General features: G+C 70.5%; 41 protein-coding genes, 1 tRNA gene and 3 pseudogenes (1 of these 45 running past the window's edge). 21 read left to right on the top strand and 24 right to left on the bottom strand.

What is annotated here, in order from left to right; genetic code table 11:
• Both ACIOC1_RS22075 and ACIOC1_RS22070 read left to right on the top strand, forming a co-directional pair.
• Positions 1-1,553 carry the 3' portion of a hypothetical protein gene (locus tag ACIOC1_RS22075; RefSeq protein ID WP_401856131.1) on the top strand. The gene continues 94 nt to the left of window position 1, outside the view, so only the last 1,553 of its 1,647 coding nucleotides appear in the window; the start codon falls outside the window, past its left edge; it ends in the stop codon at positions 1,551-1,553.
• Between the two features lie 27 nt (positions 1,554-1,580).
• A pseudogene (locus ACIOC1_RS22070) lies at positions 1,581-1,691 on the top strand (hypothetical protein); the annotation flags it as partial.
• A gap of 38 nt (positions 1,692-1,729) precedes the next feature.
• Here the strand turns inward: ACIOC1_RS22070 and ACIOC1_RS22065 are convergent.
• The 7 genes from ACIOC1_RS22065 to ACIOC1_RS22035 all read right to left on the bottom strand — a co-directional run bounded on the left by ACIOC1_RS22065 (position 1,730) and on the right by ACIOC1_RS22035 (position 10,152).
• A complete protein-coding gene (locus ACIOC1_RS22065; RefSeq protein WP_401856130.1) occupies positions 1,730-2,473 on the bottom strand; it encodes an N-acetylmannosamine-6-phosphate 2-epimerase in 744 nt (247 codons plus the stop codon).
• On the bottom strand, positions 2,470-3,396 hold the full coding sequence (locus ACIOC1_RS22060; RefSeq protein WP_401856129.1) for an ROK family protein: 927 nt from the start codon (positions 3,394-3,396) through the stop codon (positions 2,470-2,472). The genes ACIOC1_RS22065 and ACIOC1_RS22060 overlap by 4 nt, the downstream gene beginning before the upstream one ends.
• Complete coding sequence (locus ACIOC1_RS22055) at positions 3,393-4,322, bottom strand: dihydrodipicolinate synthase family protein (RefSeq protein WP_401716757.1); 930 nt, start codon at positions 4,320-4,322, stop codon at positions 3,393-3,395. The genes ACIOC1_RS22060 and ACIOC1_RS22055 overlap by 4 nt, the downstream gene beginning before the upstream one ends.
• Positions 4,319-5,314: an ABC transporter ATP-binding protein gene (locus ACIOC1_RS22050; RefSeq protein ID WP_355336320.1), complete on the bottom strand. Its 996-nt coding sequence runs from the start codon at positions 5,312-5,314 to the stop codon at positions 4,319-4,321. The genes ACIOC1_RS22055 and ACIOC1_RS22050 overlap by 4 nt, the downstream gene beginning before the upstream one ends.
• Positions 5,311-7,455, bottom strand: a complete 2,145-nt coding sequence (locus ACIOC1_RS22045; protein WP_401856128.1) for a dipeptide/oligopeptide/nickel ABC transporter permease/ATP-binding protein — start codon at positions 7,453-7,455, stop codon at positions 5,311-5,313. Before ACIOC1_RS22045 ends, ACIOC1_RS22050 begins: the two co-directional genes overlap by 4 nt.
• A 1-nt stretch (position 7,456) precedes the next feature.
• Positions 7,457-8,407, bottom strand: coding sequence for an ABC transporter permease (locus ACIOC1_RS22040; protein ID WP_355336316.1), 951 nt, complete (start codon positions 8,405-8,407; stop codon positions 7,457-7,459).
• A gap of 128 nt (positions 8,408-8,535) precedes the next feature.
• On the bottom strand, positions 8,536-10,152 hold the full coding sequence (locus ACIOC1_RS22035; protein ID WP_401716763.1) for an ABC transporter substrate-binding protein: 1,617 nt from the start codon (positions 10,150-10,152) through the stop codon (positions 8,536-8,538).
• Between the two features lie 392 nt (positions 10,153-10,544).
• Here ACIOC1_RS22035 and ACIOC1_RS22030 point away from each other — a divergent pair, with 392 nt between their 5' ends.
• Positions 10,545-11,300, top strand: a complete 756-nt coding sequence (locus ACIOC1_RS22030; RefSeq protein ID WP_355336437.1) for an FCD domain-containing protein — start codon at positions 10,545-10,547, stop codon at positions 11,298-11,300.
• 120 nt (positions 11,301-11,420) lie between these two features.
• On the top strand, positions 11,421-13,409 hold the full coding sequence (locus tag ACIOC1_RS22025; RefSeq protein WP_401856127.1) for an exo-alpha-sialidase: 1,989 nt from the start codon (positions 11,421-11,423) through the stop codon (positions 13,407-13,409).
• A 71-nt stretch (positions 13,410-13,480) separates the two neighbouring features.
• Here ACIOC1_RS22025 and ACIOC1_RS22020 read toward each other — a convergent pair whose 3' ends face one another.
• Entirely contained in the window at positions 13,481-14,410 is a 930-nt protein-coding gene (locus ACIOC1_RS22020; protein ID WP_401309761.1) for an AraC family transcriptional regulator N-terminal domain-containing protein, read from the bottom strand.
• 143 nt (positions 14,411-14,553) lie between these two features.
• Between ACIOC1_RS22020 and ACIOC1_RS22015 the strand changes: the two genes are divergently transcribed.
• The 4 genes from ACIOC1_RS22015 to ACIOC1_RS22000 all read left to right on the top strand — a co-directional run bounded on the left by ACIOC1_RS22015 (position 14,554) and on the right by ACIOC1_RS22000 (position 17,497).
• Entirely contained in the window at positions 14,554-14,871 is a 318-nt protein-coding gene (locus tag ACIOC1_RS22015) for a putative quinol monooxygenase (protein ID WP_401856126.1), read from the top strand.
• 147 nt (positions 14,872-15,018) lie between these two features.
• Positions 15,019-15,978 carry an alpha/beta hydrolase gene (locus ACIOC1_RS22010; RefSeq protein ID WP_401856125.1) on the top strand — a complete coding sequence of 320 codons (960 nt, stop codon included), beginning with the start codon at positions 15,019-15,021 and terminating at the stop codon, positions 15,976-15,978.
• Positions 15,979-16,093: 115 nt separating this feature from the next.
• A complete protein-coding gene (locus tag ACIOC1_RS22005) occupies positions 16,094-16,852 on the top strand; it encodes an SDR family NAD(P)-dependent oxidoreductase (protein WP_401856124.1) in 759 nt (252 codons plus the stop codon).
• Positions 16,853-17,068: 216 nt separating this feature from the next.
• Positions 17,069-17,497, top strand: coding sequence for an SH3 domain-containing protein (locus ACIOC1_RS22000; RefSeq protein ID WP_355336303.1), 429 nt, complete (start codon positions 17,069-17,071; stop codon positions 17,495-17,497).
• Between the two features lie 196 nt (positions 17,498-17,693).
• Here ACIOC1_RS22000 and ACIOC1_RS21995 read toward each other — a convergent pair whose 3' ends face one another.
• Together ACIOC1_RS21995 and ACIOC1_RS21990 are read right to left on the bottom strand one after the other, a co-directional pair.
• On the bottom strand, positions 17,694-19,637 hold the full coding sequence (locus ACIOC1_RS21995; protein WP_401856123.1) for a glycoside hydrolase family 31 protein: 1,944 nt from the start codon (positions 19,635-19,637) through the stop codon (positions 17,694-17,696).
• A 389-nt stretch (positions 19,638-20,026) separates the two neighbouring features.
• Positions 20,027-20,164: a hypothetical protein gene (locus ACIOC1_RS21990; protein ID WP_401856122.1), complete on the bottom strand. Its 138-nt coding sequence runs from the start codon at positions 20,162-20,164 to the stop codon at positions 20,027-20,029.
• Between the two features lie 432 nt (positions 20,165-20,596).
• Between ACIOC1_RS21990 and ACIOC1_RS21985 the strand changes: the two genes are divergently transcribed.
• The gene (locus ACIOC1_RS21985) at positions 20,597-22,525 is read left to right on the top strand and encodes a vWA domain-containing protein (protein WP_401856121.1); all 1,929 of its coding nucleotides are present in this window, start codon (positions 20,597-20,599) and stop codon (positions 22,523-22,525) included.
• 116 nt (positions 22,526-22,641) lie between these two features.
• Complete coding sequence (locus ACIOC1_RS21980; protein ID WP_391042865.1) at positions 22,642-22,812, top strand: hypothetical protein; 171 nt, start codon at positions 22,642-22,644, stop codon at positions 22,810-22,812.
• Positions 22,813-22,971: 159 nt separating this feature from the next.
• Here the strand turns inward: ACIOC1_RS21980 and ACIOC1_RS21975 are convergent, their stop codons facing one another.
• Positions 22,972-23,439 carry an HNH endonuclease family protein gene (locus ACIOC1_RS21975; protein ID WP_401856120.1) on the bottom strand — a complete coding sequence of 156 codons (468 nt, stop codon included), beginning with the start codon at positions 23,437-23,439 and terminating at the stop codon, positions 22,972-22,974.
• A 3-nt stretch (positions 23,440-23,442) separates the two neighbouring features.
• A complete protein-coding gene (locus ACIOC1_RS21970; protein ID WP_401856119.1) occupies positions 23,443-23,919 on the bottom strand; it encodes a hypothetical protein in 477 nt (158 codons plus the stop codon).
• A 283-nt stretch (positions 23,920-24,202) separates the two neighbouring features.
• On the opposite strand from ACIOC1_RS21970, the gene ACIOC1_RS21965 reads away from it, so the two are divergent.
• On the top strand, positions 24,203-24,499 hold the full coding sequence (locus ACIOC1_RS21965) for a hypothetical protein (RefSeq protein WP_401856118.1): 297 nt from the start codon (positions 24,203-24,205) through the stop codon (positions 24,497-24,499).
• Positions 24,500-24,657: 158 nt separating this feature from the next.
• On the opposite strand, the gene ACIOC1_RS21960 is transcribed toward ACIOC1_RS21965, so the two are convergent.
• Both ACIOC1_RS21960 and ACIOC1_RS21955 read right to left on the bottom strand, forming a co-directional pair.
• Entirely contained in the window at positions 24,658-24,852 is a 195-nt protein-coding gene (locus ACIOC1_RS21960) for a hypothetical protein (RefSeq protein WP_391159494.1), read from the bottom strand.
• 11 nt (positions 24,853-24,863) lie between these two features.
• Positions 24,864-25,361, bottom strand: coding sequence for a hypothetical protein (locus tag ACIOC1_RS21955; RefSeq protein ID WP_401856117.1), 498 nt, complete (start codon positions 25,359-25,361; stop codon positions 24,864-24,866).
• Positions 25,362-25,550: 189 nt separating this feature from the next.
• Between ACIOC1_RS21955 and ACIOC1_RS21950 the strand changes: the two are divergent.
• The 4 genes and pseudogenes from ACIOC1_RS21950 to ACIOC1_RS21935 form a co-directional block, all read left to right on the top strand.
• Positions 25,551-26,009 (top strand): annotated as a pseudogene (locus tag ACIOC1_RS21950) (RHS repeat protein); the annotation flags it as partial.
• A 628-nt stretch (positions 26,010-26,637) separates the two neighbouring features.
• Positions 26,638-27,228 carry an RHS repeat-associated core domain-containing protein gene (locus ACIOC1_RS21945; protein WP_401856116.1) on the top strand — a complete coding sequence of 197 codons (591 nt, stop codon included), beginning with the start codon at positions 26,638-26,640 and terminating at the stop codon, positions 27,226-27,228.
• Positions 27,229-27,318: 90 nt separating this feature from the next.
• On the top strand, positions 27,319-27,528 hold the full coding sequence (locus tag ACIOC1_RS21940) for a hypothetical protein (RefSeq protein ID WP_355336288.1): 210 nt from the start codon (positions 27,319-27,321) through the stop codon (positions 27,526-27,528).
• Positions 27,529-27,626: 98 nt separating this feature from the next.
• A pseudogene (locus tag ACIOC1_RS21935) lies at positions 27,627-28,234 on the top strand (transposase family protein); the annotation flags it as partial.
• A 318-nt stretch (positions 28,235-28,552) separates the two neighbouring features.
• Here ACIOC1_RS21935 and ACIOC1_RS21930 read toward each other — a convergent pair.
• The 5 genes from ACIOC1_RS21930 to ACIOC1_RS21910 form a co-directional block, all read right to left on the bottom strand.
• A tRNA-Thr gene (locus ACIOC1_RS21930) sits at positions 28,553-28,629 on the bottom strand.
• Positions 28,630-28,736: 107 nt separating this feature from the next.
• The gene (locus ACIOC1_RS21925; RefSeq protein ID WP_401716804.1) at positions 28,737-30,302 is read right to left on the bottom strand and encodes an alpha/beta hydrolase; all 1,566 of its coding nucleotides are present in this window, start codon (positions 30,300-30,302) and stop codon (positions 28,737-28,739) included.
• 96 nt (positions 30,303-30,398) lie between these two features.
• On the bottom strand, positions 30,399-31,466 hold the full coding sequence (locus ACIOC1_RS21920) for a hypothetical protein (protein ID WP_401856115.1): 1,068 nt from the start codon (positions 31,464-31,466) through the stop codon (positions 30,399-30,401).
• A 418-nt stretch (positions 31,467-31,884) separates the two neighbouring features.
• Positions 31,885-33,096 carry a DNA polymerase III subunit delta' gene (locus tag ACIOC1_RS21915; protein ID WP_401856114.1) on the bottom strand — a complete coding sequence of 404 codons (1,212 nt, stop codon included), beginning with the start codon at positions 33,094-33,096 and terminating at the stop codon, positions 31,885-31,887.
• An 888-nt stretch (positions 33,097-33,984) separates the two neighbouring features.
• The gene (locus tag ACIOC1_RS21910) at positions 33,985-36,294 is read right to left on the bottom strand and encodes an asparagine synthase-related protein (RefSeq protein WP_401856113.1); all 2,310 of its coding nucleotides are present in this window, start codon (positions 36,292-36,294) and stop codon (positions 33,985-33,987) included.
• 970 nt (positions 36,295-37,264) lie between these two features.
• Here ACIOC1_RS21910 and ACIOC1_RS21905 point away from each other — a divergent pair.
• From ACIOC1_RS21905 to ACIOC1_RS21880, 6 genes are all read left to right on the top strand, one after another.
• The gene (locus tag ACIOC1_RS21905; RefSeq protein WP_188283634.1) at positions 37,265-38,680 is read left to right on the top strand and encodes an MFS transporter; all 1,416 of its coding nucleotides are present in this window, start codon (positions 37,265-37,267) and stop codon (positions 38,678-38,680) included.
• 226 nt (positions 38,681-38,906) lie between these two features.
• Positions 38,907-40,157 (top strand): L-2-hydroxyglutarate oxidase, encoded by a 1,251-nt coding sequence (gene lhgO, locus ACIOC1_RS21900; protein ID WP_355336277.1) that lies wholly within the window; start codon positions 38,907-38,909, stop codon positions 40,155-40,157.
• A gap of 158 nt (positions 40,158-40,315) precedes the next feature.
• Complete coding sequence (trmB, locus tag ACIOC1_RS21895) at positions 40,316-41,221, top strand: tRNA (guanosine(46)-N7)-methyltransferase TrmB (RefSeq protein ID WP_401856112.1); 906 nt, start codon at positions 40,316-40,318, stop codon at positions 41,219-41,221.
• A 279-nt stretch (positions 41,222-41,500) separates the two neighbouring features.
• The gene (locus ACIOC1_RS21890; protein WP_401856239.1) at positions 41,501-43,114 is read left to right on the top strand and encodes a PrsW family intramembrane metalloprotease; all 1,614 of its coding nucleotides are present in this window, start codon (positions 41,501-41,503) and stop codon (positions 43,112-43,114) included.
• Between the two features lie 200 nt (positions 43,115-43,314).
• Complete coding sequence (locus tag ACIOC1_RS21885; RefSeq protein ID WP_401717174.1) at positions 43,315-43,701, top strand: very short patch repair endonuclease; 387 nt, start codon at positions 43,315-43,317, stop codon at positions 43,699-43,701.
• 259 nt (positions 43,702-43,960) lie between these two features.
• Positions 43,961-45,244 (top strand): DNA cytosine methyltransferase, encoded by a 1,284-nt coding sequence (locus tag ACIOC1_RS21880; RefSeq protein WP_401716817.1) that lies wholly within the window; start codon positions 43,961-43,963, stop codon positions 45,242-45,244.
• A gap of 68 nt (positions 45,245-45,312) precedes the next feature.
• Here the strand turns inward: ACIOC1_RS21880 and drmB are convergent, their stop codons facing one another.
• The 5 genes from drmB to ACIOC1_RS21855 all read right to left on the bottom strand — a co-directional run bounded on the left by drmB (position 45,313) and on the right by ACIOC1_RS21855 (position 57,616).
• Positions 45,313-47,160, bottom strand: a complete 1,848-nt coding sequence (drmB, locus tag ACIOC1_RS21875) for a DrmB family protein (RefSeq protein ID WP_401716820.1) — start codon at positions 47,158-47,160, stop codon at positions 45,313-45,315.
• Positions 47,161-47,163: 3 nt separating this feature from the next.
• Positions 47,164-50,370 carry a helicase-related protein gene (locus tag ACIOC1_RS21870; protein ID WP_401717177.1) on the bottom strand — a complete coding sequence of 1,069 codons (3,207 nt, stop codon included), beginning with the start codon at positions 50,368-50,370 and terminating at the stop codon, positions 47,164-47,166.
• A gap of 29 nt (positions 50,371-50,399) precedes the next feature.
• Positions 50,400-52,334, bottom strand: coding sequence for a UvrD-helicase domain-containing protein (locus tag ACIOC1_RS21865; RefSeq protein ID WP_401716822.1), 1,935 nt, complete (start codon positions 52,332-52,334; stop codon positions 50,400-50,402).
• Entirely contained in the window at positions 52,331-57,118 is a 4,788-nt protein-coding gene (locus ACIOC1_RS21860) for a DEAD/DEAH box helicase (protein ID WP_401716825.1), read from the bottom strand. The genes ACIOC1_RS21865 and ACIOC1_RS21860 overlap by 4 nt, the downstream gene beginning before the upstream one ends.
• A gap of 201 nt (positions 57,119-57,319) precedes the next feature.
• On the bottom strand, positions 57,320-57,616 hold the full coding sequence (locus ACIOC1_RS21855) for a hypothetical protein (protein ID WP_401856111.1): 297 nt from the start codon (positions 57,614-57,616) through the stop codon (positions 57,320-57,322).
• Between the last annotated feature and the right edge of the window lie 55 nt (positions 57,617-57,671).

Below are 57,671 nucleotides of genomic sequence, written 5' to 3'. Positions count from 1 at the left end.
CCTGGCAGGTGGCCGGGCGGTCGACCCCCGAGATCCTGCGCATGCTGCACCACGTGGACGTCGTGCACGGTCTCTACTACCTGCTGATGCACGCCCTGTTCAGCGTGTTCGGACCCCACACGACCACGCTGCGGCTGCCTTCGGTGCTGGCCGGCGCGGTGGCGGCCACCTGCGTCGCGCTCATCGGGCGGCGGCTGGCCGGTCTCGCCGCGGGCCTCGCGGGCGGGCTGGCCTTCGGGCTGCTGCCCGCCGTGCAGTTCTACCTCCAGGAGGGGCGGCCGTACGCGCTGGTCGCCGCCGGGGCCGGGGTGTCGACCCTGCTGCTGGTCGCCGCGCTCCAGGAGGACACCGGACCGCGCCGCCGCGCGTGGCGCTGGGCGGGATACGGCGGCGCCGTCCTCGTCTGCGGGCTGCTGAACTGGTTCTCGCTCCTGATCCTCCCCGCGCACCTGGCCACACTGCTCTGGTCCCGGGCCGCCGACCGCCGTACGTGGGCCGCCTGGACGGCCGCCTCCGCCGTCGCCGTCCTGGCCGTCACTCCGCTGGCCCTCTTCAGCCGGGGCCAGTCGGCGCAGGTGTCCTGGATTCCGCCGCTGACCTGGCACATGCTGATCGGGCCCGGGGTGCTGGTGCTGATCGGCGGCGTCTGCGCGGCGGTGTCCGGCCGCCCTATCGCGGGCCGCGCCTGTACGGACGTCTTACGTATCGCCCCACCTCGTACCGGCGCGCCTCGTATCGCCCCACCCCGGTCCGACGCGCCTCGTACGGACGCGCCTCGTACCGGCGCGCCTCGTACCGGCGCGCCTCGATCCGGCGCGCCTCGTACGGACGGGCCTCATGCGCACGCGCCTCGTACGGACGGGCCCCGTACGGACCGGCTGTCCGCCGCCGCCGTGGGGCTGCCGTTGCTCGCGGTGCCGCAACTCGGCCTGGTCTGCGTGTCGTTGTTCCAGCCGCTGTTCCTCGACCGCTATGTGCTCTTCAGCATGCTGGGCCTCGCGCTGCTCATCGGCGCGGCGATCGGCGCCGCGGTGCGCGCCGCCCGGCCCCGTTTCCCGCGCACGTCCGCGTGGATCGTCCCCGTGGCGGTCGCCCTCGCGACGGTGGCGCTGATCCCGCAGTCGCTCGCCGAGCGCTCGCCGAAGAGCCGGGTCGACGACGTCATGGCCGTGGCCTCCGACGTCCAGCGGCTCAAGCGCCCCGGCAACGCCGTCCTCTTCATCCCCTCCGCCCGCCGCGACACGGAATCCGTCTCCCCCGGCGCCTTCTCCGGCCTGCACGACATAGCGCTGACCGAGACCCCGGAGCGCTCCGGAACGCTGAAGGGCCTGGAGGCTGCCCCGGCCCGCATCCGTACGGCGATGCTCGCGCGGGACCGCATCCTGCTGGTCACCGACGTCCCCTGGATCGCCCGCCCCCTGACCGCGGCGCAGGACCGGATGAAGATGCGGGTCCTGCTGACGTACTTCACCCCGGTGGCCGATGTCCGCGTCCACGGACGGCGGTTGACGGTGTACGAACGCCTTCCCCGCCCCGCGCGCGCCGCCCGCTGAACCGTCCGGCCGCACCGTCCCGCTCACATCGACTCCCCGTCCGTCGCGGCCGACCCGGCGGCGAACATCGCCGATGTCTCCGCGTTCACCAGCCCCGACAAGCCGGACACGGCGACGCTGGCGCTGAACTCGTACCCGTTCCAGGCACCCGGCCCGGCCGTCGCGGCGGAGGGCCTTCACCCCAACTGCCGCTGTGCTCCGAGCCCTTCGGCGAACCACCGGGTCAGCGTCGTCGGGTGGGTGATCGCGGTGCCGACCACGACCGTGAAGGCTCCCGCGGCGAGGGCCGACCGGGCCTGGGCGGGGGTGTGGACACGGCCCTCGGCGACGACGGGGACCGACAGGTCCGCGCTGAGGCGGGCGACCAGGGCGAGGTCGGGACCGTCCGGGTGCGGGCCGCTGCCCGTATAGCCGGACAGCGTGGTGCCGACCAGGTCCGCGCCGAGGTCCGCCGCCGCGACGCCCTCCTCGTAGCTGGAGACGTCGGCCATGAGCAGGCGGCCCGCGCGGTGCACGGCCGTGACGGTACGTTCCAGGGTCTCGCCGCCGGGGCGCGGGCGGAAGGTGGCGTCGACCGCGACGATGTCCGCGCCGGTCGCGGCGACAGCGAGGGCGTGCCGCTCGGTCGGGGTGATGTAGACGCCCGAAGTGCCGTCCTTCCAGAGGCCGATGAGGGGGACGTCGGTGACCGCGCGGATCGCGCGCAGGTCGTCGAGGCCCTGCGCCCGGATACCGGCCGCGCCGCCTTCCCGGACGGCGAGCGCCATCTGACGCATGATCAGCGGGTCGCGCAGCGGCTCCCCCGGATACGCCTGGCACGAGACGACGAGCCGGCCGCGCAGCCGTTCCAGGACACTGCCGGGGTCGGCGGCCGACGTGGGCCGACCGCCCGAAGTCGGTTGACCTTCACGGCCGTTCACGCCAGCGCCTCCCGTCCCAGGAGCGCGGCCCCGTACAGCGCGGCGTCGTCGCCGAGCGAGCCCGCCCGCAGCGGGGTCCCGGCGACGGCCGGGACCAGGTGGGAGGCGACGGTCGTCCGCAGGGTGTCCCACCAGACGGGTCCGCAGCGGCTCACCCCGCCGCCGAGGAGGACGAGGTCGGGGGCCAGGACGTTGACGAGGCCGCCGACGGCTTCGCCGAGCGCGGTGGCGCCTGCGCGCAGGACGGTCAGCGCCGTCGGATCGCCGTCCTGCGCGCGGGAGTTGACAAGGCGAAGGGTCGCGGGCGCGGCGCCCGTCCCGTGTCCGGGCCGCGCGCCCGCCAGTTCGCGGTAGGCCGCCGTCATCGCCGGTCCGGACGCCGCGGCCTCCACGTGTCCGACGCCCCCGCAGGGGCAGGGCAGCCCGGCCGCGGCGGGCACCGGCAGGTGACCGGCCTCGCCCGCCGCGCCACCGGCGCCGTGGTGGACGCGTCCGTCGATCAGGACGCAGCCGCCGACGCCGGTGCCGACCGTGAGGAGCAGCACGCAGGCGTGCCCGGCGGCGGCGCCGCGCCAATACTCGCCGAGCGCATGGGCGTTGACGTCGTTGTCGACGCCGACCGGCAGGCCGAGCCGGGCGGCGAGCAGCCCGCGCAGGTCGGTGCCGCCCCAGCCGGGGAGCGCGGACGTGGCCGACCGTACCCGGCCGGTACCGGGGTCGATGACGCCCGCGCTGCCGACGCCGACGGCGTCCACGGGCCTGCCGAGCAGGGTCACCGCGCGGGCCGCGGTGTCCAGCACGGCGGCCGGGCCCTGCCGCGCCGGGGTGGGCAGGGTGGCGCGGTCGAGCAGCACGCCCTCGGGGGTGACCAGGGCGGCCGCCGTCTTGGTCCCGCCGATGTCGACTCCGGCGAGCAGCGTCATCGCAGGCCCGCCTGCTCCAGGATCGCGCCGATACGGCCGGTCTCGGCGTCGGTGAGCGGGCGCATCGGCGGGCTGACGGTGTTGCGGGCGATGACGCCGAGCAGCGTCAGCGCGGTCTTGAACGCGCCGAGGCCGGACGCCGTACCGGACGCGGTGGCCGGGTCGGCGACGGCGACGATGTCGAAGAGCCGGGCCAGCCGGTCCTGTTCGGCGCGGGCCGCCGTCCAGTCGCCGCGCGCCGCGGCGTCGTGCAGCCGCCGGTAGCCGTGCGGGTCGACGTTGCCGAGGCCGGGGACCGAGCCGTGCGCACCGCCGAGCAGCATCGCGTCCACGACGACCTCGTGCCCGGTGAGCAGCGCGAAGTCCGGCACGTCCCTGGTGTCGAGAATGAGTTGACGGAATGTCACGTCGTCGCCGCTGGAGTCCTTGACCCCGGCCAGCACCCCGTCGGCGGCAAGTGCGCCGACCAGCTGCCGGGAGAGCTTGCTGTGGACGCAGACCGGGATGTCGTAGGCGAGTACCGGCACGTCGATCGAGGCCGCGACCGTCCGGAAGTGCCGGTCGATCTCGGTGGGATGGGTGCGGGTGTAGAAGGGGGCGGTCGTGACGACCGCGCTGGCGCCGCGCGCGACGGCGGTACGGGCGCGCTCCAGCACCTTGTTGGTGGTGGTCTCGATGGCGCCCGCCAGCACCGGCACCTGGCCGCCCGCGGTCTTCACCACCACGTCGAGCACCGTCTCCTGCTGCTCGTCGGTGAGATAGGCGACCTCGCCAGAACTCCCCAGCGCGAACAGGCCGTCGACACCGCCGCCGATGAGGTGGCCGACCACGCGCTCCAGCGACGCGACGTCCACCGCGCCGTCGTCGGTCAGCGGGGTGACGACGGGCGGGACGACGCCGGAGAACCGGGGTGTACGGGCAATCACGAAGTGCTCCTTGTGCCGTGGTGCGCGGCGGTCGCCGCCGCGGTGGTCCTGGGGTGTACGCAGTGCCATTGGTGGTCGCCGTCCCGCGTGGCGGCGGGGAAGGCGGTCGCGCAGGTGTCGTCCGCCTTCCAGCACCGGGTGCGGAACGGACAGCCGGAGGGCGGGTGGGTGGCCGACGGCACGGGGCCGTTGAGCACGATCCGCTCGGTGGTCCCCAGCAGGCTCGGTGTGGCGGAGAACAGCGCCTGGGTGTACGGGTGGGCGGGCGCGGCCGACACCTGGGCGGCCGGGCCCTCCTCCACGATCCGCCCGAGGTAGAGGACCGCGAGCCGGTCCGACAGGTGGCGCACCGTCTGGATGTCGTGCGAGATGAAGACCATGCCGAGGCCGAGCCGGGACCGCAGGTCCATCAGCAGGTTGAGCACCTGCGCGCGGACCGAGACATCGAGGGCGCTGGTCGGTTCGTCGGCGACGATCAGCTCGGGTTCCAGCGCGAGCGCCCTGGCGATGGCGACCCGCTGGCGCTGCCCGCCGGAGAGCTGTCCCGGCAGCGCCTGCCGGGTGTGCCCGGGCAGGCCCACCAGCTCCAGCAGTTCCGTCACCCGCTGTTCGCGGGCGCGCGGGGTGCCGCGCCGGTGCACGTCCAGCGGGTCGCGCAGGATGCGGCCGACCGGCATCCGCGGGTTGAGGGCGGTGGACGGGTCCTGGAAGACCACGCCGACCGACGCGCCGAACTCCTGGCGGCGCCTGGCCGCCGGCAGCTCCCACAGATCCTCGCCGCGGAACATGACCCGGCCCTCGGTCGGCCGTTGCAGACCGGTCAGCACCCGCGCCAGCGTCGACTTGCCGCAGCCGGACTCACCGACCAGGCCGACGATCTCACCGCGCTCCACCGTCAGCGACGCCCCGGTCAGCGCGTGCACGGCGTCGTGCCGGAACAGGCCGCCGCCGCGCGCCCGGTGCCTGACGTGGACCTCTTCGACGCGGATCATCGTCCGCTCCTTTGCAGCAGTACGGGTTCGGCCGCGTGGTGGCAGGCGACGCCGTGCGCCGCGGCGGGCAGGGGGGACACGGCGGTTGCGGCGCGCGGGTCCGTCGCCGGGGCCGGCCGCCCCGTCAGCTCGGGGGCGCGGGTCCCGCACACCTCGGTGGCCGCGCCGCACCGGGAGGCGAAGCGGCATCCGGCGCCGAACTGGCGCGGCGCGGGCACCACGCCGCTGATCTGGTGCAGCCGCTCGGCGCCCGCCTCCAGCGAGGTGACCGAGCCGAGCAGGCCGCGCGTGTAGTGGTGGGCGGGGTCGGACAGCAGCGCCCGGGTGTCGCCGGTCTCGGCGACCTGCCCCGCGTACATCACCGCCACCCGGTGGGCGAGCCCGCTGACCAGCGCGAGGTCGTGCGAGACCAGGATCATCGCGAATCCCAGTTCGTCGCGCAGCCGGGTGAGGAGTTCGACGACCTGCGCCTGGACGGTGACGTCGAGCGCGGTGGTGGGTTCGTCGGCGATGAGCAGCCGGGGGCTGCGGGACAGCGCCATGGCGATCAGTACGCGCTGCCGCTGGCCGCCGGACAGCTCGTGCGGGTAGCTGCGCAGCGTGCGTTCCGGGGAGAGGCCGACGAGTTCGAGCAGTTCCGCCGGGCTCTGCGTGCCGCCGCGCGAGGTGAGCTGCTTGAGCTGGCGGCCGATGAGGACCGACGGGTTCAGCGACGACATCGCGTCCTGGTAGACCATGGCGATCTCGGGCCCCGCCAGCACCCTGCGGCGGCGGGGCGACATGCCGAGCAGGTCCTCGCCGCGGTAGTCGATGGCACCGCTCACCCGCGCGTTGCGGGCCAGCAGGCCCATGACGGCCAGGCTCGTGATGCTCTTGCCGCAGCCGGACTCCCCGACCAGACCGAGGGTCTCGCCCTCCCTGACGGTGAGCGAGATGCCGTCGACCACCGGCACGTCGCCGTAGCGGTCGGGGAAGCGGATCGACAGGTCCCGGATGGAGAGCAGTTCCGCGGCGGTGGCGGGCACCGCCGCGAGCGGCGGCGGATTCCGCGTCATGCGTTCGGCGAGCAGGACGAGGCTGCGCTGTACGGCGGCGGCCCGTTCGTCGTCGTGCGCCCGCGTCCGGCGGGGAAGCGGCGTGTCCTGGGGCGCGGTGTCACCGGCCGGGCGATCCGTACCGGAGGCGGTGGCCGCGGGGGCGACTCCGGCCGCGGCCGCGGGTACGGCCGCCCCCGATACGGCCGCCGCCGCGGGTACGGCCTCCGGCGCCGCTCCGGCCGCCGCTCCCGGCGCCGCCGAGGCGTCGGTCAGTCCCTCGGACAGGATGTTCAGGGCCAGGACGGTGACGAGCAGCACCAGGCCGGGGAAGAGGGTGGCCCACCAGCCGCCGGACAGCAGGATCTGCCGCCCGTACGAGAGCACGTTGCCCCAGCTCGGCTCGGGGTCCTTCACCCCGGCGCCGATGAAGGACAGGCTCGCCTCGAAGATGATCGCCTCGGCGACCAGCACGGTGGCGAAGACCATGACGGGCGCGGCGCAGTTGACGGCCACGTGCCGCAGCACGATGTAGGCGCGACGGGCGCCGATGACCTTCTCCGCGGCGACGTAGTCCTCGCCGTACTGCGCGAGGACGTTGGCCCGTACGACGCGGGCGAGCGAGGGGACGTACACCGCGGCGATGGTGAAGATCAGGACGGGCACGCTGGAGCCGAAGACGGTGACCAGGACGGCGGCGAGCGCGATCGGCGGGAAGGACATGACGACGTCCAGCACCCGCATCACCGACTCGTCGCCCCACTTGGGCGAGGTGGCCGCGAGCGAACCGAGGACCGCGCCGACGACGACGGCGACGGCCGTGGAGCCGAGGCCGATCACCAGCGAGTAGCGGGCGCCGTAGACGACCCGGGCGAAGATGTCCCGGCCGATCCGGTCGGTGCCGAACCAGTGCCGGGAGCCGGGGGGTTGGACGGGTATGCCGGTGGTCAGCGGATTGTCCGCGACCAGCGGCGCGCACACCGCGGCCAGGACCACGACGGCCAGGACGACGAGCGAGATCCGTGCGGCGAGCGGCAGCGCGCGGAAACGGATGCCGGGACGCGACAGCTTGGCGACGACGCGTTGGGGGCCAGTGAACAGGAACATCTCACACCGTCCTGATGCGCGGGTTGACCAGCAGATAGAGCAGGTCGACGACGACGTTGACGACCAGGAAGGCGAGCGCGATCATCAGGACGGTCCCCTGCACCAGGGCCACATCGCCGCCGGTGACGCCCTCCAGGATGAGCTTGCCCATGCCGGGAAGGTCGAAGATCGTCTCGATGACGACGGCGCCGCTGAGCAGGTAACCGACCTTGACGCCCAGCACGGTGAGCGGGGTGACCAGCGCGTTGCGCAGCACGGACCGGATGACCAGCAGCCGTGGCAGGCCGTTGCCGGTGGCCGTGCGGACGTAGTCGCGGTCGAGTTCGGTGACCATCGAGGTGCGGATGAGCCGGGCGAGCGAGGCCGCGACCGGGACCGCGAGCGAGACCGCCGGGAGCGTCATGCAGCGCAGCCAACCGGTGAAGGAGTCACCGGGGTTGACGTATCCGCCGGTCGGGAAGAGCGAACTGTCCAGGGCGAACCGCTGGATCAGCAGCACGCCCAGCCAGAAGGAGGGCACCGCGACACCGGCCATCGACACCACGCGGAAGACGTGGTCGGGCCAGCGGTCCCGGTACACCGCGCCGACCACGCCGAGCGCGACGGCGAGCACGATCGCGATCAGCAGCCCCAGCAGCGTCAGTTGCAAGGTGAGCGGGAAGGCGACGGTGATCCGGTCGACCACCGGCTGGCTCGGCGGCACGGTCACGCCGAGATCGCCGTGCAGCAACTGGTTCAGGAAGTGCGCGTAGCGGACGGGCAGCGGGTCGTCGAGCCCGTTGGCGTGCGCGAACGCCGCGCGGGCGGCGGCCGTCGAGTTCTCCCCCAGGGCGTTGTAGGCGGGGTCCACGGGAGAGAACTGGAGCACGACGAAGACCAGCAAGGTGATGCCGAGGATCATCACCGGCATGATCGCCACGCGGCGCAGCGCGAGCCGAAGGAAAGCGAACATCGGGCGTTCCTAGCAGTAGGTCCTGGACGACTGGCGGGTCCGGGACCCGCGCGGGGAGCGCGGGCGGCTCGTACGCGGGAGGTACGAGGCGCTCACGCACCGGGCGCGCGGGCCCCGGTCCTGGCGGCTCACGCCGGGGACACGCCGAGGAACGACAGACCGGTGGTGGGCACGGGGCTGAAGCCGGCCAGCGCGTGCCCGTCCCACGCGGTCGGGAGCTTGCGGTGCAGGATCGGGTAGAGCGGCGCCTGCTCGGCGACGATGTCGGTGACCTGGGACCACAGCTTCGTACGGGTCGCGTCGTCGGTGGTGCGGGCGGCCTGGTCGAGCAGCGAGACGACCTGCTTGCCCTGGGCGGTGCCCGACCAGCGGTAGCGGGTCTCGGGCCAGGTCCCGACGTAGAACCAGCGCATCAGCAGGTCGACGTCGTTGCCGAACACCGAGGGGTCGCCCGGGGCGACGAGGAGGTCGAAGTCGCCGGTGTCGATCTTCGCGTACTGGGCGGAGGACTGGCCGATGCTGAGCGTGGTCCTGACGCCGACGGCGTCCCAGCTCTCCTTGACCAGCGGGGCGATGTCCTGCACCCAGGAGGTGTCGGTGGTCAGGACGGTCACCTTCAGGTCGCTGACGCCCGCGGCCTGGAGCAGCGCCTTGGCCTTGGCGGGGTCGTGGCCGTAGACCGTGGCGGCCTTGACGTAGTCGGGGTGGCTGGGCTGGAGGTAGCCGCTGGCCGGGGTGGCCTGGCCCGACATGGCGGTGGCGATGATCTTGTCGGTGTCCAGCGCGTAGTGCAGGGCCTGGCGCACCCGCTGGTCGTCGAACGGCTTCTTCGCGCAGTTGAACATCAGGAAGAGGTTGCCGAAGGACGCGGCCGACTCGACGGTGACCTTGCGCTTGAGGCCGGCCATGTCGATGTACGGCACGTCCTCGATGGCCGCGACCCGGCCGGACTGCACGGCGCTGACCCGCGCGGAGGCGTCCGAGAGCAGATTCCAGGTCATCGCCTCGGCCTTGGCCGGGTAGCGCCCGTTGTACCGCGCGTACTTCTTGAAGACGATTTTGTCCTCGCGGGTGGCCGACACCAGCGCGTACGGTCCGGAGCCGACCGGCTTCGCGTCAAAGCCCTTCTCGTCGGCCTGGACGATCTTCTTCGGCACGATCTTGACGACGGATATCCGGGAGGGGAAGAGCGCGAAGGGGTACTTCAGCGCGAACTCGACCGTGTGGGCGTCCACCGCCCGCGCGGAGCGCAGGAAGGGCAGGAACTGCGCCATCAGGGAGGCGTTCTTCGGGTCGAGGATGCGCTCGAAGCTGAAGACCACGTCATCGGCGGTGACCGGGGAGCCGTCGTGGAAGGTGGCCCCGTCGCGCAGGGTGGCGCGGTACGTCGTCGGGCCGACCTGGACGGGCAGCGCCGTGGCGAGGGCGGGGCGGGCGGTGAGCGAGACCGGGTTGAGGTCCACCAGACCCTCGAAGATGTGCCAGTTGGCCGCGACCGGGGTGGCGCCGGAGGAGGTCATCGGGTCGAAGCCGGTGGACAGGGCGTACGAGATCCCCGCCGTGATGGTGGCGCCGCCGGTCCCGCCGCCGGTCCCCTTGCTGGCCGCGGAGTCGGGGGCGTTGGTCGAGGAGGGTCCGCCGCACGCGGCGAGGGTGCCGGTGAAGGCGGCGGCAGCGCCGACCGCGCCGGTGTACCGCAGGAATGCGCGGCGATCGACTCTGGCGGGTGTCCGTCGAGAAGACACGGGGAACCTCCGGGCAGGGGTGAGCAGGAATGAGGTGGACGGTGGAGACGGGCGAAGCGGAAGCCGGTCGCGGGGCCCGGCGGACTGCGGACCGGCCGTCGCGTGCCCGGCCGGTGGTGCGGCCGTCGTATGCCCGGCCAGCGGTGCGGCCGTCGTATGCCCGGCCGGTGGTGTGTGCCCGGCCGGGCCGCCGCGGACGCCGGGAGGGCGGTTCCGCGGGCGGGAGTGGGGCGCGGGCGGCCAGAGTATGCCGGTGGGACGACCACTCTGTGCAACATCAGACATAAGATGTCTGATGGCTGATAGGGTTGGACCGTAGTCGTTGGAACGAGAGGGGTCAAGAGGTGGACGGAACTCGCGATGCGGGCAACGGACGGGGTCGTCGCCTGCTGATGCACGAGGTCAGCGAGGGCATCAAACGTTACATCCTGGACAATGGGCTCCGTCCGGGGGACGTCCTGCCCACCGAGAACGAGCTGTGCGAGGCCCTGGACGCCAGCCGCTCCAGCGTCCGCGAGGCCGTGAAGACCCTCGACGTCCTCGACATCGTGGAGGTGCGCCGGGGGCACGGCACCTACGTCGGCCGCCTCGGACTGTCCGCGCTCGTGGAAAGCCTCACGTTCCGTGGCATGCTCGACCGCGACGACGACATGCAGCTCATGCTGGAGCTGGCCGACATGCGCGAGTTGTTCGAGCGCGGCATGGCCGACCGCATCGTGGCCGCGCTCGACTCCGCCGACCTGGACGCCCTCGCCGCGCTGGTGGACGACATGAACGCGTCCGGCAGCGGCGACGGGACCGGTTTCGTCGAGGCCGACCGGGCCTTCCACGCCCTTCTGGTCGCACCGCTCGGCAACGAACTGATCGGCCAGCTCTCGGCGGCGTTCTGGGACGTCTACATCGTCGTGGCCCCGCAGCTCACCGGGATCAGCAGGGCGGAGGAGGTGGAGACCGTCCACCACCACCACCGGATCGTGGAGGCCGCGCGCGACCGGGACGCGGCGGCCTTCGCCGCGGCCGTCTCCGACCACTACGCGCCGGTCCGGCGGCGGATCGCCGAGGCGCGGGCGGCGGCGGAGGGGAAGGCGGGGACGCCGGAGGCACGGGAGCGTGCGGTCATCGCGCCGAGGCGGCGCTCCGGATCTTGACGGGGTCGGACCCCGGCCCTAGGGTCCCTCGACAGCAGACATCTGATGTCGTTCGTCAGGTGTCATACCTAAGGTACGTCCTGTCGAGCGCGGTGTCCGCCGCGAGCTGAGGAGTCCCCTGTGCCGCCGCCGTTGCCGCCCGCCTCCCCCGATGTGCCCGTACCGTCCGTGGCACCCGTGCCGTCCGTGGCATCCGTGCCGTCCGTACCGGTCGTGCCGCCCGTGTCTCCGTACGCCCGATCAGCGCGGAGGGGTTCGACCCGGAGGGGATCGGCCCGGAGGGGAGCGGCGCGGGCGGTCCGCCGGACGCTGCTCCCCCTGACGGTCGTCGTCGCGGCGGCGGCCGCACCGCTGGCCACGGCGACGCCCGGGTACCCGGCCACCCCGGGCGCCCAGACCGCCGTCGTCAGCCAGGACTGCGTCAGCAGCCGTATACGGGTCGCCCTCGGCAATCCGACCGCCGCGAGCACCACCTTCACCGTGACGTGGCCGGGGAACGGCACCTGGACGCCGGCCGTCGCGGCGGGCGACCGCTCGGACCTGTTCTTCACCAAGGCGAGCGGCACGGCGTACTCCTTCCGCGTCACCACGCCCCAGGGCCTGGACACCACCCTGTCCGGCACGCTGAACTGCGACGGAGCCCTGGGCTCCCAGGTCGGCATGGACTGCCCGCGCGCCGCCGACGGTTCACCGCCCGCCACTCACGCCCTGCGCGTGACGCTGGTCAACCGCTCCCCCGTCCAGCAGACCTTCACCGTCGCCTGGCCCGGCCGCGGCGGCTCCCCCTGGACCAGGACCGTCGCCGCCGGAGCCTCGGACGACTCGCTGTACTGGACTGTCGCCAACGGCACGCCGTACACGTTCACCACGACCACGCCGACCGGCTACAGCCGTACCGAATCCGGCACCGCCACCTGCGGACTGGCCTCCGGCACACCGGGGTTGAACGCCCAGACGCTGTTCAGCCCGGCCACGCCCATCAGCGGCCTCAACCGGCTCTCGGCGGACGGCAGCACGTACGAGACGTACACCGGCACCGCCGCCTCCGTACGCATCCCGGCCATGGCCGTCACCAGGAGCGGCACCGTCATCGCCATGGCCGACGCGCGGGTCGACAGCAGCGCCGACCTCGGCGGCGCGAGCAACAACATCCAAGTCGCCCTGCGCCGCAGCTCCGACGGCGGCGCCACCTGGACCGCGCCCGCCGTCGTCGCCCACGCGCCCACCACGCACGAGGGATACGGGGACAGCAGCCTGCTCGTCGACCGGTCCGTCGGCGCGAACGGCAAGGTGTTCGCCTTCATCAACTACTCGCCGGCGCCCGGCATCGGCTACTACGGTTCCGCGGCCGGCTCCAACTCCGCGACCGACACGACCGCGATGCACATCCGCTACATCGCCTCGACCGACAACGGCGCCACCTGGAGCGCCCCCGTCGACCTCAACCCCCAGGTCAAGAGCACCGGTTGGGCCGGGCTCTTCGCCTCCTCGGGCCACGGCACCCAACTGGCCAGCGGGCGGCTGGTGCAGCCCATCGTGTACCGCGAGAACGGCGTGGACCACGCGGGCGACATCTACTCCGACGACCACGGCGCCACCTGGCACGCGGGACCGGCGGCGGCGACCGGCGTCAACGAGAGCAAGGTCGTCCAGCGCGGCAACGGCAAGGTCGTCCAGAACCTCCGCTCCAACGCGGGCGGCAACCGCTGGTACGCCACCGCGGGTGACGCCTCCCCGGCCGGAGCGACCGACGTCGCCAGCGCGTTCGGCCCGGCCTGGAACTCCGGCCTGGTCGACCCCGGTTGCAACGCCGACGAGATCTCCTACCTCCAGCCCTCCCAACTCGGCGCGAACGGAGCCCCCACGACCACCTCGGTCGCGTTCCTCAGCAACAACGCCTCCACCGCCCGTTCCGAACTGACCGTCCGCGTCAGCCAGGACGACGGCGCCACCTGGCCCCACCAGGCGCTCATCAAGTCCAAGGCCGCCGGTTACTCCACCCTGGCCGTCCTCCAGGGCGGCTCGATCGCCGACCTCTACGAAATCGGCGACACGGGCGGCATCGTCTTCGCCGCCTTCACGCTGCCCTGGGTCCAACAGGCGCCCTGACCCACGCCGTTGGGGTGAGCGCCCTCACCCGGGGGTCATCCCGCCGCGCCCCGGCTCGGCGGCTTCCCCGGTCAGGGGAGGACGCCCGCCGGGGTGCGGACGGTGCGGACGGTCCGGCGCAGGCGGGCGGCGTCCCGGCTGGGGGGCGCGCCGAACTGGCGCCGGTACTCGCGGCTGAACTGCGAGGGGTTGTCGTAGCCGACGCGCTGCCCGACCCCCGTGACGTCGCCCGGATGGGTGGTGAGCAGCAGCCGGGCCTCCTGGAGCCGGATCTGCTTCTGGAACTGGATCGGGCTCATCGCGGTCACCGCCTGGAAGTTGCGGTAGAAGGCGGACACGCTCATACCGGACTGCCGCGCCACGTCCTCGACGCGGAAGGGCTGCGCGTAGTGCTCGCGAATCCAGCGCACGGCGCGCGAGACATGGCTGAGGCTGCTGTCGGCCAGGCCGAACTGCCGTACCGCCGCGCCCTGTTCGCCGGTGATCAGCCGCCACAGGATCTCGCGCTTGACGAGGGGCGCGAGGACGGCCCGGTCGTGCGGCTCGTCGAGCAGGCGCAGCAGCCGGACGACCGCGTCGAGCAGCGCGGGCGGCGCGTCGCTGACGACGATGCCCGACGGCGTACCGCCCCCGGTGCGGGGGGAGTTGCCGGGCCCGGCCTGGAGCAGCAGTTCGGCGACGGCGGACGGTTCGAGGACCAGGCCGAACCCCAACGCCGGTTCCTCGGCGTCGGCTTGGAGGAACTGTCCCGTGACCGGCAGATCCACGGACGCGATCAGGTACTGCCCGGCCCCGTACTCGAAGACCCGCTCCCCCAGGGCCAGGCGTTTGGCGCCCTGGGCGATGACCGCCAGGACCGTGCCGGACATCGAGGGGGCGGGCGGGTCGGGGCGGTCGACCTTCGAGACGAGGACGCCGTCGATGGCGGTGGTCCAGCCGGAGCGCGGCGCGTGCCGTGCCAGCAGGCCGCGCAGCTCGTCCAGGTGTTCTTCACGGGTCATACGTCCATTGCACCACCCCACCGCGCCCTGGCTCCCGTGGCCGCGAGGATCGTGCAAGTACGAGCGAGGAACGTTCTAACATTTCCGCAGGTAAGAGCAGTTCAATGGAATCACCGCACTCCAACGGAGAGAAGAAGGATTCCATGAACGCGAACTACGGCTTCAACGCCACGCTGACCGCCAAGGCCGGAATGAGCGACCAACTCGTCGAGCTACTGCTGACCGGTCTGGACGAGGGCAGCCCCGGCGCGAGCGAGCACTGCGTCGTCTACCTCGTCTCCCGCTCCGCCTCCGACCCGGACGTCGTCCACGTCACCGAGGGCTGGACCAGCGAGGAGGACCACCACCGCGCCTTCGCCGGCGAGGCCGCGCAGGCCATCGTGGCGCGGATCGGCCCGCTGCTGGCCAAGGAGTCCGACTACACGGATTACGTGCCGGTGCGGGGCAAGGCCGCTTTCTGATCCGCCTGCTCCGACCTCCCATCCGCCGGCTCCCGCTTACCGGCTCATCCGCCGGCTCCCGCTTACCGGCTCATCCGCCGGCTCCCGCTTTCTGATGCGCCAGTCCGCCACCACCACCCTCTCCACCTCTTGAGAAAGGCACCGCCCATGACCACGCCCCGCCCCGGCCTCGACCCCGAACTGCACGACCTGCTCGCCGACTTGCCGCTGATGTCCGGGCTCAGCCCGGAGGCGCTCGTGCAGGTCCGCCCCTTCTCCTCGGCGCCCGTCGAACCGCTCCTGGAAGGGCGCGCGATCGACCGCCGCGAGGTGACCGTCCCGAGCCGGGACGGCGAACCGATCGCGCTGTCGGTCTTCAGCCCCGCGGCCACCGGCGGCCGTACCACCGCGGCGCCCTGCGTCTACTGGATGCACGGCGGCGGGATGGTCATGGGCGACCGCTTCTCCCAGATAGACATTCCGCTGGAGTGGCTCGACGCGTGCGGCGCCGTCGTGGTCACCGTCGAGTACCGGCTCGCGCCGGAGTCCGGCGGCACGATCCCCGTTGAGGACTGCTACCAGGGGCTGCTCTGGGTCGCCGAGCACGCGGCCGAGCTGGGCATCGACCCCGCCCGTATCGTCGTCGCGGGTGCCAGCGCGGGCGGCGGCCTCGCCGCCGGGGTGGCGCTGGCGGCCCGCGACCGGCAGGCCCCGGCCATCGCCGCCCAGGTGCTGATCGGCCCCATGCTCGACCACCGCAACACCACCGCCTCCAGCCGCCAGTACGCGAACGAACCCGGCGTATGGACCCGCGAGATGAACGAGTTCGGCTGGAGCTGCCTGCTCGGCGGCCTCGTCGGCGACGACGTACCCGCGTACGTATCGCCCGCCCTGGCCGACGACCTGTCGAATCTGCCGACCGCCTACATCGACACCGGTTCCGCCGAGGTCTTCCGCGACGAGGACACCGACTACGCCACCCGGATCTGGGCGGCCGGCGGCCAGGCCGAGCTCCACGTCTGGGCGGGCGGCTTCCACGGCTTCGACGCGCTGTACCCGCAGGCCCGTATCGCGGCCACCGCCCGCAGGACCCGCACCGACTGGCTCGCCCGCGCCCTGTCCGCGTAGGCCCGCCCGGCCGGGTGATGCCGCCCGGCCGCGTAATCCGGCCTGGTCACGTAACCCCATCCGGCCGCGTAGGCCCACCCGGTCACGTAAGCCCACCCCCTTCTGGAGGACCACCATGAACGTCGCCATCGTCACCGGGGCCAGCTCCGGCATCGGACAGAGCGCCGCGATCGAGATCGCCAAACGCGGAACCGGCGTCATCCTGACCTACGCCAACAACCCGGCCGGCGGCCGGGAGACCGTCGCCGCCATCGGGAAGGCGGGCGGCACAGCCGTCGCCCTGCCCCTGGACGTCGGCGAGGCCGGCACCTTCGCCGCCTTCCGCGACACCGTGGCCGCCGTACTGCACGACACCTGGCAGCGCGACACCTTCGACTACCTGGTCAACAACGCCGGTCTCTCCCTCACCTCGCTCATCGAGGACACCACCGAGGAGACCTTCGACCGGCTCATGCGCGTCCTGCTCAAGGGTCCGTACTTCCTGACGCAGAAGCTGCTCCCCCTGATGGCCGACGGCGGCGCCATCGTCAACACGAGCAGCAACTCGACCGCGTCCGCCGGCCTCGAACCCGGCTACTCCGTCTACGCCTCGATGAAGGGCGGCCTCGACGTCCTGACCCGCTACATGGCCAAGGAATTCAGCCCGCGCGGCATCCGGGTCAACGCCGTCTCCCCCGGCTCCACCCGCACCCGCATCGCCAACGACGCCTTCACCCAGTTCCCCGAGGTCATCCCGGCCCTCGCCGCGAAGACCGCGCTCGGCCGCCTCGGCGAACCCGCCGACATCGGCCCCATGATCGCCGCCCTCACCTCCCCCGAGTCCCGCTGGGTCACCGCCCAGACCATCGAGGTCTCGGGCGGCTACAACCTCTAGCGCCTCTAGAACCTCTAGCACCTCTGGACCGGCCCCCCGGCGGCGGACCCGCTGCGCGCGCAGGCCGCCGTCCGGGTGGCGGCGGCACCCGCAGACGGGTGAGGACTGCGCACGTTCGGCCCAACGTGGCAATTTATCCTAGTTGTTGGAGATTGTCCGGCGTATTTTCAGCGGTGCCCATGCGTGTCATTGCACATCAGGAACAGGAGAAGTCCCTTGGCGACATTCGCTGCTCTTCCTTCCCTCCGAGGCCGCATCATCACCGGCGCCAGCGCGCTGACCACCGCCGTCGTACTCGGCACCACGCTGCTCGGCGCGACGGCCGCCCAGGCCGCCGCCCCGACCGCCACCCCGGCCCGCCCGTACGGCACGGTCGTCGCCGGTGACGGCGTGGTCCAGCGCCAGTTCCCGAGCACGGACTCGTCCGTCAAGGGCTCGCTGCGCTACCACCAGCAGGTCGGCCTGCGCTGCAAGGTCCGCGCCCAGAACATCGCGGGCAACGACGTCTGGTACCTGCTGCGCGACAACTCGAACTGGGTCTCGGCGAAGTACGTCGACAACACCGGCAACGTCTCCTACTGCAAGGACGTCCTGCGCAGCGACCTCTCCACCCTGAAGGCAATCCCCAAGGGCGCCAAGGGCTGACCCCCTCCCCCGCGCACGAGCCGGCCCGGAGTCGCCCAAGTCCCCACCCGCGACTCCGGGCCGGCCTCATTGCCGTGGCGCGGCACCGGGCCACCCGCTCACACACGCCGACGGCCAACTGCATGCGAAAACCCAGTGGTGAATCGGCACGGCCCTCATCCACACTGCGCCGATGAGCGCCCCCCGCGGAGACGCGTCAGCGGGAGACGGCATGCATCAGGGCGTCGGTGTCGTGCGTGCCCAGCAGGACGAACACCGGGGTCCGGCTCAGGTCGGCGGCGTAGCCCGTCAGCTCGGCGGGTCCGTGGATCGTCCTCCGGTGCAGGACGTCGTACCACTGGCCCGGCGGAACATGGATGTCGCGCCGCGTCTGATCGGTGAGGACGGGCGCGGCCATCAGCGAGTCGCCGAGCAGCCACTGGTCGGCGATCGTGTAGGCCGCCTCATCCTGCGGGTAGTTGAAGAACAGCGGCTTCATGATCGGTTCCCCGGTGCGCACCGCCCGCTCGGCCTGCGACTCGATGTACGGCGCGAGGCGTTCGTGAGCCTGGACCGCGGCGACGTAGAGGTCGACCGTCTCCTGATCGTACTTCTGGCTGCCGTAGGCGTTGGACACTCCGAGCGGCGAGGTGGAGGAGTACATCAGCGGCATCAGCGACGCCGCCTGCGCCCACCGCACGAGCACCTGCTTGGCAGGCGGGGCCTTGCTCAGTGAACCGCCGATCATGTCCGTCTCGACGAAGGGGTAGCCGACGGTACTGATCGAGAGGTTCTGCGCCACCGCCGCGCGCAGCGAGACCCAGCTTGTTCCCTTGTCGATCTGCCGGGTGACGAAGCCGTACCGCTGCGAGCCGGTCCAGTGGATCCGTACGCCGGCGCCTTGCAGGTCGAACTGGTCGCACAGTTCCGCGCCGAGCTTGAGGTAGTCGAGCGCGGTGTGACCGGGATACGGCGCACAGGTCTCGTCGTAGAAGCGGGTGTCGAATTTGAACCCGTCGACGCCGTAGTCCTGCCGCAGGCTCTGAAGGTTCCCGACATACCAGGCGCGGGCCTCGGGATTGGCGATGTCGACGATGCCGGCGGTGCCGTTCCACCACTTGACCAGGCCCGGTTCGGCCGGGTCGGTCCTCGATTTCAGGAGGTAGCCGTGGTCGGCGGCATAGGAGAAGTTGTCGGCGTCGGTGTTGATCCACAGCGTGACCCAGATCCCGAAGTCGTATCCCATCGCGTGGATCTCGTCGGACATCGCCTTCGGCGCCGGGAATTTGCTGTTGAAGGTGAAGTCGCCGTAATGGCTCATCCAGCCGTCGTCCATCTGGACCGTGTGCCCCGGCACTCCCGCGTCGTGCAGGCTCCTGGCCCAGCCCAACAGCGAGTCCTGTGAGACGGCGGAGTAGAACTGCGCCCACGAGTTCCACAACGGCTTGGCGTACTGCGCGCTCGACGCGTCGCTCTTGGCGGGCGTGCCGGTGATGCCGATGTAGTTCTCATAGACGTCTCTGGCGTTGCGTTCCACGAAGACGGTGGCGTCCATCGTGGAACTCTGGGTGAGCGTGTAGCCGAAGACACCCTGCTGCGCGTCGTTGATGGACACATCCATGACGTCTTCGGTGTCGACCCACAAGCCGGTGCCCCGCTGGGTGAACCAGAACGGCTCGGTGACCAGATACTCCGCGGGCGCCATCGTCTTGTCCCGGACCTTGCCGGAGTCCAACGGCCACGGCTGGTCGATGTACGGCGCACCGGTCGCGGTCACCGCCTCGCCCTGCCCGTACCAGTGACCGGCCGACTCGACCAGATAATGGCTCGCCACCTTGGTCGCGGCGACATGTCCCTGGACCGACCAGGTCATCCGGTACCGGTCAGCGGCCGGAGTGATCCGGTAGGTCACGGTGCTGCCGGGTACGGTGGTCGCCAGCGTCAGTACGAGCACACCGTCGCTCCACCGCGCGCTCGTAACGGACGTGGCGGTCGCCCACGCTCCCTGGGCCGTGCGGAAGACCGCGGGGCCGGACCCCGACGACGCGGACGAGCCCGCGTCGGTCTGCAACACCACCTTGCGATCGCGCAGTGTGGTGATCTGGAAGGGCGACTTGGTGACGACCACGGTGTAGCCCGGGGCCTTCGCCGCGGCCGACACAATGAGTCTGACGCTGTCGACGGTGTCCTCGAACCGCGTGGGCGCCGGGGCTCCGGTCGCACCGTTCCCCGGCTGCCCGGTCGCGCGCGACTCGCCACGAGCAGCCGACTGACCACTCGTCAAAAGCGCACCCGACACGCCGACCGCTCCGCCGACGGCGAGCAAACGCCTTCGAGGCATCCCTTGTTCAGCCATGGTGCTCCTCCTGGTGAGCAGCGTCGAGTCGCTGCATTGGATGGTGCGGCTGTCGAACGGACATGGCCTTCAGTATCCGATCCCAGGGCCGGGCGGGGCCCCGCTGAGACGGCCCGATCACTGCGCAGCGCAGGCTAGCCAGTCCCATTCGTGAGTACAATAGCTCGAAACATGGCCATATCGAGCAACGCGGCTCATTTTCCGCACCAGAGCGCGCCGGAGCCGCGGCGGGGTCGCGGCGGAGTCGCGGCGGGATCGCGGCGGGCCGCGGCGAGCAGGTGCCGGTGGCGGAGGTGCTCGCGGTGGATGTAGACGGTCGCAGCGACGTCCACGGCCGCCAGGTCCACATCGACGACCGCCTCGGCCGCGCCGTCACCTGCCGGTGCGGCGGCGGTCCAGGAGGCGCGGATCGCGGCCGGCGCACGGCGCCCACCAGGATCGCGGACAGTCGGGCTTCGGTGCTGGTCGGATCCCCCGGCGTAGTCGGTAGCCGTCGTCGCCGGCGTGACCCGTGTGGCTGGTGTGCTCCGTGTGCTGGGCGCGTCCGGGCGGAGGTCACCGACGGCGTGCCTAGGGTGCCTTTGATCCCGGTTTGCCGCAGTGGGCGGTGGCTGGTCGTCGAGGAGAGGCCGATGAGGCAGAGGTTGTGTTGGATCGCGTTGAGCGCGCTGGTACTGGCCGCCGCTCCGGTGACTGCCGCGGCAGTGAGCCCACAGGCCGCGCGTTTTGTGCCGGCACCTGGTTCGGACAGCAGCGTGGTGACGGTGCGGACCGGGGGAGACCGGGTCTCTGAGGACGAGGCGGCGCCGCTGGCAGGAGTGGGCCTCGCGCTGTACGCGAGTCCGGACGCGACCGATCCAATCGGACAGGCGTGGGCCCGGTGCACGTCCGACGCCGAGGGGGACTGCAGCTTCGTCGTCCCGGACACCGCCGCGGGCCAGGCGAACCACTCCGCGGTGATGACGGTGCGCCAGACGGCGGCGCCGACCGGGTGGTACACCAACCCGGTGCTGCGCACCGGACCGGGCAGCGGCTCGGGGTCGGTGGCCTCGCCCTACCGGTTCCAGACCCCGCCGCTGCAAGCGGGGAACACCTACCGGTCGACGCGCGAGTTCATGTACAGCTCGAACAATGGGCTGCCCACACGGTCGGGCGGGGTATGGCAGTCCTCGCGGGACAATCCGCCGCTGCCGCCGTCGTGCGGTCTGGACGTCGCGGTCGTGCTCGACCTGTCGGCGTCGGTCGGCAGCCAGCTGCCGGCGCTGAAGGCCGCGACGGACGCCTTCACCGACGCGCTGACCGGCACGCCCTCGCGGATGGCGCTGTTCTCCTTCGACGAGGCGTCGCCGTCCACCAGCGTGGGCGTGAACTATCCGCAGCTGCGTTCGGTGTCCACGCAGGCCGGAGCGGACTCCTTCAAGGACCTGTACGCCGACTGGACGCTGGGCAAGGGCACGAACTGGGACCAGGCGCTGTGGGCGGTGGCGCAGGCACCGGAGCACTACGACGCGACCGTGGTACTGACCGACGGCAACCCGACCCGTTTCGGCGAACGCCGGGGCGACGGGTCGAACACCCACTTCATTGACGTGGAGAACGGCGTCTTCTCCGCCAACTCCGTGAAGGCGAAGGACACCCGGGTGATCGCGCTGGGTGTGGGCAGCGGCGTCGCGGGGGTGTCCGGGCTGAACCTGCGGGCGATCTCCGGACCGACCGCGTTCGACGGGTCCAACACCGTGGCCGCGGACTACTTCCAGACCGCTGACTTCGGCCAGGCCGGCCGCCAACTGCACGACCTGGCAGTGGACAAGTGCACCGGCACGATCAACGTGGTCAAGCAGATCACACCGGCCGACACCACCGGCGAAGACGTGACCGGCTCGGTTCCGGCCGGCCCGGGGTGGACCTTCGCTGCCTCCACCACCACACCGGGAGTCACCGGCCTGCCCGACTCCCGGACCACCACCGCCGACGGCACCGGCACGGTCACCTTCACCCCCGGCTACGGCGCCAACCCCTCTGCTGACGTCACGGTGGACGAGATCCAGCACCCCGGATACCAGCTGGTCACCCAGGGCGGCCAGAACGCGGTGTGCACCGACCTCGACACCGGCCGGCGCGTACCGGTGGAGAACACCGCGTCTGCGGCCGGCCCCGGCTTCGCCGTCGACGCTCCCCGCCAGGACGCGATCACCTGCACCGTCTACAACCGGCCCGCGGAGGATGACGGCGAAGCCGACCTGACCGTCGACAAGGAGTGGGACGTCGACGGGCACCTCTACCCCGAGGGCACCCAACCCGACGGCCTCGACGCCCAGCTCACCCTCACCGGCCCCGACACCGCGTCACCGACACCGCAGCCTTGGGGCGTCGCCCGCCCCGGCTACACAGTGGGCGACCAGGTGACGATCGGTGAACAGGTCCACCTGGGCAACGACGCCTGCACGCTCACCCGCTCCGAAATCACCGAGATCGACGGCACGCCCGTGGACCTGCCCTTGCCGTACGAGACCACCCTCACGGCACACCACCAGCACGCCACCGTCACGAACACCGTGACCTGCTGCCCACCCCATGACGGCGGCGAGCACGGCGGCTACGGGAGCAGCAGCGACGCGCACGGCGCAGACGGCCGCCATGGCGTGACCGTCGCCCGCGGCCACCGCGCCGCCCTGGACCGCCCCGGCCGCTGACCGGCCGGCCGACCCCTGCGCACCACCATTCCAGCGCCCGCCTGCATCCCAGTCTCGGCGGACGGTTCCCCGACCCATGCTGGTTCGCGCGCGTACCCGAGGGAGGAGATCCCGACGTGGGCCACACCCGCTACGTGCGGGCCGCGTTCGCGGCTGCCGACGAAGCGGTCTGCGACGCCCTGGCCCGCGGCTGGCTGCCGGGCGAGCGGGTCGCGGTCGTCCACGCCGCGACCCGGGCCGACCTCAGCGCCTGCTCACCTGCGGCGACGCCACCGATGTCATTGTGACCGCCGCCGACGTGGGTTTCGACGGCGAAGAGATGCGGCTCGGGGCGTCGGTGGGGATCTACGACCGGCCCGCGCAGGAAGTCTGCCGTCCCTTCCCAAAGGGCACACGAGGGTTCGTCCTGGGCGAGGGGGCCGCGGCAGAATCTATGAGCACCCCGGTCACCAGACTGAATTTTCCGTGGGGGTCGGCGCCAGCCCGCCCCGGCGCCGCAGCGATGCCTGCTCCTGATCCGTCAACCGGACGCGGCACCGGCGCCGCGCCGGACCGCCGCGCCCGCGTTCCACGACGACGGCCGGTGACTTCGGCGGGTCATAGCGCTCGACCCGGTCGACCGAAGCCCCAGGGCTTGCAGGTGAGGACTTCAGCGCGACCTCGTGGCCGGACTCGGTGGGCAGCACCTGGCCGCGGCGGCCGCCCAGAATCCTGCTCATCGCGGTCTTCTCCGCCGAGGTGATCCACAGCTTGTACTTCGTCTTCACCGCGACCTGCCGTGCCACGTACTCGCACCGGAATCCGGCCGCTGCCTGCGGCAGCCAACCGCTGGCGTCGTCGTCGCCCTTGTCGTCGTTCGCCGGGCCGTCCGCGGTGGTCAGGTTCAGCGGATCGTTGGCCAACTGCTCGCGCACCGGCTACGACAGCGCCTTCGCGCCGGTCTGCCAGGCGTTGCCGAGCGCCACCACATGGTCGATCCGCACCGCCGGACTCGTCTTCCGGCCCCGGGTGAAGCGGATCGTCCGGCCGGTGCAGGGGTCCTTCAGGACACCGGACTCGACCTCGCACCTGCCCTCGAGCTTCACCTCGGTGAGATCACGCCGCAGGATGTCGTCCCTCGTCTCGCAGCCGTTGTGGCCGCCGGGCGCGCCTTGGCCGTCGGACGCGCCTTGGCCGTCGGTCCACGCCGCGCCGAAGTCGGCGATCCGGTCGTAGCCGGAGATCGGGCCGTCCGGCTTCACCGCGAGCTTCGCCAGCGCCCCCAGCGCCCCCAGCGCCGACCCGCTGCTGATGGAGCGGGCGACACCCGCGCTCCGCGCGGGCACCTTCCCGTTCGCGCTATCGGACTTCGGCTGGCAGCCCGCCAGCACCAGCCCCGCCAGACGAGTGCGCAAGGACGGATCTAGGACGGATCCAGGACGGAAGCTCTTAGCCTCGATTAACAGGGTGACAGTCGGCTGGGCCGCCTGGTGGCCGGGCCGCGGCCCCGCACGGCATCCGAGCGGGATGCATCACCCATCGCCGGATACTGACAACTATGAGGACTGGGAGAAACACTCAATGGCTCGTGTGATCACGGCTCTCGGCGCGCTTGTGTTGGCTGGGGCATCGATCCTCGGCGCGTCCTCGCAGGCGTCTGCGGATCCGAATCCGAACGTTCACGACTCCAACCCGCAGATGGCCACGCTGATCACCCAGTACCACGCGGGGGTCTACAGCTCCCCCTGGGCGGACTCCAAGAAGATCGACGGCCTCATCCTCGCGCCGGGGCAGCAAGCTTACGTGGACTGCTGGGTGTCCGGTGGCACCGTCGGCACCACCGGCGACGTCTGGTACCGCACCTCGGGGATCATGGTGAACGGCACCTACCTCGATGTATATACCTCCTCCGGGGGCCCCGGCTGGACCTACGGGCCGTACGTGGATGGTGACCAGAGGTTCTGGATGTCGCCTGGTGGTCTGCCCCACTGCTAGTGCCGCATCAGGCAACGTTCGCCTGATCCGAGCCGAGATCCTGATCCGCGCGCTGGACCGGCGCCCCGGTAGCGAGTCTGACGACCAGCAGTCCTGAACCCTGGCTGCGCCGCGCAACCGGCTGCGTCACGCCGCCCACGGCGGGCCCGGCATCGCGGTCACAGGCTGGCCCGTTCGGCGAGGGCGACTTGCTGCGCGCGGTGCACCCGGCATACCGGCTGGGTCGGCAGCGCGGGCCGGTCGCACGGCACGCCGTCCAGCCCTGTGCACGTCACCCGATTCATGCCCGGCGCCGGGTCGATCACCCGGCCCTCCTGCTCCTGGCGGCATGGCTTGCACAGCCCGTCGAACACTGCGGCACCGGTCAGGAAGATCCGCGCACCGCGGTTGCAGCAGGCGCCGCGCGGCCGGGTGTCCAACCCGCCCGGGACACTCTGCACGGCATGGCGCGGGACACGGTCGTCCTCGCAGCCCGGACAGGCCCCGGACCGATCTGCGGCGGCGCCGTGGTCCGGGCACATGCCCTTCTCGATGCGGCGGGCCGGCGGCGGTCGGCGACGATCGAGGCGCACACCTCGCAGCGCGCGCCGGTCGACCACAGCACGCCGGCCTCGCAGTCCTCGAGGCCACAGCCCCACCGCGGCAGTGCCACTCCGAGCAGCCACCGGCCCGGCTCCCGGATGTCGGCCGGGACGGCTGCGGCGAACCTGGCGCGCAGCCGTGCCGCCAGCCGCTCGGGGTCGGTGCCGGTGCGCAGCTGCCGCCCGACCTCTCGGGCGATCTGCCGCTGCATGAACGCGCTGTCCACCTGCTCCAGCAGCCAGTGCACCGGCTCCCGCACGCCGTAGATCGCGGCGGACATGGTCAACTGCGGTCCGGTGTACGACGGCCGGACCGGCCCCCGCCCTTGCTGCGCTTTTCGCCTTCGACCTTCGGCGCGAGATGCACTCCATCCGCGCGGAGCGCGAGACCAGCGCCGCCGATCGCGGCCGCACTCGAGGTCAAACGATTTTCCACAGCCGGCCCGGCGACTACCAGCGCCACCGACGCGATGGGAGTGGGCGGGGTCGGCGGGAACGTCACGACGTACACCTACGACGCGCTCGGACGCCCGCACACCGCCACCGACGGGCGCGGCATCACCACCACGGACGCCTACGACGACCGCGACCGCACCACCGGCGTGACCGCCTCCGGCGGCGCGACCGTGGGCTACGTGTTCGACGGTGACGGCAACCAGACCTCCCGCACCGATGCCACCGGCACCACCGCGTACCTGCCGGACGCCCTAAACCGCGAGTCGCTGCGCACCCTGGCCGACGGCTCGGCAACGCTGCTGACGTACGACCCGGCCGGGAACGTCGTCACCTACACCGACCCCACCGGACCGGTGGTCTACGGGTACGACAATGCCAACAACCTCAAGACGCTCAAGGACGCCTCCGGGTCGACCACCACATACCAGTACAACAACGACGACGTCCTGACCTCGGTCGCCTACCCCGGCGGCACCACGCAGACCATCACCCCGGACAACTCCGGCCGCCCCTCGAACATCAAGACCGCCGCCGGCTCCACGACACTGGTCGACCTCTCCTACACCTACACCTCCGGGAAGTCGGGCACGGACGGCGACCTGCGGCACACCCGCACCGACAACCAGGCCGGCGAGACCATCACCTACAGCTACGACTCCCACAACCGCCTCGCCAAGGCAAAGGAGTCGGCCACCGCGATCTGGCTGTACTGCTACGACGCCGCCGGGAACACCGTGTCAGCCACGGCCGGCTCCGACGACGCCTGCCCCGGCACCACCACCTACACCTACAACGACGCCTCCGAGCTGACCTCCAAGAACGGCTCCGCCACCGGCTGGACCTACACCCGCCGGCGACGAAACCAACGGCGCCTCCACCACCGGCATCCGCACAGGCGAGACCTGGTCAGACTTCAACCAGCTCACCTCCCTCACCGCCGCCGGCACCGCTTACACCGCCGCCTACGCCGGTACCGACAACGCCGAACGCACCCAACTCGGCGCCACGGCCTTCCACAACGGCCCCGAAGGACTCGCCGCCTCCACCGCCACCGGCGCCGACACCGGATTCACCCGCGAGCCCGGGGGCACACTCAACTCCATGAGGACCGGGGGAAAGAGCTACTACTACCTCACCGACGCCGACGGCTCCGTCCTCGGCCTGGTCGACAACGCCGCGCACCGCGTGAACACCTACACCTACAACCCCACCGGCATGCCCCGCACCGGCGGCGTGAGCGAGACCGTCCCCCAGCCCTACCGCTACCACGACGCCTACCTCGACCCCACCGGCCTGTACAAAATGGGCGCCCGCTACTACGACGCCGTCACCGAACGCTTCACCCAAACCGACCCCTCAGGCCAGGAAACCAACCCCTACGCCGCCTTCGGCGCCGACCCCGTCAACCACACCGACCCCAACGGGCTCGGATTCCTCGATGCCGTTAGCGAGTGGGCTGGACCGGTTGGCGACCTCGCTCAAGCTGGCTATCACGCATACCAAGGCGACACAAAAGCTTTGTGGGGAGACTTGGCTGGTGTTATGGCTGGTGGAATCGTAGGAGGTATGTGCACTAGCCTTGCCGTGGCAGGAACTCCTGAGACTGAAGGAATTTCCCTTGTAGCGGGACTGAGGTGCTACGCACTTTCCAACGCGGCGAGCCAATATGCATCAGGTGAAGTCTCAGGATAATTGATTTGAGTTCTGCGCAAGATTTCTGGGGCTGAGGCGACGCAGTCGCCTCAGCCCCTTCATGAAAGTAGAGTTAGAGGGGGTAGCTGCATGCCTGATCTCGGATGGAACATTCGACAGCGTGCGGCACTGCGACGTTCGATCATCTTCACTAGTGTATTTGTATTCCTTGGGCTGGTGCTTTCAATCGCACTTATCGCCATGGGAAACAAAGGCGGGTGGTTCCTTCTGGCGTTCATTCTTATGCTATCAGGTCCCTTTTTCTACATCATGCGGGTGAAGTCAAAATCCCAGCCCTGAGGTAATGGTCACGAGGAGCATTAACTGAGCCTTTTCAGCGGGTCACCGATCGGGGGACGGGGGCGGCGTGAGGGCGGGGCCGCAACGGACAGGGCTCCCGTCACGAGACCCTCGCCCGCCTTGCAGTCGCCTTCGGGATATCCGTCGGCACCGCGCACGGATACGTCACCGCCGTCACCGGGCTGCTTGCCGATCGTGCCCCGGGACTGCTGAAGACGCTGCGCGACAACGACCCGGACTTCGTCCTCCTCGATGGGACCCTCGCCGAGTGCGATCGCGTAGGCGACAGCCGCGCCGACTATTCGGCCAAGCATCGCCGCCATGGCGTGAACGTCCAGGTCGTCACGGATCCCGCCGCGGGGTCCTGTGGATCTCGCCCGCCCTGCCCGGCCGCACTCACGACTTGACCACCGCCCGCACGCACAGGATCATCCGGATCTGTGAACGGCAAGGCATCCCGGTCCTGGCCGACCGCGCCTACCAGGGCGCCAGCGCCTGGGTCACTACCGGCGTCAGACGACTACCCGGTGGCGAACTCAGCCCCACCCAGCGCACCGTGAACCGGGCGCTGGCCCAGGCCCGAGCCCCCGTCGAACGCGGCACGGCACGGCTGAAGTCCTGGCAGATCTTCCGCAGATCCCGCATCAGCCCCAACCGCATGACCGTCATCGCCAAGGCCGTCCTCACCCTGGAGAGGCAACGCTGAAAAGGCTCAGTGCGCTGCGCCCTTGTCGCAACTCGACAACCCTTCAGCCCTGAACGAACCGAGCACCGACGGTCCTACTGCACGCTGCCTGCACGCGCGGCCACCGGATGGCCACCGGGTCCGGCCTTCGGAGAGCAGACTAGAAGGCGGATGGCGATAAGTCACAGGTCAGAGCACTGAACCGAAGAAGCGACCACTGAGAGCCAACCGCAGACCTACGCATTACGATGCACGGACCGCACGTGTCCGTTTCACCCGAATTCCAAGGTCAACCAGAACAAGAAACCCCAGGTCAGAGGCCCGACCTGGGGTTTACCGTGGAGCCGCCTTCGGGATTCGAACCCGAGACCTACGCATTACGAGTGCGTTGCTCTGGCCAACTGAGCTAAGGCGGCGCGCTGCGCCTTGATGCCAAGGGTGGCAGGCGCAGCGGCGCCAAGTCTACAGGGTTCCGGGGGGTGGTTCGGACCGTTGGGGGATCAAGGGGGGTGCAGGTCAGGGGTTAGGTGCACTTCTGGTCTTTGGGGGGGACGGTGTCGTCGAGGAGGTAGGCGTTGACGGCGGTGTCGATGCAGTCGGAGCCGCGGGCGTAGGCGGTGTGGCCGTCGCCGTCGTAGGTGAGGAGGTGGCCGGAGGAGAGCTGGGAGGCGAGGGAGACGGCCCAGGCGTACGGGGTGGCGGGGTCGCGGATGGTGCCGACGACGAGGATCGGGGCGGCGCCCTTGGCCTCGATGCGCTGGGCGTGGCCGGTGGACGGCAGGGGCCAGTAGCCGCAGATGAGGGAGGACCAGGCCAGGGTCGTACCGAAGTGCGGGGAGGCGGCGCGGAAGGAGGGGAGGGCGCGTTCGACGTCGGCCGGGGAGGACAGGGCCGGGGGCAGGTCGAGGCAGTTGACGGCGGCGTTGGCGTACATCAGATTGCTGTACTTGCCCTTGTCGTCGCGCTCGTAGTAGCTGTCGGAGAGCTTGAGCAGCGGGCCGCCGTCGTCCTTGAGGGCGCTGGCCAGGGCGCCGCGCAGGGTGGGCCAGGCGCCCTCGTCGTACATCGCGGCGATGACGCCGGTCGTGCCGAGGGCCTCGGTGAGCGGGCGGCTGGTGCCGGTGGAGAGCGGGTGGCTGTCCAGGGAGGCGAAGAACGCGTCGAGGTGCTTGCCCGCGTCGTCGGTGGACGTCGTGCCGAGCGGGCAGTCGGAGCGCTTGACGCAGTCCGCCGCGAACGCCTTGAAGGCGACCTCGAAGCCGCCGGCCTGGGCGCGGCTGCTCTCCAGCGCGCCGACGGAGGGGTCCATGGCGCCGTCGAGGACGAGACGGCCGACGCGCTGCGGGAAGAGCCCGGCGTAGGTGGCCCCGAGGAAGGTGCCGTACGACTTTCCGACGTACGTCAGTTTCTGGTCGCCGAGCAGCGCGCGCAGGATGTCCATGTCGCGGGCGGACTCGACGGTCGAGACGTGGCCGAGGATCTTGGCGGAACGCTTCTCGCAGCCGTTGGCGAAGCCGCGGTCGGCGGTGACGAGCTTGTTGACCTCGGCGTTGTCGTCGGGCGTGGTGTCGACGGCCGTGAACGCGTCCATCTGCGGGTCGCTGAGGCATTCGACGGGCTCGCTGCGGGCGACGCCGCGCGGGTCGACGGCGGCCATGTCGTACCGCGAGGTGACCGCGGTCGGGTAGCCGAGGGCCGCGTACTGGAGGTAGTCGATCGCCGAGCCGCCGGGGCCGCCGGGGTTGACCAGCAGCGAGCCGAGCCGTTTGCCCGGGCCTGTCGCCTTCTTGCGGGCGACGGCGAGCTTGAGGTCGTCGGCGGTGACGGGGTGCGCGTAGTCCAGCGGGACCTTCATGGTCGAGCACTGGAAGCCGGGGACGCCGCAGTCGTGCCACGACAGCTTCTGTCCGTAGTACGGCGCCAGGTCCGCGGGGCTCTCGGACGGCAGCGGTGTGAGCGAGGTGGTGGCGGGGACCGGCGACGACGCCGCGGCCTTGTGCCCGCCCCCCTCTGAGGTGCATGCGGACAGCAGCAGTCCGGTCACCGCGATCACGGTGGCCGGGATGCGGAGCAGGCGCTTGGAGTGCATCGGCGGCTCGGATCCTCCCGTCGGGTGCTTGCGAGCGTATCGGCCGGGGGGCGGGGACAGACGCTCAAGCTGTCCCCTTACGAGTGATACGCACGATTATGAGCGTTTGAGGGGGGTGGGGGTGGGCGCCGCCCCGGTCGCGGCGTGGGCTTCCGGTACGGCTGTCGCGTGACCGGCCTTCGATACGGCCGAGGTGCCGCGCGGCTTCGATACGGCCGAGGCGGCTTTACGGCTCGGCCCCTCCAGCTTCTCCGTCAGATACCCCGCGACCAGCGCGTACATCTCGCGCCGCACCCGTACGCCGTCGATGATCCGGACCTGGTCGCCGCGCGGGCGCAGGGCGGCGCGCAGGCGCAACGCCGAGGCGCGCGGGGCCAGTTCGCCGGTGGTGGCGGCCAGGAGCAGGGCCGGGTGCGGGCCCGCTGCCGGGGCGAGCGGCGGATACGTACCGGAGATCCCGGCGGCGGCGCGGTACCGGCCCGGGTGGGTCAGCGCCTCGTGCACCGCGCAGGGCGCCTGCGCGCCGAGGCCGATGACGGCGTGCGCGCCGCTCGCGGGCAGCGCGCGGAAGTGGCGGGCGGCCTCCGCCAGGACGGCGACCGGGTCCTGACCGCAGTCGCGCGGCATGACCAGCAGGAACGGATTGGCCAGGCCGCGCTTGGCCTGTACGGCGAAGCCCTCGAAGAGGTCGGGGGCGCCGGTGGCGGGCAGGTGCGCGAGGACGACGGGGTACGCGAGGCTCGCCGCGCCCGCCGACTCGTAACGCGGCGGCAGCCAGACGCGGATGCCGTCGCGCAGTTCCATCAGGGTGCCGCCCGCCGGGTGGCCGACCGTACGCATCTCGGGCGCCGGCGGGGCGGGGGCGGGGGTACGGCTGGGGGCGGGCGGCACGGTGGCCGTGGACTCGGCCGACTCCCCGGCGGGGGCCCGGTCGGCGCGGCCGGTGTCGCGGGAGTCGCTGAGCAACGGCACGGCGAGCGACAGGGCGGTGAGCGCCGCGACCCCGGCCGCCCCCGCGCGCAGGGCGGTGCCGAGGCGGTCGGCGGGCAGTTCGTACGGCCGCCCGGCGCGCTCTGACCACCAGTGCCGCAGGGCGCGGTGGGCCAGCAGTACGGCGGCGGCGGTCGCCGCGAGCAGCAGGACGGACAGGACGACGTCGGCCACGGCGGAACCCCTCGGGTGCGGGTGCGCTCCCGCTGGGACGGTGCGGCCGGGTACGGGGGGCTGGTCCTCGGGCCGGGGCCATGGACCAGGTTCCTGGGCCTTGGTCTTGGACCGGGGCCTTGGGCCGGACCCTTGGGCCTGGTCGGGTCCTCGGGTCGGTCCTCGGGGTGGGATGCCCCCCGGGGCGGTTGGTGATTCCGTACGGCGGCGGAAGCGCGGGAACGCTGTCTGCACCTTGCAACGGCTGCGGGCCGTGGGGTGGGAGACGTTACGGGGGCGGGGGCGGGATCACCCGGACGGACCAAGGGGGTGGCCTTCCGGCGGACGAACCCTCCGGCCGCCGGGGCCCTTCCGGAGGACGAACCCCGGACCGCCGGGGACCCTTCCGGCGGACGGACCCCGAGCCGCGGCTCGGCCCTCAGCCCGCTCGTAGCGCCAGGGTCATGGCCTCCACCGCCAGCAGCGGGGCGACGTTACGGTCCAGGGCGTCGCGGCAGGCGAGCACGGCCTCGATCCTGCGCAGGCTGTTCTCCGGCCGGGACGACGACGCGATCTGCTCGATGCCCTCGCGGACCTCGGTGTTCGCGATGCCGACCGCCGAGCCGAGCTGCAACGACAGCACGTCGCGGTAGAAACCGGCGAGGTCGGTGAGCGCGAGGTCGAGCGTGTCGCGCTGCGTACGCGTCGAACGCCGCTTCTGCCGGTCCGCCAGCTCCTTCATCGCGCCCGCCGTGCCGCGCGGCATCCGGCTGCCCGCGCCCGCCGCCGCGCCGAGGGCCGCCCGCATCTCCTCGGTCTCCTTGCCGTCGACCTCCTCCGCGACCGCCTTCGCGTCCTCCTGCGCCGCGTCCACCAACTCCTGCGCCGCGCGCAGGCACCCGCCGATGTCCGCGACCCGCAGCGGTACGCGCAGCACCGCGGCGCGGCGGGACCGTGCCGACTCGTCCGTCGCCAGCCGCCTCGCACGCCCTATGTGGCCCTGGGTCGCCCGCGCGACCCGCTCCGCCAGCGCCGGGTCGATGCCGTCGCGCCGCATCAGTACGTCCGCGACCGCCTCGGCCGAGGGCGTACGCAGGCTCAGCAGCCTGCACCGCGAACGGATCGTCGGCAGCGCGTCCTCCACCGACGGCGCGCACAGCAGCCACACCGTGCGGGGGGCGGGCTCCTCGACGGCCTTCAGCAGTACGTTGCCCGCGCCTTCCGTCAGGCGGTCCGCGTCTTCCATGACGATGACCTGCCAGCGGCCTCCGGCCGGGGACAGCGCGGCGCGCCGCACCAGGTCACGGGTCTCTTTGACGCCGATGGAGAGGAGGTCCGTGCGGACGAATTCCACATCGGCGTGGGTGCCGACGGCCGTGGTGTGGCAGCCGTCGCAGAAGCCGCAGCCGGGGGCGGCGCCGAGGGCTCGGTCGGGGCTGACGCATTGGAGTGCGGCGGCGAAGGCTCTGGCGGCGGTGGATCGGCCCGAGCCGGGGGGGCCGGTGAACAGCCAGGCGTGCGTCATTCTTGACGCCTCGGGTTGTGGACGGCCTTCTTCGTGGGCCGTCACCAAGGCGTTTGCGTCTGCCGCCGCCGCTGATAGCTCCGCGACTACGCGCTGCTGGCCGACGACGTCGTCCCATACCGTCATGTCGACCTCCCTTCGCCTTGTCCCCGTCGTTTCCCCGAGGACCATTCTGCGTCACCCCACTGACAGGGGTGGGCGCCTTTGCGGTGCCTGGGCCTTCCCGCCCGCCCACCCGTGCGGGTGCTTTCTTCGTCTGCGGGTGCCGCCTGTGCCTGGTCGGTCCCGGCCCGGGGCACCTCCTCGGGCGACGAACCTGCGGCCACCTCCACTCGCTTCTGCCCTTGCCCGTTCGTCCCCCTGCGGGGGCACCCCGCACCGTCCCCTCCGGTCCACCGGCGCCCGCCTGTCCGCTGTGGCTGAGGGCGGAGGGGGTGGGTGGGGGCCCAGGCCCCGCGCGACCGACCGTCCAGCCGGGCGGGAGGAGGGGGTGGGTGGGCAAAGGGGGGTGGGTGGGGTGCCGGACCTGTACGCAAGACGGTCCGTTGGGGTGGCCGGGCAGGGGGGTGGGTGGGAGCCCGACCCCTGCGCCCCCGACCTCCCGGCGGGGCGGGCGGAAGGGGGCCTCACACCACCCCCTCCAGCCTGGTGGGGGGAGGTGCGGGACCTAAGGGGTGAGGGGTGTCGGAGTGGGGTGGGCGCAGGGGGCGTCGTGGGGCGCTTGGAGAAGGGCCCCCACCGGGAGGGGCCACCGGCGCAGGGCGGCATGCCGAAAAGACCCCCTAACCTCCCCGGCAACCCCCACCGGACCGCCGGACGCCGACGTACCGGGAGGGGACGGGCCGGGGTGCCCCCGCAGAAATGCGGTGACAAGAAGGGCACCGGATACAGGAGACCAGGTAGCCGCATTTCGAGGAGGTGCCCCGGACCGGCACCGACCCAGGCACAAGCGGCACCCGCAGACGAAGAAAACACCCGCACGGGTGGGCGGGCGGGAAAAGGAGAAACGCGACGTCAGAGAGAGAGGCGCTGGACGCCGGAAGAGAGGGCGCGGGGATCAGTGGGAGTGGCGGGATCGGTCCAGCACGACCCCCTCCGCGCAAGCAGCCGCCGCAGCCAGACCTCAGTGGCGACAAGGTCGCCCAACCCGTCGAGATCCGCCGGCACCCCACCCCCGTCCGCGACAGCGACCAGCGCGGAGCGCACCACCCGAGCGTCGATGAGCCCGGCATCGGCAAGCAGCGGCGCGTCAAAAAGGTCCAGAAGGTCGTCCAGCGCCAAGCGCAACCCCGTGCGGGCCGCCGCGGCAGCGGTGGAGTGGGAGTTGGCGCCCCACCCCGGCGGCAGGTCACGGACCCCGGCGCCTTCGAGGACGTCGCGCAGGACGTCGGCCCGGGCGCCGGGCCGTACGCGAAGGGCGCCGGGCAGCGCCCGGCAGGCCCGGACGACCTGGTTGTCGAGGAATGGCGCGTGCAGCCGCTGGCTGGGCACCGCCGCGGCCTGCTCGAAGGCGCGGAAATCCGCGGCGGTACGCGCCAGCACGGCGCGGGCGCGCCGCTCCCCCGGCCGGTCCATCGGCCACGGCCGCCGCGCGGCGTCCTGGAGGCGTACCGACACCTCGGCCAGCGCCTCCCCGGTGAGCCAGCGGGCGGCGGGCCCCGGCCGTACCCAGGTCATCGCGGCGAGGGACGCGGCCAGCGGCCCACTGCCGGCGGAGCCGAACTCGTGCCGCTGGAGCCGCGCCGCCGCGTCCTCCACACCCTGTTGATACGGGGTGCGGGCCAGCCGCCGGGCGGCGCGGTAGACGGTGATCGGCACGGTGAAGGGCACGAGCGCGGGGTGCCCGAGGGCCCCGTCGGCGCGGGTGAGCGCGGCCACCGGCCGTACGAGGTGGCGGCGGCGCCGGTCCATCAGGAGGTCGGCGAGCCGCGCGGGATGCGCGTCGAGGACCTGCCGGGCGCCGTATCCGATGAGGTGGTCGGCGCCGCCCGCGGCGAGCCGCCGGCGGTTGCGTTCGGCGTCGACGAGGGAGGGGGCGGGCTCGTCGGTGAGCGCGCCGCCGCCGAGGTCGGCGTACGGCAGCGCCTCGGGGCCGCCGGGGACGACGACGTGCCGCAGCCGCGGGTCGGCGCCCATGATCCGCGCCCGCTCCAACTGCGCTTCCCTGGAGTGGAGTCCGCCGCCCGAGGGCTCCCCGCCGGAGGACCCCGGAGGTCCGCCGCCCGCGAGGTCGTTGAAGGTGACGGCGAGCAGCCGCTCGCCCGCGAGGGAGCCGGGCGCGCCGGGCAGCATGCCGGGGTTGCCGGGCAGCCCCGCGGCGAGCAGCGCGAGCGTGGCGGAGGCGCTGCCCCCGGAGAGGTCGGCGCCGATGCCGGGCGCGGGCCCGTCCCCGGGGTCGGGTACGAAGCGGGCCTGGGAGAGCCTGGCGCGTACGGCGTCGACGAGCGCGTCCCGTATGCCCTCGACGGCCGCGGTGGCGTCGGCGTTGTTGGTGGGCTGGTGGCCGACGGCCAGCGAGGTGGTCTGTTCGTAGCCGCTGATCTCCGGGGCACCGTCGCGCAGGATGAGCGCGTGGCCGGGCGGGACGCGGCGGACGCCGAGGTACGGGGTGCCGTCGCCGAGCGCTTCGGGCGAGTCGGGGCAGGCGAGGAGCGCGGCGAGGTGGGTGACGTCGAGCCCGGCCTCGATGAGGTCGGCGAGCGGGAGGGCGGCGGTCGCGTACGCCGTACCGCCCGCCCAACGAGTGTGGAAGACCGGCCTGGCCCCGGCGAGGTCGCCCAACACGGTGATGCGGCGGCCGAGTTGGAGTACGGCGGTGTAACTGCCCGACCAGGCCGTCAGATGGCGCAGCGCGCCGCCGCGGGCGGCGACCAGGCCGAGCCGCAACTCGGCGTCGCTGGCGCCGCATCGGCCGAGTACGGCGAGCCGGGCGACGGTGTGCGGGGCGCCCCCGCCGTGCCCGTTGCTGTGGGAGCCGTTGCTGTGGGAGCCGTTCGAACCGCCGCCGCCCCGGCCGCCGTTGCGGTACGCGCCGCCGTCGCCGTACGCGGCACCCGCCCCGCCGTACGTGTCGCCGTAACCGTCCCCGTAGGCCGCGCCCGCGGAGCCGTACGCCGCACCTTTGCCGCCGCCGAAGGCGTACGCGGCGCCGCCGCCCGGATCGGCCTGGACGACACGGACCTCGTCGGGCCGCCAGTCACCGACGGCCCACAGCGGATCCGGTTCCGACCACAGGAGTTGGGCACCGACGGGCAGGAGCGTACGGGTCCTGCTGCCGGGAACGGGACCCGCGGTGGCACTGCTCCACCCCACCAACCACCGCATCGCCGCCTCCACAGGCTGTGGACAGCCGGTACGCGGGGGGCCGCTCTGCCGCCGCCCCACTGCTCTACCGCTTCGCTGCCACGTCTGACGTCCGAAAGACCATGCTGCCACGTGAAGGCGCGCAAAGCGGCGCATGGGTGCACCAAGGAGCGCCGGGTCGCGCGCTGAGGGCAGCCGCGAGGCGAGTGTGAAACACGCATCAGCCGAAACGTCTGATTCGCGCCAAAGTCTGCGGCACATGCCGGAGTTGATATGCCGGAAAGCCCCGTACGCGACCAGGGACCGGTTGAGGACCGTTCGAGGTCGGCATGCGGGACATTAAGGGCACGTTCCGGCGCGGGCGGGGGCGGTGAATGTGGTGAAGGAGACAGTGGTGAGGGCCGTGGAGAAGGTGTGGAGCAGGTGTGGACCGCTGGTGGAGCACCTCCCGCGGACGCCGGGCGGCGCGGGCGGGGCCGGGTGCGGGCGCGCCGTCGCGGGGAGGCTTCGGCGCAAGGGGAGGTCCACGGCCCGGGAGGGCGCTGACGCACCTCCCGGGCCGGTCCGCCGCCCGCGGGGATTGTGGCAACGGAACCCCCTGGCCCGCCGTACCACCGCCATAGCCGCCTGCCGGGGCCGCGGGCCGACCCACGGACCCTATGCAAGCGCCGCCGTCCCGGACGGCACAGAGCGCACGGCCGGGCGCACGGCCACATATACCGGGAGCACGGTCCAATGAGGTGGCGAGTAAGGGGCAGGAATCTCGCCATCCGGGACGAGACTCTTAACGGTCGGGATGCGGCGAACTACGCTGGGTGTACCCGGTTCGCACACGTACGCGCGGCTCGGGTGTCCGGCGCATGCGCCGCACCGGCCGCCGAGCGGTCACCGCGGTGGCTGAATCGGGCTCCAGGGGAGGGTGACCCCCGTACCCCACGACAAGACCAGGCCGGCCGGCCTGCCCCCCAGCGGCATCACGAGGTGAACCGCAGTGAACAGAGAACACCGCGGGCCGAACGAGAAGCTCGGCACCCTTCTCGCTCTGGCGGGCATCAGCAACGCCGGACTGGCCCGCAGGGTCAACGACTTGGGCGCCCAACGCGGCCTGACCCTGCGTTATGACAAGACGTCGGTCGCCCGGTGGGTGGCCAAGGGCATGGTCCCGCAGGGCGCCGCGCCGCATCTGATCGCGGCGGCGATAGGCGCCAAGCTCGGCCGTCCCGTGCCGCTGCACGAGATCGGTCTGGCCGACGCGGACCCGGCGCCCGAGGTCGGTCTCGCCTTCCCGCGCGATGTCGGCGAGGCGGTGAAATCGGCCACCGATCTGTGGCGGTTGGATCTTGCCGGACGGCGCGGACCCGGCGGCACCGGCATCTGGCAGAGCTTGGCCGGATCTTTCGCAGTGAGCGCTTACGTGACCCCCGCGTCGCGCTGGTTGATCACCCCCGCGGACGCCACCGTGGCCCGCGACGCGCCCGCGCCGGGCATGAACCACGTCGGTCACAACGACGTGACCAAGCTCCGCGAAGCCGCCGAGGACGCCCGCCGCTGGGACTCCAAGTACGGTGGCGGCGACTGGCGTTCGGGCATGGTCCCGGAGTGCCTGCGGGTCGAGGCGGCGCCCCTGCTGCTCGGTTCCTACAGCGACGACGTGGGCCGCGCGCTGTTCGGCGCGACCGCCGAACTCACCCGTCTCGCCGGGTGGATGGCCTTCGACACCGGCCAACAGGAGGCCGCCCAGCGGTATTACATCCAGGCGCTGCGGATGGCCCGCGCCGCCGCCGACGTACCGCTCGGCGGTTACGTGCTCGCCTCGATGTCGCTCCAGGCCACGTACCGCAACTTCTCCGACGAGGGCGTCGACCTCGCCCAGGCCGCCCTGGAGCGCAACCGCGGTCTGGCGACCGCCCGCACGATGAGCTTCTTCCACCTCGTGGAGGCCCGCGCGCACGCCAAGGCGGGCGAGGCCGCCGCCTGCGGGGCCTCGCTGGCCGCCGCGGAGGCGTTACTCGAGCGCTCCCGCGAGGGCGACGCCGACCCGCAGTGGCTCGGCTTCTACTCCTACGACCGGCTCGCCGCCGACGCCGCCGAGTGCTACCGCGACCTGCGCGTCCCGCGCCAGGTGCAGCGCTTCACCGAGCAGGCCCTCGCCCGCCCCACCGAGGAGTTCGTCCGCTCCCACGGCCTGCGCCTGGTCGTCTCCGCCGTCGCCGAACTGGAGTCCGGGAACCTGGACGCCGCGTGCGCCGCGGGCACCAAGGCCGTCGAGGTCGCGGGGCGCATCTCCTCGGCCCGCACCACGGAGTACGTCCGCGACCTGCTGCACCGCCTGGAGCCGTACAACGACGAGCCGCGGGTGCTGGAGCTGCGGGAGCGGGCCAGGCCCTTGCTCGCGGCCCCGGCGTAAACGATTCAGCCGGGCGGGCCGGCAGGCGCGTGCGGGCGGACCGGCGGCGAGGGCGGGCGGACCGGCGGCGCGGATGCGCCAGCAGCGTGGGAAGGCCGGCAGCACGGGCGTAGCGGCAGCGCGGATGCGCCAGCAGCAAATTCCGGGCCGTCCGGCGGTTTCCGGCCGGTACGGCGTTTGAGGAGCGGGCCGCCGGGCTAAGAGGGCCCCACAGGCAGGAGGCGTCATGACCCGCAGCACCGCACCCGCCTCCCGCCCGGAGGATGTCCTTGTCGTGGGCGCGGGCATCATCGGCCTCTCCACCGCCTACGCGCTCACCCGCGCCTCCCCCGGCATCCGCGTCACCGTGCTGGAGAAGGAACCGGGCCCCGCGCGCCACCAGACCGGCCGCAACAGCGGGGTGATCCACAGCGGCATCTACTACCGCCCCGGCTCCCTCAAAGCCCAGTACGCGCTGGCGGGTTCGGCCGAGATCGGCAAATTCTGCGCCGAGCACGGCATTCCGCACGAGACCACCGGCAAGCTCATCGTCGCCACCGCCCAGGCCGAACTCCCGCGGCTGCACGCCCTGGTCCAGCGGGGCCGCGAACACGGCATCCCGGTAAGGGAGTTGGGCCCGGCCCAGATCGCCGAGTACGAGCCGAAGGTCGCGGGGCTGGCCGCCATCCACGTCGCCACCACCGGCATCTGCGACTTCCGCGAGGTCGCCGCCACCCTGGCCCGGCTGGCCGGGGACGCGGGCTGCCGGGTCCGCTACGGCGAGCGGGTCCGTACGATCGAGCGCCGCGCCGACGGCCTGGTCGCCGTCCGCAGCAGCGATGCCGAGGGCCGCCCGCGCCCCGAGATCCGTACGAAAGTGCTGGTCAACTGCGCGGGGCTGCACAGCGACCGGATCGCGGAGCTGGCCGGGGACGACCCGGGCATGCGGATCGTGCCCTTCCGCGGCGAGTTCTACGAGCTGATCCCGGTCCGCCGCGGGCTGGTGCGCGGTCTTGTCTACCCGGTGCCCGACCCGGACTTCCCCTTCCTCGGCGTCCACCTGACCCGCGATGTGCACGGCGGCGTCCACCTCGGTCCGAACGCGGTGCCCGCGCTCGCCCGCGAGGGCTACCGGCGCGGCACCGTGGGGCTGCGCGACCTCGCCGCGACCGCCCGCTTCCCCGGCACCTGGCGGATCGCCCGCCGCCACTGGCGCCAGGAGGCGGGCGAGATCCACCGCTCGCTGTCCAAGCGCGCCTTCACCGCCGACGCCCGCCGCCTGCTGCCCGCGCTGCGCCCCGGCGACCTCGTCCCGGCCCCCGCCGGGGTCCGCGCCCAGGCCGTACTCCCCGACGGGACCCTCGTCGACGACTTCCTCTTCGCCGGGACCGCCCCCTTCGTCCACGTCCTCAACGCCCCCTCCCCCGCCGCCACCGCCTCGCTCCCGATCGGCCGCGAGGTCGCCCGCCGGGCCCTGGAGGCCCTGCGCGCCGCGTAGCCCCGCGGACGGCGTTCACGGTTCGCGCCTGCGCCCCCGGCCGCCGTACGGCCCCGGACCTGGCCTTACGCGGCGCGTCCGCGCACCGGTACGTGAGCCCGTACGCCGCTGGCAGCCGCGCCGGGGGGCCGCGGGCGCCCCGTAGAATCGACGGCATTGTGTCCACGTCACCCACTCCCCCCGCCACGCGTACGAGCGCGCCCGCCGTACGCGAGACCGATGCCGTAGCCCTAGCCGTAACCGTCTCCGTCGCGGAATCCGTCACGGAAGCCGACGCCGAAGCCGTCACGGAAGCCGACACGGAAGCCGTTGCCGGAAAGGGCGCCTCCGGCGTCGGCAAGCAGCAGCGCTTTCCCAGCGGGCCCGCGCCCGATCCGGCGGGGTCGCGGGAGGAGCACCGGATCAGGTCGTTCCATGCCCGGCGGGGGCGGATCACGCAGGCGCAGGCCGCGGCGATCGAGCGGCACTGGGAGGCGTGGGGGGTGGAGCTGGACGGCGCGCCGCTGGATCCGGGCGCGCTCTTCGGCGACCCCGAGCCGCCCGTGGTGCTGGAGATCGGCTTCGGGATGGGGGACGCGACCGCCGCGATGGCGGCGGCGGACCCGGCGACCGGCATCCTGGCCGTCGATGTGCACACCCCCGGCCAGGGGAATCTGCTGGCGCTCGCCGACCGCCTCGGCCTGACGAACGTCCGGGTGGCCAACGGCGACGCCGTCGTCCTGCTGCGGGACATGCTGCCGCCCGCCTCGCTCGCGGGCCTGCGCGTGTACTTCCCCGACCCCTGGCCGAAGGCCAAGCACCACAAGCGGCGGCTGATCCAGCCGGACTTCCTGGCCATGGTGCTGCCGCTGCTGCGGCCCGGCGCGGTCGTGCACTGCGCGACGGACTGGGAGCCGTACGCCGAGCAGATGCTGGAGGTGCTGGCGGCGGAGCCGGGGCTGGCGAACCGGTACCCGGCGGAAGGTTTCGCCCCCCGGCCGGACTTCCGGCCGATGACGAAGTTCGAGCGGCAGGGGCTGGCGAAGGGGCACGTCGTACGCGACCTGCTGTTCACCCGTATCTGAGGGAGGCGGCGGGGGGCGTCCTGCGTAGGCGCGTGGGGCGCGGGGCGCGTACGGGCGCGGGGACGTCCGGCGTACGCGACCGGCGCGCGCTCCGGGAACCGTCTCCTGGCCCGCCCCTGGTCTCGTCCCTGGCCCGGTCCCTGGCCCGGTCCCTGAGCCGCCGCCGGAACCGCCCCTGACCCGCCCGTTCGGGCCGGGCAGCGGCGGTCACCTGCGCGAACCGATGCCGACGCACCCTCGCGTACGGCCGCCCGGCCCCCGTACTGTCGACGGGTGTCCATGTTTTCGCACCCGGCTGCCGGGGCCGCGGGTCCTCAGGAGGCCGCTGCCCTGCCCGCGTCGGGGCCGCCGCCCGGGTCCGCCGCGCCGGGACCGCAGTCCGGGACCGCCGGATCGGGCTTCGACGGATCAGGTTCCGCCGGATCGAGTTCCGACGTATCCGGTCGCGACGTATCCGGTGCCGCCGTATCCGGTCCCGACGTATCCGGTCTCGCCGCGTCGGAGGCCGCACCCGCCGGGCCGCCGCCCGGATTCGCTCCCGCGCCCGCTCCCGAGACCTGGCAGTACGCGCCCCGCCGTCCGTTCTGGGAGAGCCGGGCGGTCCGTACGGGCGCGCTGTTCACGGCGTTGGCCGTCTGCGGTGTGATCATCCTCGCGGTCGTGCGCCAGCACATAGGCACCGAGAGCTTCCTGGTCGGCCTGGTGCTGGCCGTCCTGCCGGTGCCGTTGCTGGTCTGGGCGTTCCTGTGGCTCGACCACGTGGCGCCGAGCCCCTGGCAGAACGTGGTCTTCGCCTTCTCCTGGGGCGCGTGCGCGGCGACCCTCGTCGCGCTGTTCGCCAACGAGTACGGCGCCAAGCTGATCGCCACGACCTTCTCCGCGACTCCGACGCAGACCGACCACTGGGGTGCGACTTTCGTCGCGCCGCTGGTGGAGGAGACGGCGAAGGGCGCCGCGCTCCTGCTGCTCTTCCTCTTCCGGCGCCGTCACATCGAGTCCGTCGTGGACGGCATCGTGCTGGCGGGGCTGGCCGCGACCGGCTTCGCCTTCACCGAGAACATCCTGTACATCGGCTCGGCCTTCGGCGAGGACAAGGCGCTCGGCTCCTCCGTACTCGACTCGGCGACCGCCGCGACCTTCTTCGTCCGCGTCCTGATGACGCCCTTCGCGCACCCGCTCTTCACGGCGATGACCGGCATCGGTTTCGCCATCGCCGCCACCAGCCGCCCGCGCAGTGTGTGGCGCTGGCTCGCGCCGCTCGGCGGCTGGCTGCTCGCGATGGTGCTGCACGGCCTGTGGAACAGCTCCTCGATGCTCTCGCCCGTCGGCTTCCTGACCGTCTACGTGGCCGTCATGATCCCGGTCTTCGGCCTCGTCGTCTGGCTCGCCTTCTGGGCCCGCGCCCGCGAGTTGCGCACCATCCGCACCAACCTCCCCGTCTACGCCGCCGCCGGCTGGCTGACGCTCCCCGAGCCGACCGCCCTGGCCTCGATGAAGGCCCGCAGCCAGGCCCGCGACACCGCGCGCCGCTACTACGGCGAGAGCGGGGCGCGCGCGGTACGCGACTACACCGCCTTCGCCACGCACCTCGCCTTCCTGCGCGCGGCGGCCACCCGCGGCATGCCCGCGCCGGACTTCACCGCGCGCGAAGCCGAACTCCTCCATCACCTCTGGCAGCGCAAGTCCCTGGTGCGAATCCCGCTCGCCCAGGCCGCGACGCCCCACCTCCCGCCCGCCGCCTGGGCGGCGCCCTTCCCCCATCCGCGCCAGGCCCCGATGTGGGGTCCCCGGCCGTGGGACGGCCAGGCGCCCGGCCAGTGGGGTGCGCCCGGCGGATGGCACGCGCAGGCGCCCGGCACGTGGGGCGCCCCCGGACCCGGCAAGCACCGATAATCTCCGCGCCTCGCGCCCACCGCGTCGCCCTGGCCTCCGCACGGCTGGGTCTCTCCCCACCACGGATCTGTGCCAGTAGCCGCGAGCTGAACTCCGTTTCAGACGAGTAGGATTCAGCCCATGAATGGGCAAGCTCAACGCCGTATCCGCCGTATGATCCTGTGCCCGTGAAGCCTTCCTCACCCAGCGTCTCGGCCCGGATGAGGCGTCAAGCCAGTCGAGACACCACGCCGGAAGTGGCCGTACGGCGGCTCCTGCACGCGGCCGGATACCGGTACCGGCTGCATCGCCCCGTCCCTGGCCTTCGGCGGCGCACGATCGACATCGTATTCCCCGGACCAAAAATTGCCGTCTTCCTTGACGGCTGCTTCTGGCACGGCTGTCCGGCACACGCCACGCGGCCGAAGTCCAACGCCGAATGGTGGCGGGAGAAGCTCGACCGCAACATGGAACGCGACCTCGAGACCACTTCGCAGTTGTCCGGCGAAGGCTGGACCGTACTGCGCTTCTGGGAACACGAGGATCCGCTGGCCGTGGCAGAACATGTTGCCGAAGTGGTCGAGAAGGCCCGCGGACGTCATGGCTGAGAGAGATGACGATTCGCCCTTCGGATGAACTTCGTGCTCAATTTCGCCGCGTAGCCGAATGGGCAACATGGGTGTGTGCGCGTGCGGCACTTGACCGGGACCTCATAGGCGACGCGCTCACGGCGGCCATGCTGGTTGCCTTCCCAACTGACCTGTCGGACCGGGTGGTTCGGAATCCGGGCCCGCGGAACGGCGGCCCAGAGCAGTACAGTGATGGTGAGTGTTGTCTCAGGTGATCGTAGCCGGCTACAGTTCGTCCATGGCCGAAGACCCACGCTTGACCAGCGGTTTTGGTGCACCCGCTAGTGGTGTCCAATCTGCATCGGATCGGTTCCGCATGATCGACCTCTTCGCAGGTTGCGGTGGGTTGACCAAGGGATTTGTCGACGCCAGGCACAAGGGCAGCCCAGTCTTCACTCCCGTCGCAGCCGTGGAGATCGACCGTGCTGCTGCGGCGACGTACGCGGCGAACTTCGGACCTCACGTCCACAACGGAGACATCGCCGACTGGGTGCGTCGCAAGCAGGCCATCGCTACGGCGGACGTCGTCCTCGGCGGCCCTCCTTGTCAAGGATTCTCCCGACTGGGCAGCAGGGATCCGCTCGACAAGCGCAACCAGTTGTGGCGTCACTATCTGGATGTGGTCGCTTGGGTGAAGCCCAAGGTATTCGTGATGGAGAACGTCGACGCCTTCCGGAAAGCACCCGAGTTCGTTCTGCTCGTCGACGAAACACGTCCGGGAGGTCTCCTCGAGGATTACATCATCCGTGACGCCGTGGTCAGCGCAGCTGACCACGGCGTGCCGCAGCATCGTAAGAGGATCATCCTCGTCGGAGCACGGAAAGATCTGGTCGTCGCACCTGGATCGCAACGGCGTATCGATGATCTGTCGGAACTCGAACAGCAGGCTCTCCTGATCCCGGACCCCACCGTACGTACTCCGTCAACGGTGTGGGGGACCATTTCACATCTCGTCCTGAAGAAACTCGATTCGACGATGGCGAATCGCCGGAACGAGATCAACGGCGCTCTCATCGAGGGTCCGTTCCGGATGGACGAACTGCACCTCCAACGCAGCGGAATCACCGCACGTTCGAAGGAGCGCTACGCCACGATCCCGGAACGCGGGAATCGGTTCGACATCCCTGAACACTTGCTCTCTCCCTGCTGGAAGAAGCACAGGACCGGGTCCACCGACGTCATGGGACGCCTGTTCCGAGACAAGCCGTCAGTGACGATCCGTACCGAGTTCTTCAAGCCGGAGAAGGGGCGCTACCTCCATCCTTGGCTGGACCGCCCCATCACGCACCTGGAGGCGGCTCTTCTGCAGAGTTTCCCTGAGGACTATCGATGGTGCGGGTCCCGGAACGAGATCGCCCGGCAGATCGGTAACGCTGTTCCCGTGGGTCTGGCCCGTGCCATCGCAGAACACCTCGCGCCGTTGCTCCTGGCGCAGCCCAGGGATCGGGCAATTCCGGCCCTACCTCCGCGGGCCCAGCGCCGTGTGGTGAAACACACGCCGTCTCTTGTATCGGCGCCGTAGGATCTCGTCTCGTCGTTGGATGCTCCGGTCCGGCAAGACTACGGTGGCAGCCCTCAAACGGATCGTGATCAGAAGAAGCCGGGGACACCGCCGTCCTGTGTGCCGACGAGCGCAGCGCGGTCGAGCAGGATGTTGTTGTTCTCGCAGCTGGTCTCGGGCAGTAGAAGACATGCGTGGCAGGCGGCCAGGTTGAGACTGTCGACGCCGCTGGCCTCGGATTCCATGCAGAGCGGGTCGTTGGAGCACCAACTCGCCCGTTGGAGTGCTGCGTGCAGGGTTTTCACGAGTCGCTCCGGTTCGCCCTGGGCCACGATGCCGCCGAGACTGCCCGCAGAGTCGCTGGTTGCGGTGTAAAGGAGGACACCGGCCATGTCTTTGTCCACGTAGAGCCGCTCGCGCAGGGCGGATGCCGGGTAACCGCCGTCCAGACTCCACTCGTTGATCAGTACGTGTGCAAGCGCGTGAATCAGCAGGAAGCGTGGGGTGGCGGGGGATGCCGGTACGGCGGATCCAGCAGTACCGGCCCGTTCGTGCAGAAGCCTTTCGTGGTTCGCCCTGATCCGCTGGGCTCGTGCGATCGGTCCCGGCTGCTGTTCCCACGACCGCAGCCGATCACCGTCGAGACGCAGGAAGACACCTTCACCAATGACTTCGAACGCGGGCAGCCAGGCGGGTTTGTCCAGCGCGATCTCGGCTCGGCGGACGTCGGTGACCGCCTCTTGACGCGGCTCCTCGACTCGAGTGAACCCCTGGAGCGCGCGCACTTCGCGGAGTCGCTTGACCAGCATCACCTGTTCGATCCCGTGTGAGCCGGTAAGCGGTTCGACGGCGCCCTCGGGGAATTCGCAGACGAAGTCCTGACTCTGGACATCGTCGCACTCCGCATGGGCTCTGCCAAGGCGGTCGTACTCGTCCCGATAGAGTTGAGTGCGCGCCTCCCCCGACACCGAGGGGATCGCGGGATCGACGGCAGCACTCTCCAACTGCCGCAATTTTTCTATGTGGCCAATGACATCGTCGGGAGTATTTCCCGGATGATGTCTGAGCACGCCTTCAATGCGAAGGTAAGCACGAATGCCTTCGTCGCTCTCCCTCTTCAGCTTCTCGTACAAGGGTGCGACGAGTTTCGCGAGCGGTTCGCTCCATGGTGGGATCGACAGCGCCGAGTGCATCACGGGGAACCAGACGGACGACGAGCCTCGCTGAAGCGTCCGGGGTTGCTCCTCACAGTTCACGGGCTTGGCGTCCTTCAGCCAGGGGCGGCGACCACCGCAGCGAATACCGAGGTCCTTGAGCGCTTGCCGTCTGAAGGAACCCTCCATGGAGACTTCTCCGGCTCCACAAGTGCAGCTGATCAGGACGGCGCGCAGCGACGCAGTCGAACCATCGGCGCGGAACCGCAATTCCCCTCCGCACAGACCGGGTTCGGTACGTTGCTTACCGCGGTGCACCCACTTCCAGTAGGGGAAGTCCTCCAGATGGCCATGCACGCAGGCCATCACGAAGCGCGACGGCACGAGGTCTTCCTGGCAGACAACGCATTCCGCTTTCCCAGCACGGGAGTTGAATTTGCGAAACGGCTGTAGCGTCCGGCATTGAGGACAGGAGTACATGGTCGGGAAACGGATCGCACGTACGCCATCGGTCGCCTCGTCCGCATCGAGGGCCGGGGGAAGTCGGAACCCCTTGACGTGCAAGTGGTTCGCCAGGCGGGGCTCCCGTACGAAGGGGGCTTTGGAGATGTCCCACGAGTCGATGCCTCGCACGAGGAACGACTCGTTCTCGACTGCGATCATGGCGCCTACGCCGTAGGTGGTGATCAGTTGGGCGCGTCGGACCTCGCCGAGTCGACGTGCGGCACGGATCGGGGCGGAGCCGCCTGCTCGTCGGCGCACGCGTGGCGGTACTGGGGGCACGGCTTATCGCTCCTCGAAGAAGCTGGACGAGGCGTCGACATCGCGAAGGCTCCAAAGGGTCGGCCAACCGGCCGAGTTCCCGGATACATTCTCATAGCCGTTCAGCAGCGCCGGGGCTCTGCCGGCGCGAGGCGCTTCGTAGACAAGCCGGGGGTGTACATCGGCCTCTTCCCGCCACCAGGTGACGAATTCGTCGAAGGCGTTCGTTGTTGCGCCCAGTTCGGACTTCTCGACCTGCGCCACCCGGTCCAGTACCGCAGGCCGGACGATCTCGTTCAGATCGTCCACGAAGTCCTCGATCCGTGCGGCGGCCTCATTGGGGCGTGCGGCAGACAGCATCAGCCTCGCCAGTGCGACGATCACGGCGTGAAGTCCGCGGTCCCGAGCTCCGGCGGAGAAAGGTGTGACGCTGGTGGACTCCACCTCGCGGTACAGGGCCGAGTGGTAGTGCTGGAAGGACTCGTAGTGCGAACGGTCTCTCGAGCGGGTTGAGTTGAGCATCACGGCGACCAACCCGGGATGCTGACGACCGACGCGGCTGGTGGCCTGGATGTATTCGGCGGTCGTCTGGGGTTGGCCCATGACTGCCATCAATCCGAGTCTGTCTACGTCCACGCCGACCGAGATCATGTTGGTGGCGAGCAGCACGTCGAGGACGTCCGTCTCGGGCAGCCGCCGTTCCACGTCTTTGAGGCGTCGGGAGATGTCGCCGGCGTTCGCTCGGCTGCTCAGCTCCGTGAGTCCGTCGATACGGCGTGCCGGGACCCCGTCGCGGACTGACAAGTAGTCGAGACGATCCTGGACGTCGTCGAGCACTTGCAATTCCGCGGCCGACAACAGCCGGAGACTGTTGAAGTAGCCGACCAGGGTCCAGTAGGCGTCCTTGACCTCGTCCGGTGCCTGGTAGGTCAGCGCTCGGTGGAGCAGTACGGCGTAGACACGGATGAGGAGGGTCGACTGGCTGGTGCTAGAAGTCAACAGACCGACGTATCGGCGGGCGGCCTTGCGGTCCCTCGGCGTCTCCACGGCGAACCAGGAGTCGCGCGAGTCCAACCCCGCTGGGGGGAATTGCTCGACCGTCCGCGCGAACAGCCGAGAGCCTTGCTCGTGAGCGCGGCGGATGGTCGCGGTCGACGCGACGACCTTCGGCCGGCACGCGAGGGTGTCCACGGCGGTCTCGTACAGACCGGTCAGCGTGCCCAACGGTCCGGAGATCAGATGGAGTTCGTCCTGGACGACAAGTTCGGGAGGCCGAGTGCCGTCCTCCCGGTCACGGTTGAACAGTGCTGCGGACGCAGGCCTCCAGGGCATGGCGGCGAATTTGTCGACCGTGGCGATCACCAGGGTCGGGCGTGCCCAGTACACCGCTTCATCCACCAAGTGAATGGGAAGGCCGGAGCCTGAGGCGAAGTCGCAGTCGACGGCCGGGCATTTGATGGTCATGCGCGTGTCGTCCTGGTCGACTGAATAATTGTGGGGAGAAAGTGGCTCTCCGCACCACGGGCAGCTGCGGAGCTGCACCGGGTTGTCCGTCTGGATCGGCTTCAGTGGGTTCGTCCGCAGCTCGCCGAGTTTCTGGGCCGCGACTTTAAGGGTATTGGGCGTTGACGATCGGCCGACCCACATTCCGATGGACACCTCCTCCTCTCCCAGCGACGAGGGATCACGTGCCCTCAGCAGTTCCATCGAGCAGATCAGTGTGGCGGCCCGCTCGAACTGCTGGAGAGTCAGGAGTCTGAGCGTATAGCGCATGAGCACGGTCACTCCCCCTCCAGTCGCGCCGTCGCGCAGCCTGCGCAGGAAGGTGGTGAACGCGATCAGCCCAAGGTATGCCTCTGTCTTGCCGCCACCCGTGGGGAACCAGAGCAGATCGGCCACATACCGGTCTTCGGACTCTGGATCGACGATGCCGCCAAGGCAGAGAAGAATGAAGGCGACCTGAAACGGGCGCCATCTACCGCCGCCGAGATCAAGGAGACCCGGCTTACCGCTCTTGATCCAGGAGGAGCGTGCGCGTTGTTCGGCCATTGCAAGGTTGGCGAGTTGGAAGGCCCGCAGGTTCTCGGGCCTGTCGCGGTCCGCCAACAGGTCAAGGCCTCGGTGCATTCGTCGCAGTGCCCGACGGCAGCGGGCAATCTGCTCAACCGCGGGCGCCTCGTAGTCCGTACCACCCAAGTGCCGGGTCTCCTCGGTCCTGGCGTCGATCCAACCCTCGTAGCCCGCCAGCATCCGGCGCAGTGCGGCCACGGTGTCCTCGGCGGAAGCGGTACCCAGACTTTGCATGGTGAGGGCGCTGTCATCGATCTCCGGATTCGAGTCGGTCAACAGCACCTCGTGGGACGGCACGAACTCGGTCCTGATCGACTTGACGGCTGATCGGGATCTGGTCGCGAGCCCGACTGAGGGCGGCGTCCAGTCCCAGTGGGCGGCGCACCCATGTCCGGTGGCAAAGCTCGGTGCATGATGGTGAATCATGCGGCTCAACGCCTGCTCGGAGTCCACGGCGCCAAGCATCGCCGGCCGCTCGACGAAGGCCGCGCAGTCATTGTCGGCGGCGGTGACTTCCAGTACCGGTTGGTAGAAGCAGTGCGCGTCACGCAGGTCGTATCGACCTACTTCAAGGCTGTTGACCACAGTGGCTGTCACCGTCACGGTTCGGCCGGGCCCTGACACGTGACGCACAAGCACCCGCAGTTCGAGGCCGGGGTGGAGGACGTGTGGATCGTGGGTGAGGGGAGCGGTGACGTCCACGACGACTGGATCGATCCGGAGCGGGATACGGCGCCATTGCTCCCGCTGTGCCTCGGTGCTGCGCGCCTCGGTCCGCCTGGCCGCGACAGGTTGCCCCTCGGCGTCCTCCGGTGTGTAGACGGCTGCTTGGACATCGAACCGTACCTGTGGGCAAACAGCCGGATCCACCGCGAAGGTCAGCCCGATCGACGAGGGCATTCGCACGTTGGCCAGAGCCAGGCCCAGGTCCCCGGACGGTTCGTCACGTTCTCCTCCTGCGGTGAGCGGTGCAGCATCCAGCCCGTCTCTCACGGCCTCCAGATCCGCTGGCTCGACGGGCCCGTCCTGGGGTCGCGGACGGGGGAACAGGACTCCGACCGGGTACATGGTGATGGGTGCGTCGTCCTTGAGGATCTCGTCGGCGCCACTAACCGGGCCCAGAAGATCCCTGCGTAGCGCGTCGAGGAGAGAGTCACGCATCCCGTAATGCGCCTGGTGGCCAGTCTTCGTCACGTCTTCACCTCTTCCGGTCCGACCGGCTCGGCGGTGTCGGGGGGGTACCACTGGAAACGTCCCAGCCCATTCAGGCGAGGAGCGAGCCAGACACCTCGGTCCCCGATACCCGCGCGCCCGCTCGCCGCGCCGCTTCCCGCCACACTCTCGACGCAGTCGATCCGTACTCCCGTGATCAGTGGTGGCCAATTCTCGGCCCGGCCCTGAGACCCGCGATACAGCAAGCGACACAGGTCGGTGCGGAACCGCTCGGACACGACACCGATCCGTCGCCCCGCGGCCATCACTGCGTAGGGCGGCGACTGGTCGGCGGCGACAGGGATCCCGTGGAGCAGCACCAGCTCGGCCGGACAGCCTGGAAAGACGTCCGCCCGCAGATGCATCTGGAGATGCGCGCAGTCCTCGTTGACGTCTTCCGCTCCAGGCGGCTGCTCATGCGACACGTCGTCGCCGAGGATCTCCATGCCATTCCTGGCCCATGTGCTCCTCCCGCCGAGGTACCAACGGTCCAGACGCCTGTCCTTCCGTACCTGCCAGGTGACGGGTGCGTCGATGACGTGCAGATCGTCACGGGCTCGGGTCAGAGCCACGTAGAGAAGGCGTGCTTCTGCCACCGGATCGTAGTCGTACCTCTTCTTGTCGACCCGTCGTGGTTCTTTGAGTACGCGGGGTTCCACGACCAGCACACGGTCGAACTCCAGCCCTTTCGCACGATGCACGGTCGAGATGATGAGCGACGAGGGGCCCGTCACGGTCAGCTCGTCCGGAAGCCGACCTTCGGCGAGGGCGCGGTGCAGTGCCGGCACGTCGATCGTGCCACGCCCGCCTCGCGCGACCTTGCGCGCGGACCGCCACAGCGAATCGGGAGTAGCCCCGTCCGGTAGGGCGATACCATCCGAAAGCTCCGAAAAGCGCTCGAAGTTGAGCGTGGGAGCGAAGGTCGCCGCAAGGAGTTCCGCGATCCATACCGGAGCCGAGCGATCGTACGCGGAGCGTTGCAAGGTGTGCGGAACCCCAACATCTGCGAGACGGCCGGATAGAGTCAGCGCCTGGCCGTTGTCCCTGCACAGGATCGCGGTGACACCGGGGTAGTCGCGCAGTGCGGCCTGAACGAACTCCGTGTCCAGGCTGCCGAAGATCGACGCGGACATGAGCAGTGACCTCAAGTCACCGTGAATACGCTCCGCTTCCTTCGCCGCTTCGGCCTGGTCGCGCGGAAGCCGCTGCAAGTCCGCACCGAACGGAAGCGCAAAGCGGACCGACTCGGATCGGGCGCGGAAGTTGCGAGTGAGGTGCAGCTCGACCAAATCCTCGCCGAAACTGATACGTACCCAGTCCAGAAAGCGATCCGTCTCTGCGGCGCGCTGCTCCGGGTCGGACACCTGAAACCCGTACACACCCTGCGCCGAGTCACCGACCACGGTGAAACCGCAGTTCTCCTGGAATCGATCGAGAAGGGTCTCGACCATCTCCCGGCGGACGCCGACGAGGTCCTGGACCTCGTCGATGACCACGTGTGCCGGAACGCCGGGTTCGCCGACCTCGACAGCTCCCTGTTCTATTGCGTCCGTGGCTGCCGCAATGCGCTGGTCGAATGTGGAAGCGCTCCAGTCCGTGTCGGGGAACGCGCGCCTGAGCAGTCCGGACGCCCATGCGTCGAACGTCTGGGCCCGCACTCGTCGGGCCCCCGTCGCGTGGCGCGCAATCCGATCGGTCAGCTCCCGGACCGCTGCACGGGAGAAGCTGAGCACCAGGATCTCGGCGGCTTCCAACTCCTCGCGCCCCATGAGCACGTCGAGCCGGCGCACGAGCGTGTATGTTTTCCCGGTGCCTGCGCCCGCCGTGACCAGCACGCGGGCGTCCCAGGGCTGATTCACGACGGCCTGTTGTTCTGCGGTCAGGGCGTGATCGTCGCTGAGTGGGGACGTCACTGCTGCTCCTCCCACAGGTACTCGAACTCGGTGAAGGCGAGTTTTTCTCCGTAGTTCGTGATGTTGTCGCGGACATTGAGGATGAGGCAGGTGTCCTTGCCACCGTTCTTCGGGCCCCGCAGCCCGCGACCGATCATCTGCTGGTAGACGTTGGGGCTGTAGGTCGGGCGGGCGACGACGACGGCACGCGTCGCCGGAGCGTCGAATCCCTGGGTGAGCACGTTGTAGTTCGTGATCACCTGGATCTTGCCCTTGCGGAAGGCGTCGATGCGGTGGCGGCGCTCGGCGATCGGGGTGTTCGCGTCGATCGCCGTAGCGTTCACGCCCCGATCGCCGAGTTTCGCAGCGAGGAATTTGGCGTGGGCGACCGAGGTGGCGAAGACCAGGACCGGCCAGTCCGACGGCATCTCCGTAATCCTGTCGATGATGCGCTGATTCCGGTCGTGGTCGTCTGCAAGACGTTGCTCAGCCCCCTTGGGGAGGGTGGAGAAGGTCTCCGACCGCTTCAGCTCGTCGGCATTGAGGGAGATTGTGCCGCCGGTAAGTTCGCTGTGCTGTACCTGAGCCAGGACGCCCAGGCCCTGGAGCTGCTTGATGGCGTCGGACAGATCACCGTCGAACACGCCGGTGTCCAGGCGGTGTCCGAACCGTTGAACCAGTCGGCGGGTCAGCTCCTCGTCGTTTCGGTACGGCGTCGCGGTCAGTCCGACGAGATGGCGGCTGGTGCGCTGATGGGTCAGCCCAAGGAGTTCGAGCAACCGCGTATAGCGCGGCGAGATCGCCGTGTGCGCCTCGTCGACCACGACAAGTGCCGCCCTTTCGCAAAGCCACCTGTAGTCGGCGGTCGCCAGGCACTCGTCGAGCTTCGCATCGGTCGCCACCACCAGTTGTGCACGGTCGTCGACCGGTGTCGCCGAGTTCCCCGACCAGAGTCGGCTGATGACCAACGGAAGCTCGGGCCCGACCTTCGACCATACAAACTTCCAGCTCTGCACCGCTTGTTCGCACAGCTCCTCGGTCTGGGCAATCCACAGTACGGGCCCAGGAAGTTCGGCGTTGTCCCGGATCCACCGGATCACGCCTTCGGCCGTGATCCGGGTCTTTCCTGCACCCGTTGGCAGGCTCAGCATTCCGCGCTGTGGCACGGGATTGTCCAGCACGGCGAACACTGCCTGGGCCAGTTGCTCCTGGTAGGCGTGAAGGGACGGGAACTCCGAGGGACCGTCCACTTCCAACCTGGCCTCGAGGGCGGGAACCCGCGAACCTGCGAAAGAGTCGGGGAAACCCAGATTCGTGACGAATTGGCGAGCCTTGTCGTTGCCGTTGAAGGAGGTGGGGGCACGGCTCGGGAACGCCAGCGTCAGGTCACGTGTGTGCTCGCGGAGAATTCCGTCGTCGTGCGCATTAAATGCCATCTCCGCTATACGGCGTGCGTCCGGCTCGGCCCCCCGCTCATTCAACTCGCTCTCCATAAGACCGGGGGGGAGCCCCAGCCGGAGCGCTTCGGCACCGATCAGGAGGGCGATCTTGTCGATGATGCTCTCGCTCTCCCGCACCGCGCGCAGCCGAGCCTGCAGCTGCTGATCCTGCTCTTGTCTCTCCTGCAGTTCGAGTGCCTGGCGGCATCCCGCCACGCCGAACTCCCACTTGAATTCCCGATCGGCAGCGGCCAGCACCTGCGGGCGGTCGAGGGAGTCGAGCACGTTCAGGGTGTTTCCCTTGCGTGCCGCCTTCAACGGCAGGGCGGTAGTCCCCATCGGGGTACGCACGACCTGTTCCAGTTCCGAGCAGCGCTGAATGCGGATGTTGCCGGCGGGGGCGCCTACCCGTGCACGGACCGTGGGGAACTCATCGAGCAAGGGAACTTGGGGACCGCTCTTGATTCGACGGATCTCCTTGCTGATCACGTCGCCGACCTTCAGCATTCCCCATTCCTCGACCATGTCCTTCGCCGTGGCCGCGTCCGACTTGTCAGAGACGAGAAGCGCCGGCAGCTGTTCGCGGATCAGCTCCTTGTACTCCGTCTCATTCGTGGCGACCGCAATCTCGGCATCGGGCCGGCACTCCCATGCCTCGCCCACCCGACATCGCGTGGCCACGCCGTCGGGAAATTCGAACCCGACACGAAGCAGGAGGGCGTAGGCGCGACCGACGAAAGCATCGTCCTCGCTCTCCAGGACCCGGTCGAGCAGCTTGCCCCAGCGCGCAATGGGTACGTCGTCGGGCGCGGTCGGGAGCATGAGGCCACGCGCGACCTCTGGGCCGATGTCGGCCACTGGCAGAACCGAGGCGTACTCCTTGAGCTGAGGTCCGACGGCCTCGGAGACGCGGGTGAGTCCGAGAGACGTCCGCACCAGACCGTACTTGCCGATCATCCAACGTAGGGGAGACACAATCGCTTTGCGCGTGGACGTTTGAGCTCCGTACTGGCTGTTCCAGTTCTGCACGATGCCGTTCTCGGGGAGCGCCGAGACGAACGCGGCACATCCCTCCTCCGAGAGCGTCCGCAGCAGACGTAGCGGGCCGGCAGTGGCACCGCCTTCCACGACCAGGCGACTCATGCTCGGTCTCGGCGCGTTCGCGGGAAGACCACGCAGATGGCTGTTGTGGACGGCCTCCTGGTAGTCCTTGAACCACGTCTCGACTTCTGGGCGATGTCCTGGCGTCGGGCGGTCGAAGAGCCCGAGGTCACGGAAAAGCGCCTTGTCGCTGCCGTGGAAGTCGAGGTCCACCGCGATGGAGGCGTCGCGACTGCCGTCGGCCGGCACGACCGGGCCCGGGAGGAGGCAGTCGCGCATCCGACGGAAGCGACCGTCGAGCGTCCGGACGTGCAGGATGTCCAACGGATCATGGAATCTGCGGCGGATCGGCTCAACTTGGGCATTCCCGCCTGCGCTCCGCAGGAGGATCCAGAAAGTCGTCCAAGCCTGGCTGTCATAGTTTTCGAAGCCTTGGTCGAGCACACCCTCGAAACGGCCCTGCGCGTCCGCGACACGGATGCCGATGGTCAGCAGGTGTCGTGCCATCTCCGGACGCTCGGAGATCCGGCGGTCGACGTAGACCATGTCGTCCCGCAGAGCATCGTCCGAAGTGCGGTGGAAGATCTCGCCGGCGACCGGGGCCACCATGCCGTGATCTTCGGTGAGGACGATCTTGGCCTTGCGGGCCTCCGTCATCATCTCGGGATCCACCCGATGACGTCCCGCCTGCTCCTTGAGCACCATCAACGCGAGGATCTCGATCGCGTGCCGGGATGCTTCCGGCGTGCCGTCGGCGACCAACGCCTCCAGCCAAGTCCGCACGCTCTGCGGTCGCACGCCCGCCGCTTCGATGATGTGGTTCATCTTGCCGCGCCGCAGAGTGGTGTCGGCGGCGTCGACCGAGGGGTGGATCCAGTTGACGGGTCGACCCGGATACGCGGACCAGATTCGGAGCCACTTCTTGTCCAGGCCCTGCGGAGTGATGAGCAGATCCTGGGGAAGCTGCAACTCGCCGTTCTGATCGGGCAGGGACGGGCGTTGCGCGGTCAGCGCCCAGACCTGGCGCAGAAGGTAGTCGTCGGCCCAGTTCAGATCCTCTTTGGTACGACCGGGGAGCAGCGGGAGATAGGCGGCCGGGTCCTCGGCCGGCACCAGTTCCGGGATCGTGTCGACGACCAACTCGGCCGCCGCACGGAGCAACTCAAGATTGAACGCGTTGCCGTCGAGGAGGTGTTGGCGGTCCTCGTTCGTCTTCCAGGGCGCATTGAGGATGCCGCTGAGCGACACCTCGTACTTGGTCGGGAAGAATGCCCAGAATTGTCCCTTGCCGGTCGGTACGGTACGCAGTCCCTCTTCGCGGACCGTGTACCCCGGCAACGCCCACGAGATGTCGAGTTCCGGGCGGTCATGGAGTTCGCCGGCGCTGTCGAGGACATCAGCACTGGGAGTATGCGCGACGGAGTAGACCTTCCACCGCTCGACCGTCGACTTCGCACCGCGCGCCACCTCCTTCAGGGTTCGGTGGATTCCGTTCCGCTCCACCGAGATGTCGCGGCGGACCGGGGGCATCGGTCGATGGTCGATCAACAGAACTTTCCCGACGTGCGAGGAGAAGAGTTGGAAGTGGGCCGGGAACGGATCGATTCCTTGGCCGTCGCGTCGCCGGTGACCGGTGATGTCGTGACCCAGACGCTCAGCCGCACCAGGCAGCAACGGCAGGCGGACGACCGTCGTGGCCCAGCGCAGAAGGTCGTCCAGCACTGGGTCGTCGGCACGCTCCTTCTCCATGTCGAGTGGCCGGGCCATCCGTAGGACGGGCATGTTCCCGTCCGACTCGCCTCTCCCATTGAGTACTTGGGCGATCTCACCGGCCGACCAGGACCGGTCGAACCCGAAGCTCCCACTACTGCTGAAGAACTGCGGCGCGTCGCTCACCGAAAGGACGGACTTGACACCGACCCCGAAGCGGCCGATCTGTCCACCGCGCTTGCGCGAGACGCCCATCCGAAGGATGGTCTCCGCACCCTCCGGGGTGACCGGCGAACCCTCGTTCGCGCAGTAGAGGTACTCGTCGTTCAGGACGACCTGAAGTCTGCCGCCGGGCTTCGCCGCGATCTCATCCGCAGCGTTCTGCACGAGTTCGAACAACTGGCGATCACCGTAGCCGCCTTGGGTGATGCGGCGCTCTCCGTTCGCGTGCTCCTGGACCAACCCCGGGTCAACTCGGTAGGTCTCCAGCACGACTGCCGACTGACGCAACACGGTAGCGATGACAGGGGAGATGGAGGATCCGGTGGGTTGCATGTCGAAGTACCAGGTTTCTGGGCGAGGACCACTTTGCAGGAGGAGCGGACCACCCAGGCGAGCAGAGGGCTACGCCGGCGGCCCGCGGAGCACACGAGTGCTTATGGCTTGCGGCGGGGGACCGGCCGACCCGGTCCCCCGCCTACTCCGAGCAGACGAGGACGAGGATGACGACGCATCGCGCCCAGCGGCTCCTGTCGGTCACTCGGCGGAACGCGGACCGCGTGGAGGCCGACTACGCCCGCGGCGCGCGCGACGGGCAGTCTCCGAGCCGCTACCGATCGGTGACAACGGGCGGCCGGGGGGAGCCTTGGGCGTGGGACGGATCGTCTTCGAGGCGATCTCGTCCACCCTCCTGCGCCATTCGATGACGTCCGAGAGCTTGATTCTCATATCGTCTCGGAACTTGGCACGCGCCGCTTCGGTCTCGTAGCCGTCGTGCTGCGCGACGATCTCAGTGAGCTTCTTCGAGACGGCCACCGATCGGGTGACGGTCATGAGGCGAAACGAGCGAGGCCCCTGGGCTGTTGATCGAGATGTCTGACGTCTCAAT

The organism is Streptomyces sp. NPDC088197 (genome assembly GCF_044741185.1).
Lineage (GTDB): Bacteria > Actinomycetota > Actinomycetes > Streptomycetales > Streptomycetaceae > Actinacidiphila.
The sequence above is the reverse complement of the archived record's forward strand: the minus strand, read 5'-3'. Positions and strand labels throughout refer to the sequence as shown.

Excerpts from the sequence above, each read along its gene's own strand:
- ACIOC1_RS22060 (WP_401856129.1), bottom strand. The coding sequence starts at position 3,396 with ATGACGCTGCTCGCCGGAGTCGACATCGGCGGGACCAAGACGGCGGCC.
- ACIOC1_RS21915 (WP_401856114.1), bottom strand. The coding sequence starts at position 33,096 with ATGACGGTATGGGACGACGTCGTCGGCCAGCAGCGCGTAGTCGCGGAG.
- ACIOC1_RS21940 (WP_355336288.1), top strand. The coding sequence starts at position 27,319 with ATGCCTGATCTCGGATGGAACATTCGACAGCGTGCGGCACTGCGACGT.
- ACIOC1_RS21965 (WP_401856118.1), top strand. The coding sequence starts at position 24,203 with ATGGCCACGCTGATCACCCAGTACCACGCGGGGGTCTACAGCTCCCCC.
- ACIOC1_RS22015 (WP_401856126.1), top strand. The coding sequence starts at position 14,554 with ATGAACGCGAACTACGGCTTCAACGCCACGCTGACCGCCAAGGCCGGA.
- ACIOC1_RS21855 (WP_401856111.1), bottom strand. The coding sequence starts at position 57,616 with ATGACCGTCACCCGATCGGTGGCCGTCTCGAAGAAGCTCACTGAGATC.
- ACIOC1_RS21885 (WP_401717174.1), top strand. The coding sequence starts at position 43,315 with ATGAGGCGTCAAGCCAGTCGAGACACCACGCCGGAAGTGGCCGTACGG.
- ACIOC1_RS21955 (WP_401856117.1), bottom strand. The coding sequence starts at position 25,361 with ATGTCCGCCGCGATCTACGGCGTGCGGGAGCCGGTGCACTGGCTGCTG.
- lhgO (WP_355336277.1), top strand. The coding sequence starts at position 38,907 with ATGACCCGCAGCACCGCACCCGCCTCCCGCCCGGAGGATGTCCTTGTC.
- ACIOC1_RS21890 (WP_401856239.1), top strand. The coding sequence starts at position 41,501 with ATGTTTTCGCACCCGGCTGCCGGGGCCGCGGGTCCTCAGGAGGCCGCT.
- ACIOC1_RS22030 (WP_355336437.1), top strand. The coding sequence starts at position 10,545 with ATGCACGAGGTCAGCGAGGGCATCAAACGTTACATCCTGGACAATGGG.
- ACIOC1_RS22040 (WP_355336316.1), bottom strand. The coding sequence starts at position 8,407 with ATGTTCGCTTTCCTTCGGCTCGCGCTGCGCCGCGTGGCGATCATGCCG.
- ACIOC1_RS21925 (WP_401716804.1), bottom strand. The coding sequence starts at position 30,302 with ATGCACTCCAAGCGCCTGCTCCGCATCCCGGCCACCGTGATCGCGGTG.
- ACIOC1_RS21860 (WP_401716825.1), bottom strand. The coding sequence starts at position 57,118 with ATGCAACCCACCGGATCCTCCATCTCCCCTGTCATCGCTACCGTGTTG.
- ACIOC1_RS21945 (WP_401856116.1), top strand. The coding sequence starts at position 26,638 with ATGAGGACCGGGGGAAAGAGCTACTACTACCTCACCGACGCCGACGGC.
- ACIOC1_RS22045 (WP_401856128.1), bottom strand. The coding sequence starts at position 7,455 with ATGTTCCTGTTCACTGGCCCCCAACGCGTCGTCGCCAAGCTGTCGCGT.
- ACIOC1_RS22010 (WP_401856125.1), top strand. The coding sequence starts at position 15,019 with ATGACCACGCCCCGCCCCGGCCTCGACCCCGAACTGCACGACCTGCTC.
- ACIOC1_RS22050 (WP_355336320.1), bottom strand. The coding sequence starts at position 5,314 with ATGATCCGCGTCGAAGAGGTCCACGTCAGGCACCGGGCGCGCGGCGGC.
- ACIOC1_RS22005 (WP_401856124.1), top strand. The coding sequence starts at position 16,094 with ATGAACGTCGCCATCGTCACCGGGGCCAGCTCCGGCATCGGACAGAGC.
- ACIOC1_RS21870 (WP_401717177.1), bottom strand. The coding sequence starts at position 50,370 with ATGCGTGACTCTCTCCTCGACGCGCTACGCAGGGATCTTCTGGGCCCG.
- ACIOC1_RS21880 (WP_401716817.1), top strand. The coding sequence starts at position 43,961 with ATGGCCGAAGACCCACGCTTGACCAGCGGTTTTGGTGCACCCGCTAGT.
- ACIOC1_RS21910 (WP_401856113.1), bottom strand. The coding sequence starts at position 36,294 with ATGCGGTGGTTGGTGGGGTGGAGCAGTGCCACCGCGGGTCCCGTTCCC.
- ACIOC1_RS22020 (WP_401309761.1), bottom strand. The coding sequence starts at position 14,410 with ATGACCCGTGAAGAACACCTGGACGAGCTGCGCGGCCTGCTGGCACGG.